General features: G+C 47.8%; 42 protein-coding genes and 1 rRNA gene (2 of these 43 cut by a window edge). 10 read left to right on the top strand and 33 right to left on the bottom strand.

Annotation, left to right across the window (positions count from 1 at the left end; genetic code table 11):
- Positions 1 to 535 (bottom strand): 16S ribosomal RNA (locus tag ACHZA1_RS11430); it reaches 985 nt to the left of the window's first position.
- Between the two features lie 463 nt (positions 536 to 998).
- Between ACHZA1_RS11430 and ACHZA1_RS11425 the strand changes: the two genes are divergently transcribed.
- Entirely contained in the window at positions 999 to 1,751 is a 753-nt protein-coding gene (locus tag ACHZA1_RS11425; protein WP_320052018.1) for a polyprenol monophosphomannose synthase, read from the top strand.
- Entirely contained in the window at positions 1,751 to 3,085 is a 1,335-nt protein-coding gene (locus ACHZA1_RS11420; RefSeq protein ID WP_320052017.1) for a dihydroorotase, read from the top strand. Before ACHZA1_RS11425 ends, ACHZA1_RS11420 begins: the two co-directional genes overlap by 1 nt.
- A gap of 590 nt (positions 3,086 to 3,675) precedes the next feature.
- Here the strand turns inward: ACHZA1_RS11420 and ACHZA1_RS11415 are convergent.
- From ACHZA1_RS11415 to fbp, 8 genes are all read right to left on the bottom strand, one after another.
- Complete coding sequence (locus ACHZA1_RS11415; protein WP_320052016.1) at positions 3,676 to 5,760, bottom strand: SurA N-terminal domain-containing protein; 2,085 nt, start codon at positions 5,758 to 5,760, stop codon at positions 3,676 to 3,678.
- An 87-nt stretch (positions 5,761 to 5,847) separates the two neighbouring features.
- A complete protein-coding gene (locus ACHZA1_RS11410; protein ID WP_320052015.1) occupies positions 5,848 to 7,098 on the bottom strand; it encodes a hemolysin family protein in 1,251 nt (416 codons plus the stop codon).
- A 204-nt stretch (positions 7,099 to 7,302) separates the two neighbouring features.
- A complete protein-coding gene (lptC, locus tag ACHZA1_RS11405) occupies positions 7,303 to 7,833 on the bottom strand; it encodes an LPS export ABC transporter periplasmic protein LptC (RefSeq protein WP_320052014.1) in 531 nt (176 codons plus the stop codon).
- Between the two features lie 45 nt (positions 7,834 to 7,878).
- Positions 7,879 to 9,210: a hypothetical protein gene (locus ACHZA1_RS11400; RefSeq protein WP_320052012.1), complete on the bottom strand. Its 1,332-nt coding sequence runs from the start codon at positions 9,208 to 9,210 to the stop codon at positions 7,879 to 7,881.
- Between the two features lie 32 nt (positions 9,211 to 9,242).
- A complete protein-coding gene (locus ACHZA1_RS11395; protein ID WP_320052010.1) occupies positions 9,243 to 10,559 on the bottom strand; it encodes a hypothetical protein in 1,317 nt (438 codons plus the stop codon).
- Positions 10,552 to 11,274: a type III pantothenate kinase gene (locus tag ACHZA1_RS11390; protein ID WP_320052009.1), complete on the bottom strand. Its 723-nt coding sequence runs from the start codon at positions 11,272 to 11,274 to the stop codon at positions 10,552 to 10,554. The genes ACHZA1_RS11395 and ACHZA1_RS11390 overlap by 8 nt, the downstream gene beginning before the upstream one ends.
- A complete protein-coding gene (gene mfd, locus ACHZA1_RS11385) occupies positions 11,271 to 14,630 on the bottom strand; it encodes a transcription-repair coupling factor (RefSeq protein WP_320052008.1) in 3,360 nt (1,119 codons plus the stop codon). Before mfd ends, ACHZA1_RS11390 begins: the two co-directional genes overlap by 4 nt.
- Before the next feature lie 97 nt (positions 14,631 to 14,727).
- Positions 14,728 to 15,774 (bottom strand): class 1 fructose-bisphosphatase, encoded by a 1,047-nt coding sequence (gene fbp, locus ACHZA1_RS11380; RefSeq protein ID WP_320052007.1) that lies wholly within the window; start codon positions 15,772 to 15,774, stop codon positions 14,728 to 14,730.
- Positions 15,775 to 16,304: 530 nt separating this feature from the next.
- Here fbp and ACHZA1_RS11375 point away from each other — a divergent pair.
- The gene (locus ACHZA1_RS11375; protein WP_320052006.1) at positions 16,305 to 17,558 is read left to right on the top strand and encodes an aspartate kinase; all 1,254 of its coding nucleotides are present in this window, start codon (positions 16,305 to 16,307) and stop codon (positions 17,556 to 17,558) included.
- Between the two features lie 801 nt (positions 17,559 to 18,359).
- Here the strand turns inward: ACHZA1_RS11375 and ACHZA1_RS11370 are convergent.
- Complete coding sequence (locus tag ACHZA1_RS11370) at positions 18,360 to 19,127, bottom strand: DUF6261 family protein (protein WP_320052005.1); 768 nt, start codon at positions 19,125 to 19,127, stop codon at positions 18,360 to 18,362.
- Positions 19,128 to 19,881: 754 nt separating this feature from the next.
- On the opposite strand from ACHZA1_RS11370, the gene ACHZA1_RS11365 reads away from it, so the two are divergent.
- On the top strand, positions 19,882 to 21,852 hold the full coding sequence (locus ACHZA1_RS11365) for an AAA family ATPase (RefSeq protein ID WP_320052004.1): 1,971 nt from the start codon (positions 19,882 to 19,884) through the stop codon (positions 21,850 to 21,852).
- 163 nt (positions 21,853 to 22,015) lie between these two features.
- On the opposite strand, the gene map is transcribed toward ACHZA1_RS11365, so the two are convergent.
- The 3 genes from map to ACHZA1_RS11350 form a co-directional block, all read right to left on the bottom strand.
- Positions 22,016 to 22,780, bottom strand: a complete 765-nt coding sequence (gene map / locus ACHZA1_RS11360; RefSeq protein ID WP_320052003.1) for a type I methionyl aminopeptidase — start codon at positions 22,778 to 22,780, stop codon at positions 22,016 to 22,018.
- A 357-nt stretch (positions 22,781 to 23,137) separates the two neighbouring features.
- A complete protein-coding gene (locus ACHZA1_RS11355; RefSeq protein WP_320052002.1) occupies positions 23,138 to 24,349 on the bottom strand; it encodes a dicarboxylate/amino acid:cation symporter in 1,212 nt (403 codons plus the stop codon).
- 477 nt (positions 24,350 to 24,826) lie between these two features.
- The gene (locus tag ACHZA1_RS11350) at positions 24,827 to 26,893 is read right to left on the bottom strand and encodes a DUF2264 domain-containing protein (protein WP_320052001.1); all 2,067 of its coding nucleotides are present in this window, start codon (positions 26,891 to 26,893) and stop codon (positions 24,827 to 24,829) included.
- An 868-nt stretch (positions 26,894 to 27,761) separates the two neighbouring features.
- Between ACHZA1_RS11350 and ACHZA1_RS11345 the strand changes: the two genes are divergently transcribed.
- The 3 genes from ACHZA1_RS11345 to ACHZA1_RS11335 all read left to right on the top strand — a co-directional run bounded on the left by ACHZA1_RS11345 (position 27,762) and on the right by ACHZA1_RS11335 (position 32,216).
- Positions 27,762 to 28,922 (top strand): helix-turn-helix domain-containing protein, encoded by a 1,161-nt coding sequence (locus ACHZA1_RS11345; RefSeq protein WP_320052000.1) that lies wholly within the window; start codon positions 27,762 to 27,764, stop codon positions 28,920 to 28,922.
- A gap of 290 nt (positions 28,923 to 29,212) precedes the next feature.
- On the top strand, positions 29,213 to 31,669 hold the full coding sequence (locus ACHZA1_RS11340) for an outer membrane beta-barrel family protein (protein WP_320051999.1): 2,457 nt from the start codon (positions 29,213 to 29,215) through the stop codon (positions 31,667 to 31,669).
- Positions 31,670 to 31,826: 157 nt separating this feature from the next.
- Positions 31,827 to 32,216, top strand: coding sequence for a hypothetical protein (locus tag ACHZA1_RS11335; RefSeq protein WP_320051998.1), 390 nt, complete (start codon positions 31,827 to 31,829; stop codon positions 32,214 to 32,216).
- A gap of 106 nt (positions 32,217 to 32,322) precedes the next feature.
- On the opposite strand, the gene ftsZ is transcribed toward ACHZA1_RS11335, so the two are convergent.
- The 13 genes from ftsZ to mraZ are packed head-to-tail and all read right to left on the bottom strand — an operon-like array spanning position 32,323 to position 47,611.
- The gene (gene ftsZ / locus ACHZA1_RS11330; RefSeq protein ID WP_320051997.1) at positions 32,323 to 33,723 is read right to left on the bottom strand and encodes a cell division protein FtsZ; all 1,401 of its coding nucleotides are present in this window, start codon (positions 33,721 to 33,723) and stop codon (positions 32,323 to 32,325) included.
- Positions 33,724 to 33,735: 12 nt separating this feature from the next.
- Complete coding sequence (gene ftsA, locus ACHZA1_RS11325; protein ID WP_320051996.1) at positions 33,736 to 35,109, bottom strand: cell division protein FtsA; 1,374 nt, start codon at positions 35,107 to 35,109, stop codon at positions 33,736 to 33,738.
- Complete coding sequence (locus ACHZA1_RS11320) at positions 35,106 to 35,924, bottom strand: cell division protein FtsQ/DivIB (protein WP_320051995.1); 819 nt, start codon at positions 35,922 to 35,924, stop codon at positions 35,106 to 35,108. Before ACHZA1_RS11320 ends, ftsA begins: the two co-directional genes overlap by 4 nt.
- Position 35,925: 1 nt before the next feature.
- Positions 35,926 to 37,314 carry a UDP-N-acetylmuramate--L-alanine ligase gene (murC, locus tag ACHZA1_RS11315; protein ID WP_320051994.1) on the bottom strand — a complete coding sequence of 463 codons (1,389 nt, stop codon included), beginning with the start codon at positions 37,312 to 37,314 and terminating at the stop codon, positions 35,926 to 35,928.
- 1 nt (position 37,315) lies between these two features.
- Positions 37,316 to 38,413: an undecaprenyldiphospho-muramoylpentapeptide beta-N-acetylglucosaminyltransferase gene (gene murG, locus ACHZA1_RS11310; protein ID WP_320051993.1), complete on the bottom strand. Its 1,098-nt coding sequence runs from the start codon at positions 38,411 to 38,413 to the stop codon at positions 37,316 to 37,318.
- Positions 38,406 to 39,620: an FtsW/RodA/SpoVE family cell cycle protein gene (locus tag ACHZA1_RS11305; RefSeq protein WP_394701029.1), complete on the bottom strand. Its 1,215-nt coding sequence runs from the start codon at positions 39,618 to 39,620 to the stop codon at positions 38,406 to 38,408. Before ACHZA1_RS11305 ends, murG begins: the two co-directional genes overlap by 8 nt.
- Positions 39,621 to 39,623: 3 nt before the next feature.
- On the bottom strand, positions 39,624 to 40,970 hold the full coding sequence (gene murD, locus ACHZA1_RS11300) for a UDP-N-acetylmuramoyl-L-alanine--D-glutamate ligase (protein ID WP_320051991.1): 1,347 nt from the start codon (positions 40,968 to 40,970) through the stop codon (positions 39,624 to 39,626).
- Positions 40,971 to 40,993: 23 nt separating this feature from the next.
- Positions 40,994 to 42,244 (bottom strand): phospho-N-acetylmuramoyl-pentapeptide-transferase, encoded by a 1,251-nt coding sequence (mraY, locus tag ACHZA1_RS11295; RefSeq protein ID WP_320051990.1) that lies wholly within the window; start codon positions 42,242 to 42,244, stop codon positions 40,994 to 40,996.
- Positions 42,245 to 42,254: 10 nt separating this feature from the next.
- A complete protein-coding gene (locus ACHZA1_RS11290; protein ID WP_320051989.1) occupies positions 42,255 to 43,715 on the bottom strand; it encodes a UDP-N-acetylmuramoyl-L-alanyl-D-glutamate--2,6-diaminopimelate ligase in 1,461 nt (486 codons plus the stop codon).
- 6 nt (positions 43,716 to 43,721) lie between these two features.
- On the bottom strand, positions 43,722 to 45,839 hold the full coding sequence (locus ACHZA1_RS11285) for a penicillin-binding protein (protein ID WP_320051988.1): 2,118 nt from the start codon (positions 45,837 to 45,839) through the stop codon (positions 43,722 to 43,724).
- Between the two features lie 11 nt (positions 45,840 to 45,850).
- A complete protein-coding gene (locus ACHZA1_RS11280) occupies positions 45,851 to 46,255 on the bottom strand; it encodes an FtsL-like putative cell division protein (RefSeq protein ID WP_320051987.1) in 405 nt (134 codons plus the stop codon).
- A gap of 1 nt (position 46,256) precedes the next feature.
- The gene (gene rsmH / locus ACHZA1_RS11275; protein WP_320051986.1) at positions 46,257 to 47,156 is read right to left on the bottom strand and encodes a 16S rRNA (cytosine(1402)-N(4))-methyltransferase RsmH; all 900 of its coding nucleotides are present in this window, start codon (positions 47,154 to 47,156) and stop codon (positions 46,257 to 46,259) included.
- Positions 47,153 to 47,611 (bottom strand): division/cell wall cluster transcriptional repressor MraZ, encoded by a 459-nt coding sequence (mraZ, locus tag ACHZA1_RS11270; RefSeq protein ID WP_320051985.1) that lies wholly within the window; start codon positions 47,609 to 47,611, stop codon positions 47,153 to 47,155. The genes rsmH and mraZ overlap by 4 nt, the downstream gene beginning before the upstream one ends.
- Positions 47,612 to 47,835: 224 nt before the next feature.
- Between mraZ and ACHZA1_RS11265 the strand changes: the two genes are divergently transcribed.
- Together ACHZA1_RS11265 and ACHZA1_RS11260 are read left to right on the top strand one after the other, a co-directional pair.
- The gene (locus ACHZA1_RS11265; protein WP_320051984.1) at positions 47,836 to 48,669 is read left to right on the top strand and encodes a 1-acyl-sn-glycerol-3-phosphate acyltransferase; all 834 of its coding nucleotides are present in this window, start codon (positions 47,836 to 47,838) and stop codon (positions 48,667 to 48,669) included.
- Positions 48,670 to 48,693: 24 nt separating this feature from the next.
- Positions 48,694 to 49,635, top strand: a complete 942-nt coding sequence (locus ACHZA1_RS11260; protein ID WP_320051983.1) for a GNAT family N-acetyltransferase — start codon at positions 48,694 to 48,696, stop codon at positions 49,633 to 49,635.
- 117 nt (positions 49,636 to 49,752) lie between these two features.
- On the opposite strand, the gene ACHZA1_RS11255 is transcribed toward ACHZA1_RS11260, so the two are convergent.
- The 7 genes from ACHZA1_RS11255 to ACHZA1_RS11225 form a co-directional block, all read right to left on the bottom strand.
- Positions 49,753 to 50,439 (bottom strand): hypothetical protein, encoded by a 687-nt coding sequence (locus ACHZA1_RS11255; RefSeq protein WP_320051982.1) that lies wholly within the window; start codon positions 50,437 to 50,439, stop codon positions 49,753 to 49,755.
- On the bottom strand, positions 50,366 to 51,118 hold the full coding sequence (locus ACHZA1_RS11250; protein ID WP_320051981.1) for a thioredoxin family protein: 753 nt from the start codon (positions 51,116 to 51,118) through the stop codon (positions 50,366 to 50,368). The genes ACHZA1_RS11255 and ACHZA1_RS11250 overlap by 74 nt, the downstream gene beginning before the upstream one ends.
- Before the next feature lie 232 nt (positions 51,119 to 51,350).
- Entirely contained in the window at positions 51,351 to 52,070 is a 720-nt protein-coding gene (locus tag ACHZA1_RS11245; RefSeq protein WP_320051980.1) for a DUF6261 family protein, read from the bottom strand.
- Between the two features lie 854 nt (positions 52,071 to 52,924).
- Positions 52,925 to 53,602, bottom strand: coding sequence for an HAD family phosphatase (locus ACHZA1_RS11240; RefSeq protein ID WP_320051979.1), 678 nt, complete (start codon positions 53,600 to 53,602; stop codon positions 52,925 to 52,927).
- A 108-nt stretch (positions 53,603 to 53,710) separates the two neighbouring features.
- A complete protein-coding gene (locus tag ACHZA1_RS11235; protein WP_320051978.1) occupies positions 53,711 to 55,075 on the bottom strand; it encodes a serine hydrolase in 1,365 nt (454 codons plus the stop codon).
- A gap of 106 nt (positions 55,076 to 55,181) precedes the next feature.
- Positions 55,182 to 56,039, bottom strand: coding sequence for a hypothetical protein (locus tag ACHZA1_RS11230; protein WP_320051977.1), 858 nt, complete (start codon positions 56,037 to 56,039; stop codon positions 55,182 to 55,184).
- 181 nt (positions 56,040 to 56,220) lie between these two features.
- The gene (locus ACHZA1_RS11225) at positions 56,221 to 57,330 is read right to left on the bottom strand and encodes a carbohydrate-binding family 9-like protein (protein WP_320051976.1); all 1,110 of its coding nucleotides are present in this window, start codon (positions 57,328 to 57,330) and stop codon (positions 56,221 to 56,223) included.
- A 164-nt stretch (positions 57,331 to 57,494) separates the two neighbouring features.
- Between ACHZA1_RS11225 and miaB the strand changes: the two genes are divergently transcribed.
- On the top strand, positions 57,495 to 57,671 hold the 5' portion of the coding sequence (gene miaB, locus ACHZA1_RS11220; RefSeq protein WP_321426964.1) for a tRNA (N6-isopentenyl adenosine(37)-C2)-methylthiotransferase MiaB. It continues 1,221 nt past the right edge of the window; 177 of the gene's 1,398 nt are visible here — the first part of the coding sequence; its start codon is at positions 57,495 to 57,497; the stop codon falls past the right edge of the window.

The raw sequence follows: 57,671 nt of genomic DNA, 5'->3' as shown, positions 1-57,671 counted from the left end.
GGGTCCTCCGTATTACCGCGGCTGCTGGCACGGAGTTAGCCGACCCTTATTCGTCTGGTACTTGCAGGCAGGGACACGTCCCTGCGGTTACCCCCAGACAAAAGCGGTTTACGACGCGTAGCGCCTTCTTCCCGCACGCGGCATGGCTGGTTCAGGCTTGCGCCCATTGACCAATATTCCTCACTGCTGCCTCCCGTAGGAGTCTGGGCCGTGTCTCAGTCCCAGTGTGGGGGGCCTTCCTCTCAGAACCCCTAGCCATCGTAGCCATGGTAGGCCGTTACCCTACCATCAAGCTAATGGCACGCATGCCCATCCTTTACCGATAAATCTTTACCCCAAATCCGATGCCGAACCTGGGAGCCATGGGGCATTAATCCGCCTTTCGACGGGCTATTCCCCTGTAAAGGGTAGGTTGCATACGCGTTACGCACCCGTGCGCCGCTCTCAAGAACCCGAAGGTCCTCTACCGCTCGACTTGCATGTGTTAGGCCTGCCGCTAGCGTTCATCCTGAGCCAGGATCAAACTCTCCATAGTAGAAGATTGTTTTGATTTTTTTTAAATCCTTGACTCGAACTCTAGTTTGCAAATCAAATTTAGAATTGACTTGTCTTAATATTTCTCTTCTCAGTGCCTCAAAGAACTCTATTTTAAACATTCACTGTCGACTTTTCGTCGATTGCGGATGCAAATGTAGTCATTTTTTTTTATCTGCAAAATTTATTTTTCAAATTGAAAACTTCGATTTCGCAAAACTTGAACCCCGACGACTACTTTCGTGATTCCGATTTTAAAGATCGTATTTCCTTTCGGAAAGCGGATGCAAAAGTAGCGCTTATTTTGGAATCTGCAAGGGTTTGTCCTGTGTTTTCTTCAACTTCGTCGCTACAAAAAACACAAACGGTTGATTACTAAAAAAAATAGGGTTTAGAAATGTCCAAGGTTTGTTCTAAGCCACAAATAGGTTATTTTTGGTCCCACAATACACCTTAATTTTACTATGCTAAACGACAGCAAGGTTGTTATCATACCTACATACAATGAGATAGAGAATATCGAAGCGATAATCACTAAGGTATTAAGCCTACACGGCGATTTTCATATACTTATAATAGACGATGGTTCGCCAGACGGCACAGCAGCACAGGTAAAAAGGCTGCAGGCAATCCCTGTAAACAGCCAAAGGATTCACCTAATTGAGCGAAGCGGGAAACTGGGCCTTGGTACAGCATATCTCACGGGATTTAAATGGGCGATTGCTCATGAGTACAACTTCATTTTTGAGATGGATGCCGATTTCTCGCACGATCCAGACGACCTCATTCGCCTATACGAGGCCTGCCATGAGGGAGCCGATCTCGCTATCGGTTCTAGATACGTAAATGGGGTCACTGTGGTTGAATGGCCTATCGGCAGAATCCTTATGTCGTACTACGCATCTGCATATGTCCGCTACGTAACAGGAATGCCTGTAAAGGATACCACCGCCGGTTTTAAATGCTACAGAAGAAAGGTGCTGGAGACCATCAACCTAGATGGCATTAAAATGAGGGGGTATGGGTTTCAGATTGAAATGAAGTACAACGCCTACCTTCTCCAGTTTAAGATTGCTGAGGTTCCAATTATCTTTAGGGATAGAACAAGAGGTACTTCTAAAATGTCGGGCGGCATATTTGGCGAAGCTTTTTGGGGGGTGCTAAACATGCGCCTCAGAAGTGTGTTTGGTAAGATAAAGGAAAAACCAAAAGTGTAATGGCAGCATACCTTATTTGCGACGCGACAATCGTTAACGAAGGAACTCGATGGGTAGGCAACGTTCTCGTAGAGCACGGACGCATTAGCAAGATATCGGCAAACAAAATAGAGGCAGCCAATGCCACCAAGATAGATGCCAAAGGGCTTCTACTCCTACCCGGTGTAATCGACGATCAGGTTCACTTCCGCGAGCCAGGATTAACCCATAAAGGAGATATTGCATCGGAATCGAGGGCAGCAGCTGCGGGTGGGGTGACATCGTTTATGGAGATGCCCAACACCAAACCTCCCACAACCACCGTTGAGCTGCTGGAGGAGAAACTTGAGATTGCCTCAAGAACGTCCTTCGCCAACTACTCCTTCTATATTGGGGCCACCAACGAAAACCTCGACGTCATCGCACAGATCGACCCTAGAACGACCTGTGGCGTTAAGGTATTTATGGGGTCGAGTACGGGCAACATGCTGGTAGACGAGCGCAAAACCCTTGAAGGAATCTTTGCCGAGAGCCCCACCATCATTACCACCCACTGCGAAGATGAGGCTACCATCCACCGAAACCTTGCTGAATTTCAGGCTCGCTACGGAGAGACGATCCCCGTGGAGGTGCATCCGCTAATCCGATCCAACGAAGCGTGCGTTCGGTCAACCGATTTAGCCATTAGCCTTGCCACCAAGTACAGTTCTAGGCTCCACGTGCTGCATCTATCTACAAAAGAAGAAATGGCACTCCTCGACACCAAGCCGCTTGCCGAAAAGAAGATCACCGGAGAGGTGTGCGTTCACCATCTTTGGTTCTCCGATAAAGATTACGCCCAACGGGGAAACTTCATAAAGTGGAACCCTGCAGTTAAGTCGGAGGCTGATCGGGATTCTCTTAGGGAGGCGCTTAAATCTGGCAAGCTAGATGTGGTAGCCACCGACCATGCCCCACATACCTTCGAGGAGAAGTCGAACCCGTACCTAACCGCCCCATCGGGAGGTCCATCGGTACAGCATTCGCTAGCGCTAATGCTCGAGTTGGCGAAGCAGGGCTTCTATACCATCGAAGAGGTCGTAGAAAAGATGTGCCATGCCCCAGCAACGCTCTTTCAGGTTGCCCAGCGCGGCTTTATCCGCGAAGGATACTTCGCCGACTTGGTGCTGGTTGACCCATCGACACCTTGGATCATTTCCAAAGAAAACATCCTCTACAAGTGTGGCTGGTCGCCTTTCGATGGCGTTACGCTTTCCAATCGCGTAAAGACCACCTTTGTAAACGGTGAAATTGCCTACAGCGATGGCGTGGTTTCCGAAAAGCCGCTTGGCATGAGGCTCTCGTTCGACAGGTAAATAGAATAAGCAATAGCGAACAATAACGAGCATCCCTGCTTTAGGGATGCTCGTTTCGTTTATCAGAAGCATGCCGGTTGGAAGCTGAATGTTGAGTGGGGAAACAACCTCTTCCCACAGTGGGAAGGGGAACACATCGTTGAACCGACGCTTCGCGGACAGCAGAAGAAGGCTTTACCGATGCAACCCGCTTCGGCCCCCATAAGAAACGGTGCCGCATAAAACAAGAAGAGCGATCGCAGGTTGAAAAAGCACCGCGCAGCTCAAAAAAGAGTAACCTTAGCTGTCCGGAAAGATGTTCCATCCTTGCAAAGCAAATCCGCATTCAGCGGAAAGGCATTTCATCCTTGCAATGCGAATCCGCGTTTAGCGGAAAGACATTTCAGTTCGTCAACACGAATCCGCTGCTGGCGGAAGAGCATTTCTTCGTGGAAATTGAATTCCGCCGCCAGCGGAAAGGCATTTCAACGCTGGAACGCGAATCCGCTGCTGGAAAAAAGCGATTTTGCCATTGTAAGTGACCTGCGAACACAAAAAAGAGGGAGGCCTAAAGCCCCCCTCTCCTATGATATCAAATCTTCGATAATCTACTAGTAGAAACGGAAACGGAAATCTTCGATTTCGGCGGCTTTTCTAAGCGCCTCGTAAGATTGGTAAACCGAGCGTTGACCGTTCATGCTGCTAATACGAACCTTTTCAGATTCGATGCTGAACGCTGGGTCAACCGTCTTTCCGGTTTGCTGAAGGACGTAAACGCCGTTCATGCCAACAATTGGCTTGCTGATGGTGTTTGGTTTAACCGAAGTTGCGGCAGCAATCAGTGCAGGCTCAATTCCTACGTTAGGCACGATGTATGCGCTGAAGGCAATATCGGCAGCGCCAGCAGCCTGTGTGCCGAGCTTCTGCGCGAGCTGGTCGATGCTGTTAACACCTTCCATTGCTTTCTTCATCTTAGCCTCGAGCATTTCGCCCTTCTTTTCACGCTTTACAAGGTACTCTACATCCGACTTAACTTGCTCAAGAGGTGCAATACCCTTCTCGCGCACGCCGGCAAGAATAGCAATTACAAACTGATCCTTGAGTTCGAATACCTTCGACACATCGCCCTTGTCGGCATCGTAAGCCCAGCGAATAACCTCACGAGGGCTATTCAATCCCGAAATTGCACGCTCGTTAGGGCTCAAGCGAGAGGCAACACGCTTGTTGATCTTAAACTTGGCCGCTAGTGCATTAAACTGTTCCTTGCTTTTACAGTCGGCAAGGAAGCTGTTTGCAGCGTTATAGGAAGCCTGAACGGTATGGCTACTTGGAATTACGTCGCGCTGCACTACGGCCAACTTTACGCGCTTGCTGGCAGTACCCTTGTCGGTTATCTGAAGCACGTGGATTCCATCTTTAGCAGGAAATACCTTTACAGTTCCAGATGCAGCCATTAGGGTCGAGTCGTCAACTTGTCCTCTGTGCAACCAGCCAATCTCGCCACCCTTTACGGCAGTGTTTTGATCAGCCGAGTACTTCTTAGCAAGCTCAGCAAAGTTTGCACCGCCCTTAACTGCCTTCATAAGGCTATCAGCTATCTTTTGAGCAGCAGCAACATTGCCGTTACCCGTAACCAAGATGTGGCGAGCCTTAACGGAGTCGGTCAGCATCTTGATGTCGGCGATACGAGCCATGATGAATGAGTTGCCATCGTAGTATGGCTTAAGGAACGAAGCGGTACTTCCGCTAAAAGCAAAGGTATCGAGCTTCGAAGCAAGCTCACCCTTCTTAAAGTAGTGGTCGTAGCTCTTATCGGTATTGTTTTGAGCATACTGAGCCGGATTTTGAGCAGCAACAAATTCAGGTTCAACCTTAGCAACCCACTGTTGAGCGTTGCTGTAGTCCTCCTTCGATGGCTTAACATCGAATACGACATACTCGATATCGCGACCAACTTCCTGCTGGAACATCTTCTTATGCTTATCGTAGTACTTCTTCAGGTCCGAATCGGTAGTCTTAACGGCAGAGTCGGGAATCGCAAAGAAGTTTTGAGCAACAAAGCGAATGCTATACTTGTTGGCATCTGCGGCAAGTGCGCGCTTAGCATCCAACGAGGTTACATACATCGAACGTTGAACCAAAGAGGCATACTTGCGGGTAAGCCTTTCAACCTTCACCTGATCCTTGATATACTTCCAGTACAACAAACGAGAAGGATCGGCATTTTTAACTTCAAGGCTCTTAACGAAAGCCACAATCTGCTCGCGATCTACCATGCCGGTTTGGGGATTTTGGAAGAAGTTGCGAACAACTGGAGAAATGTTATTTCCTTGAATGAGGTCAGCCATTTCGGTTTCAGAAACATCTACCCCTTCTTTGGCTAGGTTTTGGTCGAGAACCGTTTCACGAACCATTTCCTCCCAAGCCTGATCCCTTAGAGCCGCCGTTTCTTCCTCGGTAAACGATTGCTTACCGGAAATCAACTTCTGAGTTTCGGTCATCTCATCGAGCCTATTCTGAAACTGAGTAATGGATACCTTTTGCCCATCAATCTCAGCCAACGTCATCTTGGAACTGTTCAGGAGTGAACTTCCCGAGTTGATTAAGTCCCCCAATATGAATGCAAGAAGAGCAAAACCAATTACTACAGCAACCAAAACGCCCATGCGGCTTCTAATCTTTTCTAGTGTTGCCATGAAAATATTTAATTTAGTTTAATCTTTTTTTTTGAGACCACGAATATAGTAAAATCGGTTACAAAGCAAATGAATTTGTGCCGTTTTTTATTCCTGAACGGACAAATGTACTAATATAATCCGAGTTGAAGACATCCTCAGAATCTTAAACTTAAAGTTGCCAAACACAATCAAATCGCTTGGCGATGGGATGTTCGCGTTGCTGTAAAGGATGAAGCCAGCAAGGGTATCATACTCGTCGGATTCAGGAATTTCCAGTCCATACCTTTCGTTAAGCGCATCAACCTTAAGCTTTCCTGAGAAGAGGTATGTTCCATCCTTCAACCTTTTCTCAACGGTATCCTTCTCGTCATGCTCATCCTCGATATCGCCAAAAATCTCCTCTATAATGTCCTCAATGGTAACCAAGCCAGCAGTTCCCCCAAACTCATCAACCACAATCGCTATCGACTTTTGCTCCTTAATGAAGCGCGCCAGCATCTTTTGCGCCGATACGGTTTCGGGGATAAAGCTGATAGGTAGCAACATTTGCCGAATCGATCGTGGCTTTTTAAAAAGTTCCTTCGAGTTTACATAACCAACAATATTGTCGATAGTACCCTTGTAAACGGGTATCCGAGAGAAGTTGCTATCAATGAAAACCTGCTTAAGTTCCTCTATAGACGCATTATCCTCAATTGCTTTGATATCCGTTCGTGGGATCATCCTATCGCGAACCTTTACGCCGTAGAAATCGAGCGCATTCTGAAAGATCTTCAGGTCGTGCGTATGCTCTACATGACCTTTTTCTGACTCGTTTATAAGTTTAACCAAATCAACCGTATCAAAAATAGGAACTGTATCATCCCGCTTTACCCGAAGCCCTACCATGCGCAACATAAGTGTTGATATCCAAGAGGTAAACTTCGAAACAGGATACAGCACAACAAAAGCCAAAGCTAATGGCGCAACAAATATTCGTAGTAATAAATTGGGGTTTAAACGAAATAAGCGCTTCGGAATGAGTTCTCCTGCCATAAGAAATACTCCGGCAGCAATAAGAATGGTAACCAAAAAAATTGCAACAACAGAGGAGGTGTACTGCATAAGGAAAGGTTCCACCATTCGGGTGGCAAAGATGCTGTAGACTACCAGCGCTACGCAATTACCGACCAATAGCGTAGAAATAAATTGTCCTGAATGCTTTATGAAGATGTCTACAATGCCTGCATAAGTTCTACCATGCTTGCGGTCGAGTTCCACCCTAAGCTTATTTGCCTTCAAAAAAGCGACTTCCATTCCCGAAAAGAAAGCAGAAAAGACAAGCGATAGAACGATTACCACAAGAGTCAAACTCATTTATGTGCGATGCTGTTTATTCAACCAATACCGCAATATAAACATTAATGAGCTAAGAAAGGCCAGTGCCAACATACGTGTCCCTATACCCCCATCTTTAGCGATATAGGAGAATACGGAAAAGAAGAAAAGGGAAATGGACATTACTGCCCATATCCACATCCATATTCTGTTTTTTCTTGGAGATACTTGCATCGTGTTAGGCTAAAGAGAGAATCCAGAAAGACGAGGCTTCTTGATGTTGTAGTGTTGAAAACTTTGATCGGCATCAATTCCTTCGCCAACACTTACTGAGCCATCTGGCTTAACCACCTTTATGAATACGTTAGTTGATACACGTCCAGTATTCTGATTCCAGTAGAGTTTCTCGGTATAAAGGGTTTCTCCCTTATCATTCTTCCCCACCACGTTACCACGAGCCTCCCAAAGCTGCTGGTCTTCGTGGTAGATGGCGTACTTAGACGTGATACTGGCCACACGTTTACCTGCCTGGTCGTAGGTAATAACGCTGATTCCCTGTTTAAACTCCGAAACTATAGGATTGCGCAAGGAATAACGTTGCACAATAGGCGCAGAAACCTCCATCTTGTAATGCCCACCTTCCGAATAGGTCATCTTAAAGTTATCCATTGTTTCGGTAGGCTTACCCTCGAAGTTAGATATTGCCTTAACTGTTTCGATATCGCTTGTACACGATACCAAGAAGGCTGCACCTGCAATTGCAAATGCCGCCACAATTTTTTTAGAAAGCGAATAAAAATACCACATAATATGAATTGGCTATCTTGCTCTAATAACGGTTCGTTCGTTTATTCCACAACCGACAGTAATGGTTTTCCCTTCTTCATACGCATAAGTAAACAAGTCAGTCTTACTTGGGAAGGCTGCAGTGTAGCTGCTAATTAGCCTATCAGCATCAGCAGCAACAGAAGGATCAACTTGCTTTGCTTTATGGAGGTAGTCTACCGCAACAAAATAAGGACCAGCACTAACTACAGGATCGGCCCCTGGGCATTTCTGAGATCCAATGATGTTTGCAATAATGATATATGCCAATCCATTACTAGGATTGGCATTCAATGCTAGACGAGCAAATGCCTTAGCATCTTGCTTATCACCTATCTTCAGTTTAGCATCAGCGGCAAGCAAAAAGATGTTTGCCTTCTCTACGTTGTTCGACTGTGCATTTGCAGCCTCCTTGTAGTAAGGAACTGCTTTTGCATACTCGCCCTTTTCTACCAGTAACCGAGCCAAATTGAGTGCTCCTTCAGACGTAGGTTCAACCTTTTGAAGAGCAACAGCAACTTTGAAGTAGAGATCGCTTTTTGTACAACGATTAGCGCTGAAAAGCGAAATGATTTTCTTTAAAAGATCTATATCACTAGGCGTTTTCTCAAACTTTGGTGCATATAGAGCAATAAGGTTGTCGCATTTGGCAACTCCACTATTCACAAAATAGGCATCAATAGCCTCCTTCGCCTTCTTCAGAACTTCGTTATCAAGATCTGCTGTAAGTTGCTTCTCTACAATAGTCCCACTTGTTGAGTAGTAATTCATTACCTGATCGCCAGTAGCCTCTTTCTTTTGGTAAAGTTCACTAACAATCTGCATCCCGAAAACTATAATCTCAGCATTAACGCTTTGCCCCCGTTTTGCTATAAGATCATTAATCATTCCGAGAACCGTTGAAGTCTGCTCGGGTCTATACAGCAGTAAATCGCGAACTTTAAACTCCAACGCATTGGAAATATCACTAGGGAAATACTGTATGCGAGTATCATAGATGCTAAGCAGTGTATCAACATACGCCTGCTTTACAACTTCATTGGGAGCGACCTCTATAAAATGCTGGTAGATAGTTCGACCCCTTTGTAATGCCGAGAGTTGCGCACCAGGGCAAATGGTATAGGCGACCTTCCAATACTTATAGGCAGCCTTATAATCACCCGACTTAAAGCCATCCAAATATAAGCTAAGATTCAGCGCACATTTTTTTCTTGTGGCGGTATCAGCACCATATCGAGGATTGCTAAGATATGGCTGAGCTGAAGAATCAACCGTAATAACTGTGAGAAATGCAAAGACTACAAAATTTACAATCTTACGTTTCATACTACAGCCATATTAAGACACCTAAAACGCTTCTAGTTGAACTTTGGTTTTAAGAACCAACGATCGAAAAGTGAAACACCAACCGTAAAGGTGAAGTACTTCTCTTTTATACCGCTTCTAACTATCGAACCACGTTGTCCAAATTCGAAGGATGTATTTAAATAAGATAGCCCCTTTATAGGAAAAGCAAAACCTGCAGTAACTGCAATATCGTTGGTTTTACTACCACTTTTTTTAGTTAAAGAGCCATCACTGCCCAATGTGTAATAATTGACCTTGTAATACACATCATTGTAACGAAATCCTATTCGATAAGTTATTCGATTAAAGTAGTTACGAAAGTCAAGAACATTAGGAGTGTATTCTAGTCCAGCTCTTACTGAATTTGTATTTACATAATCCGACATCTTGTCTAGTGGAGTAACTTTAGACCATTGGGCAAATTCGTAATCAAAAGCGAATGTATACTTGTCTGTTTTCCCAAAAGAAGCGCCAAGACCAACCTTAGTAGGTATCCCAAAATCGATATTACGGTTAATGTACTCAATAGTATCTACCGTGTTTGATGTAGTTGTAAGTTCGTCAAGTTTAGCAGAGATGTTAAGTTTGGGCTGGAAAGTTAGCCCTAAGTTTAAGAATTTCCCCGCATCCAAATTGCGAGCATACGATACACCTGTAGAGAATCCAAGATTCGACACCATCACCCGGCTTGTAGTGTACGATGACAAATACAAGGAACTTGATGAAGGAAATATAGTATTGTAGTTGCGATCAATAGATCCAAAATATAGGTTCAGATTAGCACCAACCGAAAGACCTTCTAATATCTTTGCCCCAAGTCCTATTTGACCAATATTCACACCACCCTTACCATTGTACTCGTAGTTCACATTCCCAATGTTTGATAGAATTGTAGGATCGGTTTCATCAAAAGAAATACGATAACCAACCTGTGTCATAGGCTGAAATGTTAGCGCAGTAAACAGCCTCTTTGAAATTGGGAATGCCATAGAAATATGATCGACAGAAAACCCGTTAAAGCTGGTATTTTTGCTACTCGTTGACGCATAAATATTGTTGCTTTCAATTCCAAAATCAACAATAAAGGTAGTGGTATCCTGAGCTGTAAGTGCGGCAGGATTCAGGTGGTTAATCATAAACCTACTTCGTACACCAATACCAGCATCACCCATTCCACGCGTATTTGAGAATCCAGGGAGCGATAGCTGCCCTATACCGTAAAGAGTACTTGGTGAATAGAAATTTCTGCTATACTCTTGAGCATTAGCGGCTACTGAAACTGCTACTAAAAGAATAAAAAAAGATGTACGTAAAGTTCTTTTAAACATTATACTCTAAAATTCGGTTCAACCCTTGGACTACCAAATTGGGAACGACAAATATGGTGTTTTTTAATCTTCCATCAAAGAAAAATGAATCCCCTCCAGTAAATATAACCTTTAAATCAGGATGAAGCCCACTAAACAGATCAATATAGGTATTCAACTCAAATATTGCACTGTTAAGCACACCTGCTCTAATTGCATCGGTTGTGTTTTTACCAATAAGAGGATAACCATCGGCAATATCGACTAACGGAAGCTTTGAAGTGAAACTCGAGAGTGCCTTGAATCGGGTATTTAACCCCAGCGAGATGTTGCCACCCTCGAATCGCCCAATAGCCGAAACAAAATCGATTGTTATTGCCGTTCCACAATCAACAACAAGAACGTTTGTATGAGGGAAAATATTGTTTGCCCCTACAGCCGCAGCCAATCTATCGAGCCCTAACGTATTAGGAGTCTCATAATCGTTGGCTATCGGGACTTGCGTTTTATGGCTAAAAAGCACAAGTTTCTTATCGATAAAAGTTTCTAGCATTTCAGGAGTTACCTCGTCTCGAACCGAAGAAACAATGCCGTAGTCAAAATTCCCATGTTTTAAAAGAAAAGGAACTACCGAGCTATCGCTCCATCCATTAGCCCGAATAACGTCAACAATATTTCCATCGCGGATGGCTGCAAGCTTAATAGCTGTATTTCCAATATCAACAATTAGGTTCATAGCGTTGCTTGTTTCATGTTATTCAGAATGGTATACGCAGCATCTACATCCTTTACATTTGGAATAGAGATGTAAAGTTTATCAGGGGTCTGCTTTACCTTAAAGTTCTTAGGCTGCGATTGCAGGTAGCCAATTAACTTAGCAAACAGCGGCATTTGGTAGTACCCCGACATCTGGTTAGATATAAAATAGGTAATCATAATGCCATTTTTAAGGATGATCTTTTCGAAGCCCAACGACATAGCCAAACGGCGCAGCTTAACCACGTGGAGCAGCTGCTCAACCTCGAGTGGCATTGGACCAAAGCGGTCGACAAGCCGAGCCTTGTACTTTTCAAGTTCCTCCTCGTCTTCAATTGCATCGAGTTCGCGGTATAGGCGAATCTTTTCGGGGATGCTGCCGATATAGGCATCGGGTAACAGCAACTCCATATCCGTATCAATGTGACAGTCGGTAACAAAGGTGATGTCGTGAGGTTTATCAGGTGTTTCGTCGCTACCTTCGAACAAATATCGGAACTCGGAATCTTTTAGTTCCTGAATAGCCTCGTTAAGAATCTTATGGTACGCCTCGAAACCGATCTCGGCAATGAATCCGCTTTGCTCGCCTCCTAAAAGGTTTCCAGCTCCACGGATATCTAAGTCCTGCATGGCTATATTGAACCCGCTACCCAGATCGGAGAAATCCTCAATAGCCTTTAGCCTACGGCGCGAATCCTGTGGTAAACCTGCAACAGGTGGAGCCAGCAAGTAGCAAAATGCCTTTTTATTCGAACGTCCAACACGCCCGCGGAGCTGGTGCAAATCGCTAAGGCCAAACTGGTGAGCATTATTTATGATGATGGTGTTGGCGTTAGGAATATCCAATCCCGACTCGATAATTGATGTTGCAAAAAGAATATCAGCCTCACCATCGATGAATGCCATCATCGTTTTTTCGAGTTTATCTGGCTCCATCTGACCGTGAGCAACCAGAGTCTTTACTCCCGGCACAAGCTTCTTTACGTAAGTCTCCATTTCCATGATGTCCATCACGCGGTTGTGCACGAAAAACACCTGCCCTCCCCTATCGAGCTCGTAGGTTATGGCTTCGCGAATAATTTCCTCGTTAAACGTGTGCACCTCGGTAGAAACTGGGTGGCGGTTTGGTGGTGGAGTTTGTATGATGGACAGGTCGCGAACGCCCATAAGCGAGAACTGCAGCGTACGCGGAATCGGCGTTGCCGTAAGCGTTAGAGTATCTACATCATGCTTCAGTTGACGAAGTTTCTCCTTGGCTGATACGCCAAACTTCTGCTCCTCGTCGATAATCAGCAAGCCTAGATCCTTAAACTTGATATCCTTCCCTATTACGCGATGCGTACCTATCAGAATATCTATTTTACCTTCGCCAAGTTCCTTAAGCGTATCCTTTATCTGCTTGGCCGATTTTAGGCGGCTTACAAAATCAACTTTTACGGGAAACTCCTTAAGCCTATCCCTAAACGTTTTGTAATGCTGAAGCGCCAGAATGGTGGTTGGAACTAGCACAGCAACCTGCTTGCTGTCGGCTGCCGCCTTAAGAGCCGCACGGATTGCAATCTCGGTTTTACCAAAGCCCACATCACCACAAACAAGACGATCCATTGGCAGTTCACCTTCCATATCCTCCTTAACAGCCTTGGTAGTGCGCATCTGGTCGGGCGTATCCTCGTAGATGAACGACGCCTCAAGCTCGTACTGCATAAACGAGTCGGGCGAGAACTGGTAACCACGAGAGGCTCGACGCTGCGAATAAAGCGCAATAAGATCCTTTGCAATATCCTTAACCTTCTTCTTAGCCTGAGCCTTTAACTTTTGCCAGGCACCGCTGCCCAGCTTATATATTTTTGGAGGCTCGCCATCCTTGCTCTTAAACTTCGAGATGCGGTGCAGCGCGTGGATATTCACGAACAGCACGTCGCTATCGCGGTAAACAAGCTTGATAGCCTCCTGCATCTTACCATTAACCTCCGTTTTCACCAGACCGCCAAAAACGCCAACACCGTGATCGATATGCACCACGTAGTCTCCAATTTGCAGGCTGCTTAACTCCTGAATGGTGATGGCCTCGCTCTTATTAAGCTCGCCGCGCAACTTATACTTCTGGTAGCGCTCAAATATCTGGTGGTCGGTGTAGCAGCAAATTTTTGCAGAATGATCGACAAAGCCCTCGTGCAGTGCAACTGGCACAAAGTCGAACTCAATATGTTGCTTGGTAATGGAGTCGAAGATGTTATGCAAGCGCTCTACCTGAGCCTCATTCTCCGAGAGCAGGCAGGTGGTGTAACCCCGCTCGTTGTTCTCCATGATGGTATCAGCCAGCAGCTCGAAGTTCTTGTTAAACGTTGGCTGCGGCATGGTGGAGAAATCAACCGTCTTTTCCGCTTTCAGATAGCTAGAAGATGAAAGCGATATAGAAGTGTAACGTTGTACCCCTTCAACCAACTCGTCGGGAGAAATTATCCATTCCCCCTTAGCGCCTTTACCATCGTGGACAGATTCTATTTTACTAACATCGGTATTGGTGTCGATTTCTACGAAGCGACGATGCAGGTAGTCCATCTCCTCCAACCAAAATATGGTGGTGGACGGAACATAATCGAATATGCTGACCTTAAGTTCCGAGAGCGAGGCATTCTTTAGGTTGGGAACCACCTCGATTACCGAGAGTTTATCCTCCGAGAGCTGCGTATCAATGTTGAAGGTCCGAAGCGACTCCACCTCGTCGCCAAAGAAATCGACGCGGTAGGGCTTATTATCGGAAAATGAAAAGATGTCGACAATGCCGCCACGAACGGCAAACTGCCCCGGCTCGGAAACAAAGTCGACCCGCTCGAAGCTGTACTCGAGCAGCACATCACGGACGAATTCGATGGAGACCTTTTCGCCAACCGACATCTTAAGCGTATTGGTGCGCAGCTTTTCCGACGACACCACCTTTTCGACGAGCGCCTCGGGATAGGTTACTATTGCCAAGTAGCCGTCAGTTGGAGCGCCTTCCTTCAGCGCGTTGAGCACGGCAGTTCGCTGGACGATGCCCGAGGGATCCTCCTGCCCGTACTGTATGGATCGCTTGTAGGCCGACGGAAAGAAGAGTATCCTGTCGGACGAGGTGAGGTTGTAAAGGTCGTTGTAGAAGTAGGCTGCTTCATCCTTCTCGTTAAGCACGAAAAAAACAACCTGTCCTTGCGTGAGCACGAGCGATGCGACAATACTCTTTGCGGAACCGCTAAGCCCATCGGCTTTTATGGAGCGGCAACCCGAGGCGATATGCCCACGTAGCGTGGCTATCGCCTCCTGTTGCTCAATTCGTTTGATTAGCTGATTTACGTTCAAAAGGCTACTTTTAATGCTTTGAACGCAAATTTAGGAAAGAGAATACTATTTCATCCGAAAACAGGCTGTTTTTTATCGTCCGGATGGAATATCCGAGCTATTCGCCACAAGGATGCTCCACCGGAACTTCCTGTATAAACTCCTCCACACGCCTTACCAGCGTATACGAGCCCGCCACAAATGGTACGCGCTGATGCAACGAAGTTGGCTTTATTTCGAGGATACGCATTGTTCCTGTTGTTGCCCTTCCACCAGCCTGCTCGGCCAAAAAGGCTATCGGATTACACTCGTAAATCAGACGTAGCTTACCTTCGGGTTTCGCCTTTGTAGGAGGATAAAGAAAAACGCCTCCCACCAGTAGGTTGCGATGAAAATCGGAAACCATGCTACCAATGTAGCGGCTGGAGAATGGACGGTTGGTTGCAGGAGAATCGACCTTGCAGTAGTCTATAAACCGCTTAACGCCGTTGGGGAAGGAGTTGTAGTTTCCCTCGTTAACCGAGTATATCTTCCCAGATCTAGGCGTTTGAATCTTGTCGTGCGAAAGGCAAAACTCGCCAATCGAAGGATCGAGCGTAAAGCCATAAACCCCTTTGCCGGTGGTGTAAACCAGCATTGTCGACGAGCCGTAGATGATGTAGCCAGCAGCAACCTGCTTCTGCCCTTCCTGGAGGAAATCGTCGAGGATGGCCTTCTCGCCGCGTGGGCTAATTCGTCGGTAGATGGAGAAGATGGTTCCTACCGAAACGTTACTTTCGAGGTTGGCCGAGCCATCGAGCGGATCCATACAAACGATGTACTTGCCATCGAGCGCCATCTCGTCGTCGAAGGTTACGATCTCGTCGTTCTCCTCCGAGGCGATACCGCAGCACTCACCGCTATTGCGGATGCTCGAGATAAAGAGCTCGTTAGCGATGTAATCGAGCTTCTTTTGATCTTCACCCTGCACGTTGGTGGCTCCTATCGAACCAAGGATGTCGGCGAGTCCGGCCTTGTTAATGGCCCTGTTCACGATTTTTGCAGCAACGCCTATGTGATGAAGCAGGCGGGTGAATTCTCCAGAAGCATAAGGAAAATCGGCCTGTCGCTCAATAAGGAATTGATTCAAGGTGGTTACCTTATACGCTTTAAGAATGTGGTTCATTTGTGATATTAGTTTACAGACAATACATTTTACCTACCGGTAGGCAAGCGCTGCAAATTAATGCAATTTATTGCATCGTTTCTACTATTTTATATGATTTTTTATTTCAAACGTATGCATATCGCATTGTTTTGTCGTTGTGTATTTACTACAAAACGCATTTCATCTTTGATTATATGTAGATTATACCATCTACACCATAAAACTACATATGCACACCAACAAACGTTTGGGCAAATCACTATACTCCGAACAACCCATCACACCCCACAAAAAAAGGAATTAAGGAGCGTAACTACAAGTTCACGGACACACCCTAGCCCCCTTGCTAATATCTGAAATAGCTTCATCGAACTCTCCCTCCGAGGTGCTCCCGAGGAGCCTCTTCATCCACATGCAAGCCGCCCCCGAGAGCGCTTATCCCCAGCATCTATATCGCCCGATGGCCGCGCAAATCCTTTTCTCTTCGCCAAATAACCGCTATCTTGCGCCGATTTTTATTGCATCCAACCTTAAATGATATATTTCGAATGAAGGTTTACAAGTTTGGAGGGGCATCGGTAAAGGATGCCAGCGGAGTTAAGAATGTTTGCAGCATAATTACAGGCGCCAACGACAATCTGGTGGTGGTGGTATCGGCCATGGCCAAGACCACCAACGCGCTGGAGCGGGTGCTTACGGCGTACCTCGAGAACAAGCCCAACGACCTGCAGGCCGAGATGGCCGAGCTTAAGAATTTTCACGCCAACATCATAAACGAGCTATTCGCCAATCCCGAAAAGCAGCTATTCGAGCTAGAGGCGGTACTCGAGGGGCTAAGCTACTTCCTATCGATAAACACCAAGCGCGACTACGACTTCTGCTACGACCAGGTGGTGTCGGTGGGCGAGCTGATATCAACAAAAATAGTTGCCAGCTACCTTGCAGAGCAGGGCATCGATGCCGAGTGGGTGGACGTGCGCACCATCCTGAAAACCGACAGCACCTACCGCGATGCCAACGTCAACTTCGAGACCTCGGGCGAGCTGTTCCGCAACACCATCGACTTTAACCAACACCGCATATACCTTACCCAAGGGTTCATCGGAGCCAACCACAAGGGCTACTCCACCACGCTGGGGCGCGAGGGCTCGGACTACACGGCCGCCATCATCGCCAACCTGCTGGGGGGCGAGAGCGTGACCATCTGGAAGGATGTGCCGGGGGTGCTCAACGCCGATCCGCGCATCTTTAAGGATACCGTGCACCTGCCATCGGTATCGTACAAGCAGGCCATCGAGCTGGCCTTCTACGGGGCGCAGATCATCCACCCCAAAACCATTAAGCCGCTGCAGAACCGCAGCATCCCGCTATACGTGCGCTCGTTTGTCGACCCAGCGGCGCCCGGCACCGAGGTGGCCGCCAGCATCGCCAAGGTAGATGCCGTGCCGGTGTACATCCTCAAGCAGAAGCAGACGCTGATTTCGGTGGAGCCCAAGGACTACTCGTTTGCGCTGGAGGATAGCTGGGTGAAGGTGTTCACCATCATGCAGCGGTACCGCCTGAAGGCTAACCTGATCCAGAACTCGGCCATCAGCATGAGCATTAGCGTGGACGGCACCAACCAGCAGCTGCCCGCCGCCATCGACGAGTTTATGAACGACTTTCGGGTGAAGTACAACGAGGGGCTCAACCTGCTCACCATCCAGAACTACAACGAGTACATCCTGGAGAGCTACTCGGCCGACGCGGAGGTGATCCTGATGCAGAAGAGCCGCCGTACGGCAAGGATTCTTTATAGGTAGACGTTAGATTTTAGACGTTAGATATTAGATAGCCGTGGCGCGTTGCGCTGCGGCTTTTTTGTGCTCACTATGGGATTTCGAACCATTCGAGAACAGCCAGCAGAAGAAACCATTTTCGGGTTAACCTCTACGAGGTAATAGCAAATCTGGGAATCTTCGCTACAAATCGGAATGCCCTACGGGCAACCCCTCTCGTCGAGCGTTACCGCATCGCGGTTACCGATTTGTAGTACGCCACTCCGCCACGCTCCCTTATTCTCCGCAGGAGATAGACTAAAACACCTAATTTGACGGTTTGCTAACAGCCGTGGTGCGTGGCGCTGCGGCTTTTTTTGTGCTGAGACCTCATTCCATAGCCGTCAAGCGAAGAGATACCATTCTTAAAGGACGTGCTTGTGGCATGCCTGTTTTCGACTCCCCCCTAAATCCCCTCTCTTAGCCGAGTGGTTGGTTAACCAATAAAAGAACGTTGCTGCTTCTGCCTTTTTTACTCAGGCGACGCCTGCTCGGCTAAAAGAGGGGACTTCCAGCGCTCCGATTAGGCTGCAGCTTATATCCGTGCCGCAGCCCCCTCTTTGCGAATGGCAAGTAGGCACCTACGGGGTTGGCAGGCATTCTAGTGCCATTCGGAGAGAGGGGGATTGGGGGTGAGTCGGATTTGCGAAGCAGATAACACCTTTTTAGTCGCTTACACATGCTTAGTTTGGCGGCCATGAGGCCCCATACCATGCAAAAAGCCCGACGCTAAAGAGCATCGGGCCTTTTGATTATTCTGAAGTACTACTGTTTTCTACACTAATTTTATACGATATTATCGAGGTTTAGGGAGTCGGTCTGCTTGGCAGCCTTAGCCTCCTTGGCATCCTCGCGGCCCTGTGCCTGACGCAGCTCCAACTCGAACTTCTCTCCAAAGGTAACGATCTGCGCGTGCGCCTGCGCCCACTTGGAGGTGGGGTTCACCATGGCCTGCGACTCGGTGTACTTGAGCAGCAGCTCCAGTGCCTCCTCGAACTCCGCGCGGATGGTCGAGGCCGAGTCGTACGCCTTACGCTCGGTATCGTCTACGCCGCGCGACTGGTAAACGTCCTCGAACTCCTTCTGTGCCGTAGCCAGCATGGCGAACGCTTCGGTTAATCCCAGCAGCTTAATGGCAGCAACGCACTCGGGCGACTTGAACTCGGCCAGCAGCTTGTTGAGGTTCGATGACTCGTCGTTGAGCTTCATCTTGTCCAACGCGATACCGTTACGCTCAATAATTCGCCAGATCAGCTGCGCCGCAGCCCGCTCGGCATCATTGAACGAAATCAGGTAGCCCCTTAGCCGATGCTTGATGCCCCTAAATAGGTTATCACGCTTCCCATCGGCCTGCCTAACCAGCTGCGAGTACTGGCTGCGCAGCTCGCGGTTGAGCGCCTCACCGAGTTTAACGAATAGGCCAACGGCCTTGGTGTAGTAAGCACAGGTTTCGATCTCGGGAATGGAAAGATCCTTGAATACCCTAAAAACCTGCTCACCAAAGGTAACTAGCGAGGCTAGTACCAGCTTAGAAAAATTGATTAACTGTTTCATAGTTAAAAGATATTTAGTAATACTTCAGTTCGTACACCAAAAACTCCCTCGCTACCACACCTAATCTACCCCTCCGGGAGAATTTCATCCTATCGCATCGTTGAAAAATGCCTCCGCTGACAGCGGAAGGCTGTTCCCATCTGTAAATGGGTTTCCGCCAGCTGCGGAATGCCATTTTCAAGTGTAAACGGGTTTCCGCTAACTGCGGAACGCCATTTTCAGCTGTAAATGAGCTTCCGCTAGCAGCGGAATGCCATTCCCAAGTGTAAATGCACTTCCGCGGATAGCGGAAAACCATTTTCACCTAAAAATGAACGTTACCGGGCGGCAACCATCCCATTTCTTACCTCCAAAGGCTTTCCGTAGCCCCAGCTATGCCGCTCGCTGCACCATTTCTAAGAACGTCAGCGGTGAAAATAGCTTTTTTTAATTAAACAACCTCCGATTGATAATTTTTTTAACGGCTGACTGCTGCAAAAGTAATGCGACGACGTAGGCAAAGATGGATGTAGAGACAAGGCAATGCCTTGTCTCTACCACAACGGTAGGGAATGGCAGTATGCATAACGATGATGCTGTGGAGGAACCAATTTTGTATAGCCGCACGCCATGCGGCTATACAAGGTGTAAAGTAGAGCGTATAAGGGTAAGTAAAAAGTCGAAGCATCAAAATTATTTACTATTCATCTTTTGATGATTCTTTTAAACCTATTACTTTTAGATCGTAAAATATCTAAATCTCAAATCCAACAAAATGAAACTTGACATAACAGCAGATTACAAATCGCTTAACCCATTTTCAATTGAGTTGCCTAAACTAACTATCTTGACTGGATTAAATGGGGCTGGAAAATCTCAAATTTTAGAAGCTATAAGCAATAATATAATTAAAATATTCGATAACGATAAAGAGTTAACTCAAAAAAAATATACAAATTTATTAAGTCTTATGCCCATAGACAATGGAGCATCTTCCAAAGAAATTATTGTTCAAAGAATTAACAGTTCATTTACACAATTCCAGAATTTGCAAAACTCTTTGAAAAATTTCACCAACAATTTTTCAAATTCATTAAACTATGAAACTGAAAGACCAATATATAGTAATCTCATAGGTATATTCGGCACATCAAGTTTACACACAATAGATCCAGATATTCTAAAAAAAGAAATAGAAATCAATTTCCCTAATAATCCAGACTACAAATCATTTTTAAATAAATACATGTCAAATTACTCATTATTTTGCAATCAAATGATAAACAATCACTACACAAATAAATATCAAAAAAATCGACTAAATAAAATAAAAAAAGAAACTAACAAAGATATACATCAATTAACGTTAGATGATTTTCATAAATGTCTAATCCATATAGATAATAACAATACGGACTTATTCCAACATAATCTAGCAGAAACATTCAAGAGATATCATTTGAAATATGAGAATAATTTATACAATAAATTTAGATCAAATGAACTAAAAAATAAAGATATCGTATGGTTAACCGATGAGGATTTTACTGAAAAATATGGAGAAGCACCTTGGATTTTGCTAAATAAGATACTTTCTGAAGCTAATTTAAATTACAAAGTTAATACACCTGAAAATCAATCAAGGGATGTCCCATTTGGCTTTAAACTTATTGATAATTCTACAGAAGTAGAAATAAGTATAAATGATTTATCATCTGGAGAAAAAGTAATTATGTCTTTAGTACTGGCTCTTCTAAATACAAGTGAAGATGAAGTATTACCCGAAATAATTCTAATGGACGAACCAGATGCATCTCTTCATCCTTCAATGACTAAACAATTTCTCAATGTTATAAACAACGTATTTGTAAAAGAAAAAGGTATTACAACCATAATTACCACACATTCTCCAACTACTGTTGCTTTAGCACCAGAAGAATCTCTTTATGTTGTATCAAAAAGTAACGAAAGAATTAAAAAGACCACAAAAGAGAAAGCTCTAAAGACTTTACTAGATGGTGTTCCTTCGATCAGCATTAACTACGAAAATAGAAGACAAGTTTTTGTTGAGAGCAAGTACGATGTATTTTTTTACGAAAAAGTATACCAAAAGATAAGAAGTTACTTGCATGACGATATTTCTCTTCATTTCATTTCATCAGGTACAAACGGATCTGGTTGCTCAGATCAAGTAAAAGAAATTGTAAAGAAATTAAACTCTTTCGGAAACAAATCCATTTTTGGAATTATTGATTGGGACTGCAAGAATGTAAGCAAAGACAACATTCTTGTTCTCGGAGAAAACAAAAGGTATAGCATTGAAAATTACATTTTTGATCCAATACTAATTACAGCATTTCTTTTAAGAGAAAAATTTATTACTCGTGATGATTTAGGACTTACAAAAAATGAAAGTTTTACAGACTTCAAGAATTTATCTCAAGACAAACTTCAACAAATAGCTGATTATACCATTAATAGAGTAAAAAGTAAAATTAATCCTTCAGAAGGAGAATGTTATAATATAAAATATATAAACGATACTGAAATTAAAATACCTATATGGTATTTGCAACTTCAAGGTCATGACCTAGAAGAAAAACTAAAAGAAGAATTTCACCAACTTAAGAAATATAACAAGGAAGGTGAATTAAAGAATGAGATTATCAATAAAATTATTGATGACATTCCAGAACTTATACCTCATGACTTACTGGATGTTTTCTTAAGAATACAATCCAACTAATCTCAATCTCCATTAGGCGAAGATCCCAACCTTCATCAATCCTATCATTGCAGGCTATAGCAAAAAAGCAAAAGCGCAGGTCTTCCCCGCGCTTTGCCGTAGTATCATATCTTCGAAGAATTCGGCTACCTGCCGCTACCGATAGGCGGTAATCGAAAGCGTGCTAGTCCCAGATTCCGTTTTTTTCGGTAAGGATAACGGGTTCCGAGTCGGTAACTAGGATGGTGTGCTCGTGCTGGCAGCCGAAGCCACCACGCTCGCCGGTAAGGGTCCAGCCGTTGCTGTCGGTTTTGGTGTAGGACGAGAAGGTGGTGATAAAGGTCTCGATGGCCACCACGCCCCCCTTACGGAAGCGCTGCTTGTACGAGCGGTCCTGCCAGTTAAGGATTTCGAGGGGCTCCTCGTGCAGCTTTCGGCCAACGCCGTGGCCCGAGAGATCCTTGATAACCTTGTAGCCCGCCCTTTTGGCCTCTGTCTCGATCAGCAGCCCCAGCCTCGACACCTCCAATCCGCCATGGATGCTCATGATGGCCGTTCGGAGAATGTTTCTGGAAGCATCAACCAGCTTTTGGTGGTGGTGGATATCCTCACCCAGCACAAACGAACCGCCGTTGTCGGAGAAAAAGCCGCCAAGCTCGGCCGACACGTCGATGTTTATCAGATCGCCCTCCTGTAGGATACGTTTTTCGGAAGGAATACCGTGGGCTATTTCGTCGTTAAGGCTGATGCACGTCCACCCCGGAAAGTCGTAGCTAACCTTGGGTGCCGATTTTGCCCCATACTGGTTAAGGAGCATGCCGCCATACTCATCGAGTTCCTTGGTAGACATGCCCACGCGAGCATGTTCGCGCATCTGCTTAAGCGTTACGGCCACCGCATCGCTTATTCGCTTCATTCCCTCCAGCTCTTCCTCGTTGGAAATTACCATCGCAATATGTATTTAAGTCGCCTGCGGAAGTTGGCGCATTTCGCCACCGCAGATTCGGTTGCGAGAAACCTCCTACAAAATTAAGCCGCATCGCCGCCACACCAACACAATTGAGGTTAAATGATTGAGACCATTGCCTCTGTTAGGCGAAGGCTTCAGACCATAGCCGTAGTTTAAAAGCAGAAACGCCCAATAGCAGCACGTAATCCCCTCCTTGGGAGGGGTAAGGGGTGGGTTTGCTCGTACGAATATAATCCAGCCCGTCCTTATACAACATGAGGTCGAGAATAAAAAAAGCATAGGCTCTACCTATGCTTTTCAAAGAGTCGCACGGCCTTGCGGCTCTACGGAAACCTGCTACACCTTTAGCGTTTCACCCTCGGAGTGGGCAACGACAACGGCACCGCAGGAGTCGCTCCAAACGTTTACCGCCGTGCGGAACATGTCGAGGATTCTGTCAACCGATAGGATAAGGCCAATACCCTCCATCGGTAGGCCAATGGCCGAAAGAATAATCGTGATCATTACCAGCCCCGCCATGGGGATTCCGGCTGCGCCTATCGAGGCCATCAGAGTTGTGACCAGCACTATGGCCTGCTGCCCAAGGGTGAGGTCGATGCCGTAGGCCTGCGCAATAAATATGGCGGCCACCAGCTCGTAGAGGGCGGTACCGTTCATGTTCACCGTCGTTCCAATAGGCAGCATAAAGCGGACTATGGTTTTCGACACGCCCGAGTTGTCCTCCAGCGCCTCCATGGTAAAGGGTAGCGCCGCGTTAGACGACGAGGTGGTGAAGGCGGTAAACAGCGGGATTCGCATTGCCCGTAGCTGCTTTAGGGGATGAACCTTGCCGATGAACTTCAGAATAAGGGGCAGCGATATCATGGAATGTACCACCAAACCCAGAAGCACCACGCCTATATACATGCCCAACCGTGCCACAACCTCGCCCAAGTTGCTCTGGCTGGCCACCTGGTTGGCCACAATACCAAAAATACCGAGTGGGGTGAACTTAATGATGAACATGGTGAACTTCATAATCACCTCGAAAAGGCCGTTGAAGATATTGGTAAGCGAATCTTTGTACACCTTATCGACCTTAATGATGAAGAACCCGAACAGAATACCAAAGAAGATGATGCCGAGCATGTTGTTTTCGACCATTGCCTTAACAATATTATCGGGAATAATGGTGAGCAAGGTGTCGCCAAACGACTGGTTTACTACCCCAACACCAGTTATGCTCTCCTTAAAGCCCAAATCGGCGCCAACACCCGGCTTAATGAGGTTTACAAGGATAAGCCCTGTAAGCAAGGCCAGCACGCTCGACCCAAGGTAGTAAGCTACGGTTTTTGCTCCCAGACGTCCCAAATTTTTAGCATCGCCAATGTTGGAAACGCCCGAAATCATCGAGGCAAAGATCAGCGGGATGATGATCATCTTAAGCGCCTTGATGAAGACAACACCCATCCACGCTACATAGTGCACCTGATTCTTGAAAAAGATTCCGAATAAAATGGCCAGTACAAAAGCGATTAGTATCTGCCAGTAGAGCTCTATTTTTTTCATACACCAGCGAGTTTTGAGGCAAATTACTCCATTTCGAAGGCAGGCTCAAGTATTTGAAACATAGCTTTTGTTAAATGGGATTGGCAGAGAAAAGAACAGGGATTGCAACCGATGAATCCCCCCAGATGCGGATAGAGACACCGTGAATGGCATCTTCCAGAAAAAAACCGCCATCCCCAATGATCGGGAATGGCGGTTTTATATATGATACGCTTGCCGAGGCGGCATGTCGAGCCTTCAAACAAGAATGCATAAACGCCCAATAGCATCACATTATCCTCCTACATATGCGAGAAGTAGTGGCAAGTTTGCTCGTCTAAATCAAGACTTTTCGCTTCACTTGACGTTCTTACCCACCCCCGACCCCTCCGAGGAGGGGACAATCTGCCACGATTATGCGTTGGTGCTTTATAACTATCCTCATCATTTCAAATACCTATATATCCATGATTCACCTTGCATGCTCGGCTAGGGCTGCTACTGCTCGCCAAAGCGGATGGTCTTTCGTCCATCCTTGGTTAGCGAAACCTCTACGGTGCTACCATCGGCCGAGCACTTTATGCCCTTTACAGGAACAAGCTCGTCGTCGGTCCACTTTTCGCCAGCCTTTTTCCAAAGCATAAGGGTGGCGTAGATGTGAGGATGGTTAGGAGTTGGAGTAAAGCTGTCCGACACGTTGATTACGGTGCTCTCGTTGGCCTGTGGGTGCACCCCTTGGGCATCTACGGCTTGCATGCTATCCCATCCGTCCAGCGTAACCATGGCCAGCTGGTACTCGCCATTGCTGATGATCTGCACCTGATGGTCCTTCACCTTTCTCCTCTCCTTGACGATCTCGCCATGCAGCTTTGGCAGGGCGTAGTGCCCCAGCCGCACCTGAATGGAGTCGGTGCTTAGGTTTCGGTCTACTCGGAGGATTCCGTTCTCCAGAGGGATATCGGCTAGGTTGAACCGTACGTTGCTGTTGGTTTCGAGGGTAACATCGCGGTAGTAAACATTGTCTTCGAACTTCTTGAACTTGTAGAGGCGGAAGGGCTCCCATTCGCCCTTTTTGTTCTTAACGATGTAGTTCATCGATACCACCCCGGGCACGCCATCGGCCTGCCATGGGAAGGCGCTGCTATACGAAAGTCGGTTGTAGTTTTCGCTGCTGCGGAAGGGCTCGCTGGCCCCGATGAGCTTTACGTCGCACCACGCCCTAACCTCGGAGGCTCCGATGTTGGGGTAGTCGGTAATCAGGATCTTAGAGCCCTCCTGAAACTTGCTGTACGCCTTACCCGCTACGAGTTCGTTGCGCCAGGCGCCCTCATTTTCCACGGAGGTCCAGAATGGGCTGCTGGCGGGGACGTAAAGGCCTAGGAATGCCTTGCCCATCCAGAAAACGCTGCCTCTACAGCTGTACGACTGCACCGCGGGCTCGAATGGGCCGTAGAAGCCAAGGGTGGGGATGCCATCCTTCAGCAGATTCGGGTTCTGCAGAAACTGCAGCAGCGCGCCGGAGGCAATCCTCCGCATCCACCCGTAGTTGGTCGATGGATCGTTTTCTAGGCCCGTTAGCGCAAGAGGAATAACCGCGCCAAAGCGGTAGGTGATGCTTCGGCCCCACATTATCATCTTACCATCGCGGCTAAACATGTAGGGGTAGCTATCCTTAATAGGCTTAAAGTTTTCCATAAACTTTTGGGCGTAGGCGGGGTAGTACCGCTTGCCAAAGAACTCGGACCACAACGGGGCGTACATCTGGAAGGCCCACATGCTGTAGTAGTCGTAGGCTGGGTTGTCGTTGTACCAGCCTTGACCAACGTAGTGCGCCAGGCACTTGTCGAGGTACTCGGTAAGCAGCGCCTCGTTTACCGCGTAGCCCTGATCCTTGAAAAAGCTGAGGATAAAAATATTGAAGAACTTCCAGTTGGAAGGTACGGTGGGCCCATCGCCGTAGCTAATCATGGTGGCGGCAAGCGCATCCTTCTTTTCCTTGGACAGCGGCTGCCAGAGCACCTCGGGGATGGCAAAGAGCGAAACGGCCAACGCCCCAAACTCTACGAGGGTTTGGGTGCAGCCCGTTTGGGGGCTACGCCGATGGATGTAGGTGAGGCTGGTGCTGTCGAGCAGCTTCGATATTTGGTGGCGGTAGTAGTCGGCCACCCTGATGTTATGGATAACGAGCGTAGAGTCCTCCTTGAGCAGCGGAGCGGCTAAGAAGAGGGTTCGGCAAAGCCCTTCGAGCATGGCGGTAGGCTCCTGCTGCGGGCTCCGCGGGTAGCTTTTCCCGGGCTGCTTGGGGAATCGCATAGGGTCGTCGAGGCTATTCACGTAGCCAAAGGCCCCCTCCAGTAGGTAGCGCGCGGCGGCTTTCCAATGCTCACGGGTTACGCCCGTAAAGGGGCTTTGCGTATAGTTGGGGTTAACCAGCTGAAATACGTTGCTGTCGGCAGCTACGCTGCCCTGCACAACCGGCCTACTGACGCCATCGGGATGCGCCGCTGCGGCAAAGCACGACAGCGCAAGCGAAGCAACGAGGCCAAATCTTACCAAATGTTTCATGTTGAATTCAATTATAGCTAGCGGACTACTAAAATCAAAGATTCCGCTCCGGCATAGGGTCGAAGCGAAAGCAAAGATGAGAAAAAAACGCATCCGAACAATTGATGCGGGGTAAGGTTACCGTTGACCTACCAAATGGCAACGGGCCGTAGAGCGCTCCCCCATTGGGCAGAACCTCCGGAATTTCGGAGGGGCCATCTTCACCCTTGTAGATGTGCCAAAAATCTTTTTTGAGCCATCTTCGCCCCTGTAGATGCTCCAAAAACTTTTTTTGGGACATCTTCACCCCTGTAGATCCTCCGAAAATCTTTTTTGGGCCATCTTCACCCCTGAAGATCCTCCAAAAATCTTTTTTGGGCCATCTTCACCCCTGCAGATCCTTCAAAAACTTTTTTTGGGCCATCTTCACCCCTGTAGATGCTCAAAAAGCTTTTTTGGGCCATCTTCACCCCTGCAGATCCTTCAAAAACTTTTTTTGGGCCATCTTCACCCCTGTAGATGCTCAAAAAGCTTTTTTGACTTGCAACGGCACCTCATTGCGGAAGGCCAGCCGCAGCTGCCCCCTCTCGGAATTCGATCGTTTGTGAGATGTGCCTTCGGAAGCCGCTCCCCCCTGTTTGCGACCGAAGGATGGCTAAAATGCGCATTGGCCCGCTTCTAAAGGCGAAACGAACATAAATGCGGAATCTCTCCAAAGCAGCTAAAAATCAGCCATGCGATTTAGATGCGACCATTACGAACCAGCTATTTGCACATGAACATCTGGCTATGCTAGGCGTGCTCTTGCTCATCAACAGCAGTTTTTTAATACATTTGAAGCCGAAAGACTATAAAATTCCAACACGAGCATCCTTCTTCGCACATAAAAATGAGAACAGACATCTCTTTTAGCTCCCTCGATTTACTGGTATTCTTTGGATTTTCTCAGACGCTAATCGTTGCCATCTTCTTCATAAAAAACAGGGACAAGCACCAGGCAAACCTGTATCAGGGGCTGCTTTTACTAGCGCTAGCGCTTGGCGCAATAGAGTACCTGCTCAACAGCACTGGCTATATCGTTAGGGTTCTGGCCATCTCCAACATTAACGAGCCCCTGAACTTTGCAATAGGTCCCCTGCTCTACCTTGGCCTCAAGTGCACCATTTACCCCAACAGCAACCAAAAAGGAGCTTGGCGTCACTTTATCCCTACCCTATTTTGGCTGTGCTACATGACCTTCTACTTCATTCAGCCCGACGAATGCAAGTACAACTCGTACATCAAAGGGATGCACCCTAACTGGCAATACCTCCCCTATGAATCAAACATAGTGGAAGACCCGCTAGCCATTAGGCAATACTGCAACGAGCTATCCATGCTCCATATGCTTACCTACATTACGCTATCGGTAAGGCTATTTCTACAAAAGATACAATCGGAGAACCAGTCGTTCTTTAGGATAACAAACAGGCAGCTGGCCAACAAAAGGAGTGAGATGATCCATTTCGCCGTAATCACGCTGACCTATATCGTCACAAAGCTTACTTTTGGCATGGGTACCGAGACTGGGGTATACATGTTTAGCTACTGCACTATCCTAATGACGATAATGACCTTCCGAATTATTAACGACTCCAGCTACTTCGACCAACAGCACTCTATCATTGAGCTCCCCTTCTCGAAATACCAGAAGTCGTCGCTATCCGACGATAAAAAGGAGCAGATCCTTGGTAAGATCAAAGAAGAGATGGAAGGCAACCTGTACTTTACCAACAACCTTGCCTCGCTCTCCGGCTTAGCGAAGCAGATCAACGAGTCCAACCACCACGTATCGCAGGTTATCAACGAGCAGCTCAACAAAAGTTTCTTCGAGCTGCTGGCAACCTACCGAATTGAGCATGCAACAATGCTGATGAGGGGAAATGATGGAGCCAAGCAAACCATCGAGGAGCTGGCGGAGCAGGTTGGGTACAACTCGAAATCATCCTTCAACACCGCATTTAAGAAGCACATGCAGCTAACGCCCTCGGAATACCGAAAGCAGCTGTAAATTTTCGTTACTGCGTCACCTAGGGTATCACGACACACGACACACGTGTCACGAAATGAACAAAGGAGGTTCTTTGCACCACTAATAATGGCTAGCATAAACCTCGTAATACATGATTCGTGCGTCCTGATACCCATGCAGGGGAACAGTGTTTCAAATATACAGGTAACTGTGCTCCTACACCTTACCATCCACACAACGTTTAATCCGATAGGCACGAACATCGTACCTATCGGTTCGTTCTGCATCAAAACAGCATCGGAGCTACGTTTGGGCAAAAAACAGACACGATGCGATTAAAGCAACTTTCAAGAATCATCCTTCTTGTAGGACCACTAGCCCTCGACAGCGCGCATGCTGCATCAAACAAGGGAACCATTACAGGAAAGATTATCGACAAGATGAGCAGGCAGCCCATCCCCTACGTGGCCGTATCGCTGGGCCAGCTCCCTGACACCATCATCAAGAAATCGGCTCAGACTGACGAGCAGGGGAATTACTCCTTCAGCCAGGTCGATGATGGACGCTACGTCATCACGGCCTACATGGTAGGGTACGGACGAAAGCACTCCAAGCCGGTGGGCTGCAGGCAAAATACGGTAATAGCCGAAGAACTGGTGCTGGAAAACACCATCATCAAGGAAGTAGTAGTAAAAGGCAAGCGCCCCGCTATTGAGCAAAAGGCAGACAGAACCGTGCTAAATGTCGAGAACAGCGCAAGCGCCTCGGCCGAAAACGCCTACGAGGTACTCAGTAAGGCACCTGGAGTAACCATCGACAAGGAAGAGAGCATCTCCATAAAGGGGAGAGAGGGGGTGATGGTAACCATCAACGACAAGCCCACCTACCTATCAGGGTCCGATCTCATCAGCTACCTTAAGATGATTCATGCAACCGAAATCGACAAGGTAGAAATAATATCCACCCCACCTGCCCGCTACGAAGCGGCTGGGAATACGGGCATCATCAACATAAAGCTGAAGAAGAACAACAAGGTTGGGATAAACGGAGCCATCGGCACCACAATAAGCATCACCAATAAGCTAACAGCAGGAACAGGCTTCTCGCTAAACATGCGTAGGGGAAAGGTAAACACCTTCGGCTCCTTTAATTTTGGGAATCGCGATGGACGAAACTCCTCATATACCGATCGAATACTAGCTACGGATACCGCCCGCATAGCTCTAAACTCGAAAGCCAACTCTACCGGAGAGGAGTGCGGCTACCGCACAGGCGTAGATTACGAGCTGAGCAACCGGCACACCTTGGGGATACTTGTTCTAGGCTCGAAGAATAATGACAGGAACTTGGTGAGAACGCACAACGATTTGTTTTTAAAGAACGGCGATATCGCAAAGTACCTAAATACGAACAACAACGAAACAACTCACCAAAGAAGCAACATGCTGAACGCAAACTACAGAATGAGCATCGACACCAACGGACGTGCCCTAAATGTTGACGTTGACTATGTGGAATACAAAAAGGATGCTGGTCAAGATTCCAAGACCGCCTACTTTAAGCCTAGCGGCGAAAACTTCGGACCCGACCAGCACCTTAAGAATCAAACCCCATCGAGAATCTATATCAAATCGTTCCGAATCGACTATACCCATCCTTTTTCGAAGACGATGCTCCTCGAAGCAGGCATTAAGGGCAGCTCGGTAAGCAGCGATAATAACATGAGGTACGACAAGTATAGCAATAGCTCGAACTCGTGGGAGGTCGATAACGGACGTTCGAACCACTTTAAGTACTACGAAGATATTCTTGCCGCATACACCTCGCTAGCCTACGAGAGAAACGGATGGAGCCTAAAGGGAGGGTTACGTGCAGAGGAAACATGGAGTAAGGGCAACTCGGTTAGCATCAGACAAACCACCCGAAGAAGCTACCTAAACCTTTTCCCTACACTTTTTGTGCAAAGATCCATAAATACGTCCAATTCGCTAGGCATTAGCTACAACAGGCGAATCGACAGGCCTAGCTACCATAAGCTGAATCCGTTCGAATTTAGGGTCGACGAATACACCTACCAGGAAGGAAATCCCTACCTAAATCCGCAGTACACGGATAACATCGAGGTTAACCATGCGTGGAAAAACATGGTCTTCACCAGCCTCCGGTACAGCCACACCAAGGATGTGCAGGTAGATGTTCCCGAAGAGATGGCCGTAAAGGAGTCGGTAGATAATAACAGTCAAACGATAAAAGCCATAAAGGCTGTAGCGCGCAACCTGCACAGCTTAAGCTGCTTTATGCTTAGCGTAAGCGCTAACCTGAACCCAACCCCATGGTTCGTAACCTACAACAACTTTACGGCTTTGAACAACGAGTACCGCAGAGGTGATCAAGAGTCAAGGAATAGCAAGCTAACGTATGCCTTCGCCTCATACAACAGCTTCATTCTTCCCCATCAGTTCATTTTCCAGATTTCACTAAGATACAACAGCGCCGTAGCGTACGGGCTCGCTGATATCGACGCCAAGCATTGGATAGACCTTAGCTTAAAGAAAGACTTTCTCAAGAACAAGCTAACGGCCAGATTTTCCATCGACGATGTTTTGTATAGTCAGATTGATAAAGCATATATTAAATACGACGGCATGAACCTGTACAACAAAGCAATTGGAAACACCCAAATCATTCGGTTATCGCTTACCTACCGTTTCGTAGGCAATGATGGGAAACAGGAACGACAGCGCAGCACCAGCTCAGAGGAGGAGATGAGCAGGACTGGGAAGTAGCCCTCTCCATAATCGAGCAAGCTCCGCCCAAGCATAGCCGAACGACTCCCTAGCGCAAAGGAGCAGCACTCCCATGTCAGGAAATAATTTCTTCCCGTAAGCCCTCTTCCCAATGTAAGGAAGAGGCTTCCCCGCTTCAGGAAATGATTTCCGAACGTTGGAAAATGGCTCCCCCGCTTCGGGAAACGGCTTCCGAACGTTGGAAAATGACTTCCTGACGCTGGAAAATGACTTCCTGATGTTGGAAAATGATTTCCTGACGCTGGGAAACGACTTCCAGATGTTGGGAAATGATTTCCGAATGCGAGGAAATGGCTTCCTGACGTTGGGAAACGATTTCCGAACGTTGGAAAATGACTTCCTGACGTTGGGAAATGATTTCCGAACGCTAGGAAATGGCTCCCCCGCTTCGGGAAATGATTTCCGAACGCGGGGAATAAGCATCCCCAGCTGCCTAGGCCATACCTTTCAGGCCTCAGCCAAAATGCTATTTACTGCAGGCGTAGGCCAATTTAAAATAACACAAGACATACAGCGAAAGATATAATCTGCCATAACCGAAAGTCAAAATCCCCCAGACTGGGGAGAAATAAAACCGCCACCTCCCCAAAACTAGGAGAGGTGGCGGATTTGCTTATGGTAGGAAAAAAAATCTAGTCGACGTTGTCGTAGAGGTACGAGTTGTCGGGGCGGATAAGCAGGCTGCTCTCCTCCGAGATGGTGAAGCGGGAGAGCTGGTCGTTCTCGCGCATGGTCGACTCGGGGTTCTGGCGGCGGCGCTCGTAGGCTGGGCGCTTCTCCATCTCCTCGATCCTGCGGTCGGTCAGCTCGTACTTGTTGGCCCCCTGCGCGGGGCGAGCCCCCTGGCTGCTCAGCGGGCGCTGAATGGTGCGCACGGTAAAGCCCCCGTCGGCCTCCACCAGCTCGTCCTGATCCACGTAAGCTTCCGACTCCTGCACAATTTCCTCGTCGTCCAAGCTTAGCACCACGTACTCGGGCTTCTCCTCGCTTGGGGTATTATCGGGCAGCGGCACCTTGGTTACCTGCGGAGGGGTCATGCTCTGCAGCTCGGGGATAACCGACGACGAGAAACCGGTAGCAATAATGGTGATGGTGATCTCATCCGAAAGGGATGGGTCGATACCGTTACCCCAGATGACATCGGCACCGTTGCCGGCCGAATTCTGGATGTAGTCGCCAATAAGGCCCAGCTCGTCCATGGTAATCTCGCTCTGGCCCGAGCGAATGTTGTAGAGGATATTCTTTGCCCCCTGGATGTTGCAGTTGTTGAGCAGCGGCGAGTTCAGCGCCATCTCCACGGCTATTTTTGCCCTATCGGGGCCGCTTGCCCTACCCGAGCCCATCAGCGCCACGCCGCTACCGCGCATCACGGTTTCCACATCGGCAAAGTCAACGTTGATGGAGCCATGCACGGTAATAATTTCGGCAATGCCCTTGGCGGCAATGGCCAGCACGTCGTCGGCCTTGGCAAACGACTCGGAGAGCTGGAGGTTGCCGTATATCTCGCGGATGCGCTCGTTGTTGATCACCAGCAGCGAGTCCACGTAGGTCTGCATCTTCTGAATCCCCTCTAGGGCGTTGTTGAAGCGCTTGGGCCCCTCGAAGCGGAAAGGAAGCGTTACAATGCCCACGGTAAGGATGCCCAGGTCCTGAGCCGCCTTGGCAATTACGGGAGCGGCACCGGTGCCGGTTCCGCCGCCCATCCCTGCGGTGATGAACACCATCTTGGTATCCTCGCTAAGCACCTCCACGATGGTATCGAGCGCCTCGTTGGCCGCCTCCATGCCCACCTCGGGCTTATTGCCGGCGCCACGTCCCTGGGTAAGCGAGTCGCCCAGCTGTATCTTTATGGGGATAGGGCTCTTGGCGAGCGCCTGCGAATCGGTATTTCCTATTACGAACTCAACATCCTTGATGCCGAGCTTGTGCATGTGGTTCACGGCATTGCCGCCACCGCCACCAACCCCGAAAACCTTAATAATGGAAGGCTCTCCTGTTGGCAAATCGAAGTTCATTAAATCGTCGTTAAGCATCGCTTTCCTGTTTTAAGATTTTTGGTCAAACGATATATCATCATCGCTAAAGAGGTCGCCGATGTTCTGCTTGATCTTCCTAATGAAGGAGCTTTCCTTAATCGACTTCGTCTTCATGGGTTTTACGGTTTTTGGGGTAAGCTCGTCGAGCGTTGGCTCAAGATGCTCTTCGGGAGCAGGCTCCTCGACCACCTTTGCCTTGGCCTTCTCCTCATCTTCCTCCCTCTTTATCATATCCTCGAAACCCAGCAGCATCAAACCGATACCGGTGGCGTGCATAGGGCTGTTCATCTCGTTGTCGGTATTGGCCACCGTGTTGATGTTCGGCTGACCAATGCGCACGTCGTAGCCGGTGTGGAGCGTAAAGAGCTGGCTAAGGTCCTTAAGCTGCGATCCACCGCCGGTAACCACAATGCCCGCATTCAGCATTTCGCCGTAACCCGAGTTGGCAATCTGGTAGGACAAGTGGTCGATGATCTCCTCCATGCGGCACTGGATGATGTGGGCCAAGCTGCTAAACCGAATCTCCTTAGGCTCGCGCCCCGAGATTCCCGGAATGGTCACAATCTTATCCGATGGAGCCGCATCGCCAATTGCCGAACCGAACTGCACCTTCAGCTGCTCAGCCTGACGCTGCAGAATGCTGCACCCCTTCTTGATGTCCTCGGTAACCACGTTACCCCCAAAAGGGATAACGGCGGTGTGGCGCACAATACCTTCGTGGAAAATAGCCAAGTCGGTAGTACCACCACCTATATCTACAAGAGCAACGCCAGCCTCCATCTCATCCTCGGTAAGCACCGCACGAGCCGAAGCCAGCGGCTCCAGCATCAGCTCCTTTACCGAAAGGCCGGCACGCTCTATACATTTCTCAATATTCTTCATGGCGGCCACCTGCCCCACCACAATGTGGAAGTTACCCTCAAGGCGGCGCCCCGATATCCCCACAGGGTTCTTGATGCCCACCTCGTTGTCCACCATAAAGCTTTGTGGAAGCACGTGCAGAATTCTATCGCCGGGCTCTAGCGGAATCTTGTACATATCGTCGATCAAGCGCCTAACGTCCTCCTTCGACACCTCAGCATCGTAAGACTCTAGGTTAATGAGCCCACGATTCTTGATCCCCTTTATATGCTGTCCCGCAATTCCAACGTAAACCTCGCTAAAGTCGAAGCCCGTCCTACTTCTTACGTCTGCAACAACCGTCTCGATAGCCTTAACCGTCTCGTCAATATTCTGAACCATTCCACGCTTAACCCCTGTTGATACGGTCTTGCTGTGTGCAACAATTTTTAGCCGGCCATTGCTTTCGAGCTTTCCTACAAGGGCAACAATCTTAGTTGTTCCCAAGTCAATAGCTACAACATATTCGCTTTTGCTGGTCATAATACTTTATTTTTGCAGATTACCTGATTCTTGTACTTTAAGTTAATGACGCTATACTTATTCCACCCCTCGCGAGGAAGAGCGTTCTTGTAAAAAACAAGCAGATTTTTGAGCTTCGCCTGAAAGTCCTCAAAAGAGCCCAACAGCACCGTATGGTTGCCCACACGGGTGGTTAGCTCAATATCGTTGGGATTGTTTATGTAGATCTGCTCTATTTGAGCATTCCAGAACTCGTCGTTTCGAACATAGGTCACAAAGTCGAACAGCTCCGGCAGCAGCCCCTTTCGATAGGTGCTATCCTTCGATGTATCCACAACCCTTACACGGGCACCCTTGCTTTTCTTTAGGTTGATGTTGCCATTTACCACCACCACATCCGCCGCCGAGCGCTCCGATAGCGGAATAACGTACCCATCCCTGTCGATGTAGCAGCTGCTGCCATCGGTGTTGTAGATGCGCATGATAACCTCGCGCTGCTCCACCTCAATTCTCAAGACACCACTCACCGTAGTATACACCTCTGCCCTCTTTATGAAGGGCATCTCAAGAATTTGATTCTCGATACGGTTGGTGTTGATCTTCGAGAGACGGGTTCCGATCAGCTTCTTTACAACCTTGTTCGCATTTGCGATGATGTCATCCGTGTTGATAAAGCGGTTTAGCGTGCTATCGGCAATCACCACCTCTACCCTACGGCATACGGTTCCTTTCTCCTTATCCTTTACAAAGAAAATGGAAATACCGAGGTAGGTGAGAATCCCCACCCAAACAATGATAGTCCCTACAATAGCCCATTTTCTTTTCTTGATCTTCATCTTATTTTACGCTGTATCTTGTTTTAAGCATTTCGGCAATTGGCTCTACCAGCTTATCGATATCGCCCGCACCAATGGTCATCAGCACGTCGATATCTCGCTTGCCAAGCACATCCAGCAATTCGCTCTTCGCAATAAGAACTTTGTTTGGTGTGGTAATCTTATCGAAGATTATCTGCGAGGTAACCCCCTCTATTGGCAGCTCGCGCGCAGGATAGATGTCGAGCAGGATAACCTCGTCGAGGAGGCTAAGGCTCTGCGCAAACCCCTCGGCAAAGTCGCGAGTACGGGTGTAAAGGTGTGGCTGAAAGATTCCGCATACCTTACGGTTAGGGAACATCGCCTTTACCGATGATATCGATGCGCGCAGCTCCTCGGGGTGATGCGCGTAGTCGTCCAAGAACGTTAACGTTGAGGTATTAATGTGGAAGTCGAAGCGACGTTTTACCCCACCAAACGATGCAAGAGCACGCTTAAGCGCCTCGGTATCGTCGGTTACGGTAAGCGCTAGAGCCACCGCCGCAATGGCATTCTCCACATTAATCCACCCAGGCACGCCAAGAGTACAAGCCTCAATTCGTGTCTTTGGGGTGATAATATCGAAGGTGTAGGTTCCATTCGCGTTTCGAGCAATGTTCTCCGCATGGAAGTCGCCACCCTTATCAATCGAATAGCGGTATACCGAAATTTCCTTATTCTCCAAAGGAACCTCTACACCTTGCTTTACAACCAATGCTCCACCTGGCTTAATCTGGTTGATAAAGTCGCCAAACGAACGAAGCACCGCCTCGTGCGAGCCATAGATGTCTAAATGGTCGGCATCGGTAGAGGTGATAATAGCGGCATTAGGGAAGAGCTGCAAGAACGAGCGATCGAACTCGTCAGCCTCAGCCACCAGCACATCATTCTTCGATAGCAGCAGGTTGCTGCTGTAGTTCTTGGCAATTCCGCCAAGGAATGCGTTAACGCCACCCAAAGCCTCCATCAACAGGTGCGAGAGCAGCGTGGATGTGGTAGTCTTACCATGCGTTCCAGCAACACCAAGTGTCCGCTTCGATGCAGCAATAACGCCAAGTGCTACGCTACGCTTAATCACCTTAAAGCCATTGCTCAATAAATAAGTTAACTCGCTATGATCGGCAGGTACAGCAGGCGTATAAACGACCAACGTATCATTAGGATTATTCCTAAAATCGGTTGGAATTAGAGAGATGCTATCATCGTAATGTACATGAATACCCTCGGAGGCAAGCGCACGGGTTAACTCCGTTTCGGTACGGTCGTAACCAGCCACCATAAATCCTTGATGGTTGAAGTAGCGAGCCAGAGCGCTCATTCCAATGCCTCCAACACCTACTAGGTACACGTATTTGTATGATGGTATCTCCATACTATTCTATTAGCTTCAAAATTTCGTTAGCAATGCGTTCTGCCGAGTTGGCAATACCCAACTTGGCTATGTTTTTAGAAAGTTCTTCGCACTTTTCGGGATTACTGACCAGTGCTACCACCTCCTTCATCAAACGCTCGTTGCAGTAGGCATCGGTAACCAGCAGCGCTGCATCTACATTTACAAGTGCCATCGCATTTTTGGTTTGATGATCTTCCGACACGTTTGGTGATGGAACCAAGATGCAAGGTTTTGACACAAGGCAAAGCTCCGATATTGTTCCTGCTCCAGCACGCGATACAACCACATCGACAACTGCAAAGGCAAGATCCATCTTGTAGATAAAGTCCATAACCTTTACGTTGGTTGCTCCCGACTCCTCTACAGCCTTCTTAGATTCGCCAATGTAGAATTTTCCAGTTTGCCATAGCAGCTGGAAATCCTGCTCCTTAATCTCATCTAACCGAGCAGCAATTGTCCGGTTGATGGTACGAGCACCAAGGCTACCGCCAAGAACCAACACCGTTTTCTTATTTGGATCTAAGCCAAAGAAGGTGTATGCCTCAGCACGCTTCTCCTCCAAATTCACCAAATCCTGACGAACTGGATTCCCCGTTTTTATAATAGACTGTGCTGGGAAAAATCTCTCCATTCCATCGTAGGCAGTACAAATACGCTTTGCCTTTTTAGATAGAATCTTATTGGTTACACCAGCGTATGAGTTTTGCTCCTGGATAAGCGTTGGTATATCCTTGCGGTTTGCCATATAGAGCACTGGACCGCTGGCATATCCGCCAACCCCAACTACAGCATCTGGCTTAAATTCATCAATCACGCGACCAGCCTCACTTAAGCTCTTCATAAGCTTAAAGGGAACCGAGAGATTCTTTAGCGTTAGGCTACGCTGGATTCCTGCAATTGGGAGCCCTACAATCTCGTAACCTGCAGCAGGTACCTTCTCCATCTCCATTCTACCCTGAGCACCTACAAAAAGTATCTCGATGGTTGGATCGATAAGCTTTAACGCGTTGGCTATTGATATAGCTGGATAGATATGCCCACCAGTACCTCCACCCGATATAATAATTCTTCTACTCATTTACCAATTCCTCCTCTGGCTCTTTTTCGGGCTTAGCGTCCGATTGTTCCACTTTTTCTTTCTCTGCAGGTTTTATATCTACAATCTTTCGGGTTGCGCTTTGAATAAGTCCAAAGACAGCGCCCGTCATCCAAATAGAGCTACCACCCATACTTACAAAAGGTAGGGTTTGCCCCGTTACTGGGAATACCCCAACGGCTACTCCCATATTTATCATTGCCTGAATAACAAGCAACAGTATAAGCCCCATCGTCAGAAACGCGGGGAATGTTTTATCCGTTTTTTTGACAATAATCCCAGCTCTATACAAAAGCGCTAGGTATATCATTAGAATTACAAAGCCACCAATAAGTCCATATTCCTCTATGATGATGGCAAAAATAAAGTCGGAATAAGGGTGTGGCAGATAGTTACGCTGTGTGCTGTTACCCGGACCTTTTCCAAATACGCCACCTGTTGCCACTGCAATCTTCGACTGATCTGCCTGAAAGGTGTCATCCTTTGTAGGCTTTTTCGTCTTTCCATCGCCCACAAACGTGTGGTAGCGCTTCTCCCAGGTAGCAATACGGTGCTTCTGAATACCAGTTGCCTGAGCTATTAGCACAAATACTACAAATAATACCACCGCACCAACGCCCGTTAGTAGGATATGCTTAGTACTCACACGCCCAATAAACATCAAAATCACGCAAACCATTCCAAGCATGGCAGCGGTAGAGAAGTTATTTGGCAAAATAATAAGGCATATAACGCCCACAACGGCAATAATCTTCAGGTAAACCGTCCACTCCTTAATATCATTCTGATGCGCCGCCAACATGTGTGCCACATACATAATCAGCGCAACCTTAGCAAAGTCAGAACTCTGGAAAGTAATCCCTCCAATAGATATCCAACGCGCTGCATCATTAAGATTAGACCCCATAGCCATAGTAACCAACAGCAATGGAATGCTAAACCAAACCAGCAACTTGGAAAGTTTTTGGTAGAACCTCAAGTCGAGAAGATGCACAACGTAGGCAATAGCAATACCTGAAAACACGAAAAACAGCTGCTTAAGAAGAAAACGAAAAGTTTCGCCATGATACTTTGAGTATGCCAGCGTACCGGTTGCCGAGTATACCACCAGAATGGATACTACTGCAAGTACCGTTAACATAGCCCAAATTACAGGGTCTCCCTTAAAATGTTTAAGCAGGCGATTCATCGTCTATAGGTTTCTAACTGCGTTTTTAAACTTGCGTCCTCTATCCTCGTAGTTCTCGAACAGGTCGAAACTGGCACATGCTGGCGAAAGCAGCACCACATCACCTTCAACTCCTAGTTTGTAGGATTCCATAACTGCATCTTCGGCAGATTGGGTATCGATAATGATAGGAATCATATCCTTAAAGGCTTCATGAATCTTAGCGTTATCCACACCAAGACAAACTATAGCCTTAACCTTTTCGTTTACCAAACTTGCCAAGGTCGAGTAGTCGTTGCCCTTATCAACTCCGCCAACAATCCAAATAACATTCTGGCGTCCCTTCATGCTTTCGAGAGCATACCAGGTGGAATTAATGTTGGTAGCCTTAGAATCGTTGATAAAGGTAATTCCACGCACCTTAACCACAGGCTCAAGACGGTGCTCAACCCCCTGAAAATCGCTAAGCGACTTGCGAATTACATCGTTGCGAAGTTCTAATACAGTACCTGTAATGGCAGCAGCCATCGAGTTGTACACGTTATGTTTACCCTTTAGCGATAGTTCGTCTACTGGCATCTCGAACTCAAGACCCGCACACTTAACGGTAAGCGTTTCTCCATCCAAATATGCCCCTTCTTCCACTTCAAACTCCTGTGAGAAAGGAAGCAACTTCGCACGAAGCACTATCTTTTCGACATTCTCCATCGTTACCTCATCATCAGAACAGAAGATAAAGCAATCGTTTTCTTTCAGGTTTTGGGTGATACGGAACTTCGAATCAACGTAGTTCTGCATCTTATACTCGTAGCGATCGAGATGGTCTGGAGTGATATTCAGCAATACAGCGATATCAGCCTTGAAGTCGTACATGCCATCGAGTTGGAAACTGCTTAACTCCAAGACGTAGTAGTCGTAATTTTCGGACGCCACCTGATAGGCGAAGCTTTTGCCAATATTACCACCCAATCCTACATTTAGACCAGCCTTCTTAAGCATATGGTAGATGAGCGATGTCGTAGTAGTTTTACCGTTACTACCAGTAATGCAAATCATCTTTGCATTACTATAGCGGCCTGCAAACTCTATCTCCGAGATAATTTTTATTCCCCTTTCCCTGATTTTTTTCACCAACGGTGCTTTTTCGGGGATACCGGGACTTTTAATAATCTCTGCTGCATTAAGGATTAACTCCTCGGTATGCTGTTTCTCTTCAAAAGGGATATTGAATTTCGTTAGCGTCTCCTTGTACGTATCCTTTAGCGCACCTAAGTCGGAAAGGAATACGTCGAACCCTTTCTCCTTGGCAAGTACTGCAGCACCTACGCCGCTCTCACCACCACCTAATACTACAATTCTCCCATTTTCCATACTAGTTAATCTTAAATCCCCTACTACCTAATCTTAAGCGTTACAATAGTAATCACAGCCAGCATTATTGCTACAATAGTAAAACGCATCACAATTTTTGGTTCAGGATACCCCTTCTTCTGGTAGTGATGGTGCAAGGGCGACATTAGGAAGATGCGGCGACCCTCGCCGTATTTCTTTTTCGTGTACTTGAAGTACGAAACCTGAATCATCACCGAAAGACTCTCTACAAAGAAAATTCCGCAGAGGATTGGGATGAGCAGTTCCTTACGAATGATAATAGCAAACACGGCAATGATACCTCCAATGGCTAAACTGCCTGTATCACCCATGAATACCTGTGCGGGATAGGTATTATACCAAAGAAACCCTATAAGTGCACCAATAAATGCGGCAATAAAGATTACCATCTCACCAGTATTCGGGATGTACATGATGTGCAGATAATCGGCATAAATAACGTTCCCCGAAAGGTATGCCAGTACTCCCAACGTTGTACCTATAACCACCGAGACACTTGTCGCCAAGCCATCGAGACCATCGGTAAGATTTGATCCGTTCGATACAGCTGTAACAATAAGAATGGTTGCCAGCACAAAGACAATCCACCCCCACATCTGCCTATTTTCGGTTTTAAATGGGACCAACTTCGAGTAGTCAAACTCATTATTCTTTACAAACGGTATAGTTGTTTTGGTCGCCTTCTCGGCTGGAGAAAGGTAAACAACCTTTTCGTTCGCATTGCCCGCATTCCCAACCATGGTAACCTGTGCATTGATTGCATCACTTGGAACTTTTTCGCGTATCACCACATCGTCGTTTATCCAAAGGGTAATACCAACAATAAGCCCAATACCAACCTGACCCAGAATTTTAGACTTACCAGATAGTCCTTCCTTGTTCTTCTTGAATACCTTTATATAGTCATCGAGCATCCCAATACCGCCCAACCAAATAGTGGTAACAAGCATCAACTGTACATAAACGTTCTTTAGATCGCCTAAAAGCAAAACAGGAATAACAATAGATGTCAAAATGATGACACCTCCCATGGTAGGAGTACCACGCTTTTGCATTTGACCTTCCAAGCCAAGGTCGCGGATCTCCTCGCCAATTTGCTGGCGTTGAAGCATCCTTATTATCTTTTTACCAAAAATCAGCCCAATGGTAAGCGAAAGAATAATTGCCAACGATGCACGAAACGAGATATAGTGAAACATCCTCGCACCGGGGAAATTTAGTTCTTCCAAATAGTTAAACAGATAGTAGAGCATATCGTTTTATTTATTGCAGTGATTCAAAAACTTCTCTAAGCACTTCCTTATCATCAAAATGGTGCTTAACACCTTTTATTTCTTGGTAATCTTCGTGACCTTTACCTGCCACAAGAATAATATCGTTTGGCTTGGCAAGCAAGCTGGCAGTCTTAATGCCCTCCTTACGATCTACAATGGTTAACACCTTGCCCATTTGATCGGGCTTAATGCCTTGGCGCATATCATTAAGTATATCGTTTGGATCTTCGTTGCGTGGATTATCAGAAGTAAGGACCACAAAGTCGGCATTGTTTACCGCAACTGATGCCATGATTGGACGCTTAGTTTTATCACGATTACCGCCGGCTCCAATCACCACGAAAAGACGCTGATCTTCCTTGCGCATCTTATTGATAGTAGCGATAACGTTATCTAGCGCATCAGGCGTGTGAGCGTAATCTACAATTGCTGTAACACCAGTTTTCGACTTAACATACTCGAAACGACCACTTACAGGTCCAAGAAGGCTAAGGATTCGAAGAACCTCATCCTTATCGGCACCAAGAAGAATTGATGTGGCATATACAGCCGTAAGATTGTAACCATTAAACTCACCAAGAAAACGAGTCCAAACATCGTTACCATTGATGTTGAGCTGCATTCCATCAAAATGGCTTTCAATAATCTTGCTTTTATAATCGGCAGGACTCTTTAGCCCGTATGTTTTAATGTTTGCATTACAGTTTTGCACCATCACCATACCGTTTTTATCGTCTACGTTGGTAAGGGCAAACGATGCCTTAGGCAAATTATCAAAGAATGCCTTCTTTGCTTTGATGTAAGCATCAAACGTTTTGTGATAGTCGAGGTGATCGTGGGTAATGTTCGAAAAGATACCACCCTCGAAATGTAGCCCCTCTATGCGATGTTGCGAAATAGAATGCGAACTGACCTCCATAAAGCAGTACTCGCAGCCTGCATCTACCATTTGGTTAAGAAGTCCATTCAACTCTACAGCATCGGGGGTTGTATGAGTTGCATCAACCCTTTTGTCATCAATATAATTTACTACAGTAGAAAGAAGTCCCACCTTATAGCCCAACTCGCGGAACATTCTGTAAAGGAGCGTTACCGTGGTTGTTTTACCATTGGTTCCGGTTATACCTACCAACTTTAAATTCTTTGATGGATTGCCGTAAAAGTTGGCAGCGATACGACCGCATGCAACCAGCGAATCGGCAACAAGCACAAATGTTACGCCTTCGGGCTGTACCTCTGGCTGCTTTTCGCAGACAATAATTTTTGCCCCCTTTGCAATTGCATCAGGGATATACTTGTGTCCATCAACTTGCGTTCCGCTAATAGCAATGAAGAGCTGCCCTGAAACAACATTTCGAGAATCGAATCCAACACATGGAACATCAAGAGCCTTGCTCCCGATAACCTGAACTATCTCTACACCACTAAGAATGTGCTCTAAATTATGCATAGCATCCTACATTGACATTTCTAAATAAACTTTCTGACCTCGGGATATCTTCTCGCCAGCAGCAATCGACTGCTTCTTAACATGTCCCTTCCCCTTAAATGCAACCTTAAGCCCTGCATTCTCGAGTAGAAATAAGGCATCCTTAATGCCCATGTTGGCAACATCTGGCATTATATTTTTTGCAATATTTCGCTTCGATAGTAAGAGTTCGGCACTTGAACTGTCTATGGCAACATATCCATTATTCTGCTCCTGCTTTAATCGGTAGGGTATTTTAAGACCGTCGAGAACAGTAGTTAGGCTCTTTATATCGCCCGATTTTGAATGGGGCAAATCTACAAATTTGCCATTAGGTTCTAAAGGTTTATGCCAAGTTAAACTGGTGGAATACACCCTATCGGCAATCTCTTTGAACACAGGACCAGCAACTAGAGCTGCATAGTAGGCACCCTTTGAAGGGGAGTTAATCACCACAATACAGCTATACTTTGGGTTGTTTGCTGGAAAGTATCCTACAAACGAAGCTTGGTAAACCCTCCGTCCCTCGGAGCCATACCCGCGCGAACCTTGAGCAATTTGGGCGGTACCCGTTTTGCCTGCTATCTTAAAGTTTGGATTACGAAGGTTAGTCGCAGTTCCCGAATCGACAACTCCTTGCAACACCCTACGCACCTTATCGAGCGTATTCTTCGATGCTATAGATGGCACAACAACTTCAGGAGGGAACGATCTCACCACATTACCATGCAATCTTAACTCCTTTACCAGCTTAGGACGTACCATCTTTCCGTTATTGGCAATTGCATTATAAAAAGTAAGCATCTGTAACGGAGTTAGCTTCACCTCGTAGCCCATGGACATCATTGAAAGCGACACACCAGACCAGTATCTGTCTGTAGGGTATTTTATGCTTGGCTTCACTTCACCCTTTATATCGAAGCCAACCTTTTCGTCTAGTTTCATGCTGTATAGACGATCGATAAAGGCAGCCTCACGTCCCTTATAACTCTTGTTTATAAGTTTAACCACGCCAACGTTTGATGATACCTCAAATACTCGCTGAGCAGTAATTACGCCATGACCTCCTTCGTGCTTTGAATCCTTTATCGACTTATTATGGATAAAAATCTCACCTTCCTCCGTATCCACCTTCTCGTCGAGCGAAATAAGCCCATCCTCGAGCATACAAACCAGCGAAGGTATTTTAAAGGTAGATCCTGGTTCTACAGATTCGCCCACAGCGTAGTTATAGTTCTCGGAGTAGCTGCCATCAGGATTACGCTTTAGGTTTGCAATTGCGCGAATTTCACCAGTAGCCACCTCCATCAAAACGGCAGTACCATGGTCGGCTGCATTCTCCTCCAACGAGCGGTAGAGCGCACTCTGTGCCACATCTTGCAGGTTAATATCAAGGGTAGAAACAACATCGAGGCCATCCTTAGGTTCAACCTCAACTTCACCGCTTAGCGGAATCCATGTGCTACCGGCTACACGCTGAGCCATGGCAACTCCTTCGGTACCCTTCAAATCTTTATCGAAAGAATATTCGACACCAACACCATAACCTTCGGCATTGATTGCGCCAATGGTACGGGCAGCAAGTACACCATTAGGCTTAAGGCGCCTACCAACCTCTATCAGTATTAAACCGCTTTTATTCTTTCCAAGACTGAAAAGAGGAAACGCCTTAATCTGCTTCATCTCAAGGTAGTTTACTCTTCGAGGTACAACCGCATAGTACCGTTTACCCTCTCTTCGAGCCTTTTCCAACTCATTTCTATAGGCAACCGCCGATTTATCCTTGAAAAGATTAGACAGGCATCGAGATAGCGAGTCTACCTTCGAATTAAAGACAGAATCGACCAGCCCCTTTGCGTTAAGGTCCATGCGCACTTCGTAGTAGGGTATTGAGGTAGCAAGAATCCTACCATCGACAGCAAGGATATCGCCCCGGCTTGATTCGATGCTGATTCGCTTATAGGTAACCTCGTTTGCCTCTTCCCTCCACTTGGATCCTTGGAAAAACTGAAGCTTAATGGCTTGTCCAAGAATTATCAACCCAAGCAGTAGGAGCCCAAGGTAAACAATACCTATCCTCCACATTATGTCTTTCTTAACCGACATCCTATACCTACTTACTTATTTTCTATAATTTTTGGCGGAGTGGTCGACTCTTCAAGTTCCATTCCACGTTCTTTAACAAGGTTTACCACCTCCGACTGACGGCTTATGCGCATCAGCTCGGCAGCGGTGGTTATCGACTCAGAACGGAGATTCTTCATCTCCTCCTTGAGTTGCTGCTCCTCTATGGCAATCTTTTCGTTTTTATACCTATTAGTAATATATAGGATTGCCAAAACAACGAGCAGTATTATATAAGGTACGTGCTTTACAAGATAGCCGCGCACGAGCACGTTCCCCGACATCACATCCTTAACCGGGTTCATCCGCTTTGATGCCCCCTTTTTAGGCTGCTTGATATCGGTAAACTCGGGAGCCTCCTCCTTTTTGCCGTCAACCTTATCTAAAATATCTTCCATACTATCTCTTTTCTGCAATCCGCAGCTTTGCGCTACGCGAACGGTTGTTCTCCTCCAGCTCCTTTGCGCTTGGCGCAATAGCCTTCCTGCTTACTAGCGTAAATGGTGCAATAGCATTTCCGTAGAAATCCTTTTCCACTTTACCTTCAAAGTTCCCGCTCTTCATAAAGTTCTTAACCAATCGATCCTCCAAAGAGTGGTAGGTTATCACGCTAAGGCGTCCACCAGGCTTAAGCACCTTAAGGGACTGCTCCAGCATCTGCTTTAGCGCCTCCATCTCGCGGTTTACCTCAATACGAAGCGCCTGAAACACCTTTGCCAAGAACTTATGCTGCGCGTTTGCAGGAATATGCGGTTGAAGCGCCTCCACCAACTCCTGCACCGTTTCTATAGGTTTCTCCTCCCTCTTTTTGATGATAGCTCTAACTAGCACCTTTGGATTATCCACCTCTCCGTAAATGCGAAGTATCTCCATCATCTTCGAAGGGTCGTAGGTGTTTACCACGTGAGCAGCATCAACCTTCGATAGCGTATTCATGCGCATATCGAGCGGACCCTCGAAGCGAAACGAGAAACCGCGCTGCTCGTCATCGAAGTGGTGCGACGATACGCCAAGGTCGGCAAGAATACCGTCGACCTGCTCGTAGCCATTAAAACGAAGGAAGCTGCGCAGGTAGCGGAAGTTGCCATGCACGAATATCAGCTTATCGTTTGCAGGGATGTTTGCCTGCGCCTCCAAATCCTGATCGAAGGCTATTAGTTTGCCACCCTCGAGCTGCTCCAGAATATAGCGCGAATGGCCACCTCCCCCAAAGGTTACGTCAACGTACACCCCGTTGGGGTTAATATTTAGCCCTTCTACACTCTCCTGAAGCATTACAGGCACATGGTATTCGCTCATAGCTCATCGATTTCGCCCCCAAGAAACTTTTCGGCACTAGCCGCAAGCATCTCCTGAGACATATTGGTGGTTTGATACTTGTCCTTATCCCAGATCTCTATCTTATCGCCAATGCCAATAAACACCAGTTCCTTCACCAGCCCTGCCATTTCGACAAGCCTTTTGGGAATTAGCATTCGCCCGTTGGAATCGAGTTCTACCTCGGCAGCCGACTTGTAAAACTCCCTCAAGAACTGGTTTTGCTCCTTGACGTAAGGATTAATCTTTTTACGAATAAGCGCCAGCTGACGCTCCCACTCCTCCATAGGGTACAGCACAAGGCAATCCTCGAAGATATCCTTCTTCAGGATAACGCGGTCGAGCGAGCCTTTCCACTGCTTGCGAAATGCAGCAGGAAAGAGCACGCGCCCCTTGTCGTCAAGCTTGCAGCTGTAATCTCCTACAAAAGAGTTCATTGATTTGCGATTATTTCACTGGTAAAATTACTACATTTTCATGCAACAGCATCCACTTTTTCCCACTTTTTCCCACCTTGTTGATAACTTTTATGTTAAGAGCGAGTATTTGCAAGGAAAAACATCCCCAAAAAGAGGTTAAGAACGGGGACTTTAAACCAGATTTTTACGCTGAATCGAGATTTTTCTTACATTTGCCATCTAGCAAAAAAACAAGTTTAACCGTGGAAGACCATACGGACTATTACATAGACGTAGATAAAATCATAGCCAGTAAGAATCCAAGGCTAAAAAAGTTCCTACCAAAATTTATCATCAGCTACCTTAAGCGCATCGTTCATCAGGATGAGATAAATGGCATTTTACGTAGGCATGGGCATAAGCAGGGGCTCGAGTTTGTCAATTCGTCGCTCAAGGACCTGGGGATTACCTACCGCGTGTACGGTGTCGAGAACCTGAAGCTGGAGGGACGCTACCTGTTTGCCTCGAACCACCCGCTAGGAGGGCTGGATGGGCTCATCATGATGAGCGAGATGGGGCGCCACTACGACAACATCAAGTTTGTGGTGAACGATCTCCTGCTCAACGTTAAGCAGCTGCAGCCCCTTTTCATCCCCGTTAACAAGCACGGAAGGCAGTCGGCCGACTACGCCGCTAAGATCGAGGCGGCATACGCGTCGGATGCGCAGGTGCTCTACTTCCCTGCCGGGCTTTGCTCGCGCAAGGTAAAGGGGGAGATTGTGGATCTGGAGTGGCACAAGAACTTCATCCAAAAGGCCATCAAGCACCAGCGCGATGTGGTGCCCGTGTACTTCTCGGGGCGCAACTCCGAGTTCTTCTACAACCTCTCCAACATTCGCTCGAAGCTGGGGGTTAAGGTGAACCTGGAGTTCATCTACCTAGTTGATGAGATGTTCCGCCAGAAGAACCGGAAGATCGACATCATCATTGGGGAGCCAATCCCCTACCAAACCTTTGATAAGAGCCGTACCCTAAACGAGTGGGTACAATTTGTCCGCAAGCAATCGTACGCGCTAGCCGAAGAGCTAGACATGTAACTATAGAGCACTAATTAAATCGTCATGGAACCAATTATTCAACCGGTTGATAAGAAACTTATCAAAAAAGAGTTGACCAAGGATAAGTTTCTCCGCCACACCAACAACGGCGGGAATAAGCTGTACATCGTGGACCACCACGATTCGCCCAACATCATGCGCGAGATTGGCCGCCTGCGCGAGCTGGCCTTCCGTGCGGCTGGCGGCGGTACCGGCAAGAGCATCGACATCGACGACTTCGACATCGACCCCGTACACCCCTACAAGCAGCTGATCGTTTGGGATCCCAGCGAGGAGGAGATCTTGGGCGGCTACCGCTACATCGTGTGCGACGACGTGGAGGTGAAGCACCTGGCCACCTCGGAGCTGTTCAACTTCTCGGAGAAGTTCCAGAAGGAGTACCTGGGCAACATGATCGAGCTCGGACGCTCGTTCGTGCAGCCCAACTACCAGAGCACCCGCCTGCGCAGCAAGGGCATCTACGCCCTCGACAACCTGTGGGACGGCCTCGGCGCGCTGGTGGTGGAGCACCCCGACCATAAGTACTTCTTCGGCAAGGTTACCATGTACACCTCGTACAACGTGGAGGCCCGCAACACGATCCTCTACTTCCTGAGGAAGTACTTCCCCGACAACGACAGCCTGGTGACGCCAATCGAACCGCTGGAGCTGGAGCTGGACCATGAGATCTTGGACTCCCTATTCGACGGTAAGCCCTACGAGGAGGGCTACAAGATTCTTCAGAAGAAGATCCGCGAGCTGGGCGAGAACATTCCGCCGCTCATCAACTCGTACATGAACCTTTCGCCCTCGATGAAGGTGTTTGGAACGGCCATCAACCACGAGTTTGGCGGGGTGGAGGAGACGGGAATCCTGATTACCGTGGGCGACATCTACCTGCGCAAGGTGGAGCGCCACATCAAGTCGTTTATACCGCGGTTTATCCGCCGAAAGATACGCAAGTAGCAAAAAGGTGTTGCCACATGGCAGCACTAGAGCAGAACTTCACTCGGCTAAGCATACAAACAGAAAGAGGGTGCCTAAATGTTGGGCACCCTCTTCTTTACTTGTTGTATAGGCAACTTACTTCCATGTTTTCTCGTTGGCTTTCATTTTTCTAAGGATCTCTTCGTTGTACTTATACCCCTCGACATTGGCCTTGTCGGAGTATTTTAAGGTTTCCTCGGCGGCGGCAATTGCCTTTTCCTTATTACCCAACCTATAAAGAAGATTTGCATAGGTATCGAGCGGCTTTGAATCGTTTGGACAAAGCTCTAGCGAACGAGTAACCCACTTTAGGGCATCTGCAAGAATAGCCTTGTCTGCTACCGTTTCGAATACCTCCCAGGCAATATTGTTTAAGTCCATCCCCAGCTTGTACTTTACCGAGTTGGACAACTCTTGCCTATACTTCATTAGCTTCTTGGCCCCGACTTTCGCGGTATCAATACGTCCAGACTTAATAGCATCCTCAAAAGCGCTGATTTTTTTGCTGGTCTGCTCGGCAATTTCTGAGTCGGTTACCTTCATCAAATCGGTGTTGGCATAGGTTAAGACATGCTTAAGGTAGAGCTTCTTTTCGCCCGTCTTTTTGTAGTAGTTCATGTACATTTGCTCGGAATGCATGGGCCTAAGGTCCTTATCGAGCAGGTTGTTTGCAGCAACCGTAGCATCAAACAGCTTCTTGTTTTTTTCTCTACTTGCAGCTATTGCAGAGTAGAAAACTGAGCCACCAATAAGGTTCTTTACCCAATCCTTTTCTTTCGCCAAGCTTACTTTCGAGCTCCTGCTTGTTCTTTAATAGATTCGCGTAGGCGAATGTGCCCACCCGCATGTATTCGCCAACCTTTTCGTAGTCGGAGAGCACTGCAACCGATTTACGCGCATCCTCGGGAATTGCCTTCAGGTAGTCGTCAAAAATGGCGGTGGAAGATGTGCTGCCAAGCATGATCTGCCTATTCAGGTAAGCCCTAAGGAATGTTGTGTCGGCCTTTTTTTGGGCATACTCCTTCTCCCAATCGGCTAGCGATTTTGTGGAGGAGAGCTCTACCAGCGCCTTCTCCGATTCCTTAATAAAGGCGTCCTTAGATCGGCTGCCAACCAACCGGTAGGATAGCGTACCGTCGGGTTTAAGGTAGAGGAAGGAGGGGTAGCTGTTAACCTTATACTTCTTTGCAAGATCAACACCCTCGCCCTTCTCGGCGTCTACCTGGTAGCAGATGTAGGAGGCGTTGTAGACCTTTCCCACCTCCTCGAGCGGAAAGATATTTTTGCTCATCATCTTGCAGGGGCCACACCACGAGGTGTACACATCAATAAAAATGGGTTTGTTGGCCTTTTGTGCCTTTTCGAGCACCTCTTTCCAGGTTCCCTGCTCAAAAACGATGCCTTGAGCGAATCCGGCCACCGCCAGCAGCAGCGCAGGAATAACTAACAAATGTTTCCTCATAAGTTCTTTTTCTAATAATTAATCGCATTGTCGGATGCAAAAGCACCCGCAGCAAAGTAAGCCGATTTTCGTTCAAACTGGCACGATTGGCCCGTAAAATAAGGGACTCCGCAAAAAATCTTACGGCTTAAAACGTCCCGACACCTTGTCCTTAAAATCAAAAAAGGCCCCGCCTCGCGGCAGGACCCTAAACTCAAAAACTTAGACGAATATAAATGAAAAAAAATGGTCGCTAGCTAGGCTGCTTCTTGTCGTCGGGGGTGTCGCGCAGCAGCGGGCTGATGGCCGTATTCACCCGCTCCAGGAGCTGCTTCTCGAAGGTCTTGTACTCCTCCGTCTTCTTGATCACCACCAGCGCGTGAACGAACTCGAAGTAGTCGCGCAGGGCCTTCTCCAGGTCGCGGCGAAGGGTGGTTGCCGACTGCACCTCGTGGATGGCCACCAGGTCGTTGCCGCGCTCGATGATCTTTGCCTCGAACTCCTCGTTGGCGGCCTCGAGGGCATCGATCCAGGGCTTGAGGTTGAGCAGCGTGATATCGTCCTTGAGGCTGGCGTCGCGCAGCTCGGCAATCATCTTGCGCAGGTGCTTGCTCTCGTCGGCGTAGGCCTCCGACTCCACGTTGGGGTAGCGCTCGATGATATCGTACACCCGACGTGCGGGCACGTGCATGGCCTCGATGGGCGACTCGAGCAGCGAAGAAACGTACTCGTCCATGCGGCGGCTGATGCTGTCGCGCTTCTTGTCGATGACCACCATGTCGTTGGTGAGCTTGCTGTGGAGCCGCTTGCTGAGGCCGTCGGTGTAGCGCTTCGATTTCTCCTCGAGGTTGGTAAAGGCCGAATCGGCAATAACCTCCGGCAGCTTCGATTCCTTTGCAGTTGTGATAACTCTGTCGGTTACGCCGCCTAGCGAGGCAACCGGAACTTTCGAAATCCTGTTTGTGTTTGCCATACTTTCTGGTTTTAATTAGAACCTATTTTTAAATGAAAATCTCATAGCCTTTCATCGCATGGTTAAAGCCCAAACCGCACACCACCCCCAAAATACGGCTGGCACAAAGCCAGCCCTTCAGCAGCAGAAAAAAATCGATGCCATCTTCCCGTCGCCCGACGGGAAGCTCAACTCCCGATTTTTGAGGCTACCTCCACCCGACGGGAGACCCAAAACGAGAAAATGGAGAAACTTCCGCCCGACGGGAAACCCAATTTTTCAATTTTGGGGTTACCGTCGCCCGACGGGAGACTCAAAACGGGAATTTGAGGTTACTTCCAACCTGCGGGAAGCCCAAAATGGCGTTTTGAGGTTACCGCAGCCTGACGGTAAATCAAAAAACCGAGAAAAGGATCAAAACTATCGGCATTCTCCCTCAATGGAGCGTTAACCAGCCTGCCTATCAAAGATCGCCGAAATCAAAATTAGCAGCCTTAGGCATTCGTTAGCTGTATTTTTCTGAGTTTTTTCGAAAAAGTTATCAACATATCGAGCAGAATACGCTGAAGGGCAGGTTGCGCCTCAGCCAAAGCCCGCGATGCGCCACTTTTCGATGGCGCTGCACAAAAGTTTTGATAGCTGAATAAAAAAGTTTCCCCAACGCTCCTCCATCTGGCCAGCTAGACTCAGGTCCTCTCGGCTGGTTTACGAATGTGCCCTCCGGCCGCAACAAAAAAAAGCGTAGGCAGCGCCTACGCTTAGCATCGGGGGCAGGTTGCCCCGTAAGTATTCGCATTTCCCGCATGGATGCACAAAGGTTTTGATGCTGCAATCGCGCAAAAGGAGGGAAAAAGCTTCCTTGTGGGAGGTTGGCGCTAAAAGCGTCCCCTGAACTGTGGGAGCAGCTGCTTCCTTACCTCGTCGAAGTGGGTTATTACCTTGTAGGGCCAGCTGCTATAGTCCTCGCTGTTGGAGTTCACGATGACGATCTTGCCCACCCCCGCATTTTCGGCAGCCTGTATTCCGGAGATCGAATCCTCGAAGACAACGGCGCTGGAAGGCGCTATGCCCAGCTTATCGGCAGCCAGCAGAAACGAGTCGGGATGGGGCTTTCCGCGAAACGAGCCATCGTTGTACACAATGCTATCGTAGCGGAACCAGCGCTCGAGGTGCAGCAGCTCGAAGTAGAAGTCAACGTTCTCCTTGCCCGATCCTGTTGCAATGGTAAATGGTATTCCGCCATCGGCAAGCGCGCCGAAAAGGGCTACCGCTCCCGGAGCCAAGTCCATCTGCTGCTGCCTGCATAGCGTTTGGTAGATGGTCTCCTTCTCCATAATCATCGGCCCAAGCTCATCCTCCGAAAGGGCTCGCTGGTATATCGCCTGAAAGATATCCTGGTTGGTTTTTCCGTGGATTTTTAGATTCTTCTCCTCGTCGCTCCACGCAAAGCCGTGGTGCTCGAGGTAGCAATCCCAAGCCTCGTTGTGCAGGTAGGTATCCCAAAAAAGCGTTCCGTTAAAGTCAAAAATTACTCCCTCTACTGCCATATCCATTCTATTACATTAGTTCGGCGCAAGATGCGCTATCGTTCCAATCGCCATGCTAATCGGGGAAAGGAGCGCCAAAGCTACACAAATTATCGCCATTTTTCAGGCGATGCGCTACCCAACAGCGCCCAGCACATCCTTAACCAGCAGCCCCAGCTTCAGGGTATTGTTGGGCCGATGCGAGTAGCCAAGCACCACGATGGCCAGCTGCCTAGAGGGAATGATGATGACGTACTGCCCGTCGTGCCCCTCGCACGAGTAGAAGTCGTTGGGCAGCTCGGGCGAACTCTCCTTGCCCTTTCGCCAAAAGAAGGCACCGTAGGCTCCCTCGCTGTTCCTGGTCGGCGTTCGGGTGTAGTTAACCCAACCCTTAGGCAGAATGCTCTGACCGTTGAATACGCCATCCTGCAGGTACAGCAGGGCAAAGCGGGCGTAGTCGCGCGCCGTGGCGTAGATGTACGACGAGCCCACGGGGATGCCGCTGGCATCGGGCTCGAGGATGGCATCCTGAAGCCCAATTCGGTTGAGCAGCTTACCGTATATGAAGGCGTAGAAGGCGGAGTCGCTTTTGAAATGCTGGCGTGCCCAGTAGCAGACGATGTTGGAGCTGCCCGAGGAGTAGGCCCAGCGCGAGCCAATGGGATACTCCAGCGGTTTTTTGATGGCATATCTGGCAAAATCGCCGTGGCAGTACAGCATCTGGGTAACGTCGGAGATGGAGCCGTAGTCCTCGTTCCACCGAAGGCCGCTCTGCATCCGCATCAGATCGTTAACCGTTATTCGGCTTCGGGTATCGTGCTGCCACTCCCTAATGCCGGTTGGCTGGTAGATGTCGGCCATGCCGCTGTTCACCATCACCCCAACGATGGAGTTGGCCACGCTCTTCGCCATCGACCATCCCAGAAGCCGGCTCTTGGCGGAGAAACCCCGGCGGTAGGCCTCCTCAACCGGAACGCCGTTGTGCAGCACCAGAAAGGCGAAGGAGTGCCCGCCGTACTTGCGACCACCAACAATCTCGCGAGAAACGCTTCTCAGCTTTTCATTTTCGTTGATGTTCACGGAATCGGGCAGCACGTTGCCCAAAGGCCATTGCACCGAGTCGGGGTTGTAGCCAACGCGGTTGGTAAAGGTAAGCCTGCGGACAGCGGTCAAATCTGCATCGCGCACCAGGGTGCTCCCCACTCCCCTTCGAAAAACGGCAATCGCCTTTCCCCACAGGAAACGGCTGGTGACGGTAGAATCCTTGTAGCTAACCGTGTTGGTTGCATACCTAATGGGAAAGAAGCTTAGGTCGAGTTCCTCTACGCTCTGCTGCGTGCGGTTCGAGATAAAGATCGACGAGCAAAGGTGCTTAGCGTTGTAGCCGGTAATAATGGGAAGCAGCGAGTTGACGAAAGATATGCCAAAGTAGAGCGCCACCAGCACCACGGTAAATATCCCCACCACAAGAGTCCGCTTTATTCGTTTCGAAAATTTCATAGCCGTATAAGATTTATAGATGCGTAAAGCTATCGCTTACAAGTAAGGTAAAAAGGATTTTTCCTCAAGACAAAAAAGGCATCAGCGTTCTACCGATGCCTATACCCTACCTAACCAAATCTGCAAGCCAATTAACATTTATACTAGGAATCCTAAAGGCAAGACCAACGCCAAGGTTTAGCGTATTTAGGGGTTGCTTGTAGGAGTAGCCCTCTACCGAGAGGTGGGCGTTGCAGCCAAAATACTCAGCAATAACCATTGCCGAAAAAAGGCGCGAGAAATCGTAGCGAAGAGTTGCACCTGCTTCCATGGCGGCTACGGTTACATCGTCGGATGTCTGATCGAAGAAAGCGGAAGCATTCGGGAGCTTACGCCTCAACCCTAGATCAGCATAACCACCCATTATGCGAAGGTCTAGATGTAGCTTTTCGAGCAACGGTTGAGTGTACATAGGACCTATCAGCGCCCCTTTATACGCCCAAACATTCCACTTGTATCCGGTTATGACACCGCTTGTGTATATTGGGTTGGTGTACGTCTTATAGTCGTTTACCGAGCAGAAGTAGGAAGCTGCCAATCCCCAGTTAGGAGTTAGAAGAATGCCCACATTTACAAGATTAACATGCATCCCTAAAGTTGCTGCGGCATCAGAGCGGCTGGCGTAGCTGCCAATAGGTTCCGAGAAGCCTGCCGTAAATCCGATGTAGCTGCTGCGAGGTTTCTTCTCGGCCTTCGGCTCAACGTAGCGCTCCTTGGAAAACTTCTCGATATCCTCAATCTTAAAGTAGGCTAGAGCCCCATCGCTCATCAGCAGCTTCACGCTCTTGTGGGGCACCTGCTCTACGATTACCCCCTTCACAAAACCACCCTTCTTAAGGTAAATCACATCCTGAAATCCATCTTGGGCAAAGCTCAGCACCGGAAAGGCTACAGCGACAATGAGCACGGCAAGAAATCTATTCATGCAATACGTAGGTTTAAAGTAAGTAATAGCTAATGCTGGTAAATGTAACTGAAAAAGTTTGTAGAAAAAAAGGTTTGTAGAGAAGAGCCCCAATGCTTCCTTCTCTACAAACCTTCACTTATTCTTGCAGCACCGAATCAACGATGCCTAAGTATTCCTAGGCAAGTCAAATGAATCCGCCCTAGTAGATTTTCCCTTCGTTATTAATCTTGGCAACGAGTTTGCCAGTCTTGTCAACCAGCATGGCCTGGTATAGGTTGTTGGCCGCATCGAGAAGTAGCCTGTAGGGCTCTTTGTTTACCGTGATGCTGCTGTTAATCCCGATATCGCTCAAGTCTTTCGCGAAGCGCCCATTCTGGGTAAGGTACTCCTGCTGGCGGTAGAAGATGGCCCACAGGGCACTCTTGGCCTGCTCCGACTGCGGCATTTCGAACGGCGCTACCTCGTCGAGGCTGGTGCTGTTGGCAAAGTTAAGGTAGCCCCAAAGTTCGGGACAGTGCATATTTGCCACTCCTTGAGACGACCACACCCACTTGCTCTCGGCCTTGGCAATACCGGTGGAGGTGTCAGTCTCCTTTACGTAAGCGCCATTCTCGGCCTTTGCCTCCCACTCCACGCGCATAAAGTTAATGCGCCAAGGTTTTTGAACGGAGGGAGCCCTAAACTCGAACGCCAGCGACTTTAGCGGGATGGCCACCTCAACCGTCCACTTACGGTCGATATCGCTAGGGTCGTTCAGCGTACCATCGATGCCGATGGCCTGCTTGAGCCCTTGAAAGTTCCAGGTAACAATGGCGGGACCACCAACACGGTAGGTTTTCACCAGAAAGATGTCGAAGATGGTACCCAGGGGGTTTACCTCGTACTCGAAGTAGTTGTGCGTGTCGCCATCGGGATCGAGGAAGATCTCGAAGTCGTTATCGTGGAAGATGACCTGGTCGTGCTCCTTCAGGCTACCCCAGATGTGGGGTTCTTCGAGCTCGGCAGCAACGTAGAGGTAGCGGCTATCCCACGCCATCTTAACGCGGGTGTTGAAGCGGGGCTTACCCTTTGCGTCGCCTTCCAGATCGACAAACTTGTCGGTCCAGGGGGCGTTGCTCCACGTGCTCTCATCGAACTTGCCGTCGATGGTGATGGAGTCGCAAGCCTTAACGGCGGTGTAGCACTTCGGGATTTTAAACAGGTGCTCGATGCCCTGGGTACTTAGCCCCGTAACGGCAATCTGCGCGTTAGCACCCACCCACGATCCTACAGCGAGCAGCATCATTAGTAAAAATCGATTCTTCTTCATAAAATGGTTAGAGGTTTATAAGGGCGCGAAGATACCCCTTTTATCAGCTAAAATATTTTATCGGCTTATATATATGCTGAATTGCCAGACGAAAAAGCGCCCACCCGGAGGGGGTACCGCCACCATTCACATTAAATGCTACCTTTGCCCAAATTTTTACAACAATGAGCATTAGCGTAGATAACAAGGGCGCAGTGGACTTTAAATCCATCAGGCCCGTAGTAAACGAATCGCTGCCCAAGCTGTACATCGAGACGTACGGCTGCCAGATGAACGTCAACGACTCGGAGGTGGTGGTGTCCATCATGCAGCACAACGGCTACTCGCTGACTAAGGATCTT

It is taken from the genome of uncultured Acetobacteroides sp., from assembly GCF_963667355.2.
GTDB lineage: Bacteria > Bacteroidota > Bacteroidia > Bacteroidales > ZOR0009 > Acetobacteroides.
The sequence above is the reverse complement of the archived record's forward strand: the minus strand, read 5'-3'. Positions and strand labels throughout refer to the sequence as shown.

Coding starts and splice junctions, on each gene's coding strand:
- mraY (WP_320051990.1), bottom strand. CDS start 42,244: ATGCTCTACTATCTGTTTAACTATTTGGAAGAACTAAATTTCCCCGGT.
- ACHZA1_RS11280 (WP_320051987.1), bottom strand. CDS start 46,255: ATGGAAGATATTTTAGATAAGGTTGACGGCAAAAAGGAGGAGGCTCCC.
- ACHZA1_RS11410 (WP_320052015.1), bottom strand. CDS start 7,098: ATGAGTTTGACTCTTGTGGTAATCGTTCTATCGCTTGTCTTTTCTGCT.
- ACHZA1_RS11425 (WP_320052018.1), top strand. CDS start 999: ATGCTAAACGACAGCAAGGTTGTTATCATACCTACATACAATGAGATA.
- ACHZA1_RS11245 (WP_320051980.1), bottom strand. CDS start 52,070: ATGGCAAACACAAACAGGATTTCGAAAGTTCCGGTTGCCTCGCTAGGC.
- ACHZA1_RS11225 (WP_320051976.1), bottom strand. CDS start 57,330: ATGAAGAAGAATCGATTTTTACTAATGATGCTGCTCGCTGTAGGATCG.
- murG (WP_320051993.1), bottom strand. CDS start 38,413: ATGAGTAGAAGAATTATTATATCGGGTGGAGGTACTGGTGGGCATATC.
- ACHZA1_RS11240 (WP_320051979.1), bottom strand. CDS start 53,602: ATGGATATGGCAGTAGAGGGAGTAATTTTTGACTTTAACGGAACGCTT.
- map (WP_320052003.1), bottom strand. CDS start 22,780: ATGGTAATTTCCAACGAGGAAGAGCTGGAGGGAATGAAGCGAATAAGC.
- ACHZA1_RS11395 (WP_320052010.1), bottom strand. CDS start 10,559: ATGTTTAAAAGAACTTTACGTACATCTTTTTTTATTCTTTTAGTAGCA.
- ACHZA1_RS11415 (WP_320052016.1), bottom strand. CDS start 5,760: ATGGCAACACTAGAAAAGATTAGAAGCCGCATGGGCGTTTTGGTTGCT.
- ACHZA1_RS11305 (WP_394701029.1), bottom strand. CDS start 39,620: ATGAATCGCCTGCTTAAACATTTTAAGGGAGACCCTGTAATTTGGGCT.
- ACHZA1_RS11230 (WP_320051977.1), bottom strand. CDS start 56,039: ATGAATAGATTTCTTGCCGTGCTCATTGTCGCTGTAGCCTTTCCGGTG.
- rsmH (WP_320051986.1), bottom strand. CDS start 47,156: ATGAGCGAATACCATGTGCCTGTAATGCTTCAGGAGAGTGTAGAAGGG.
- ACHZA1_RS11345 (WP_320052000.1), top strand. CDS start 27,762: ATGAGAACAGACATCTCTTTTAGCTCCCTCGATTTACTGGTATTCTTT.
- fbp (WP_320052007.1), bottom strand. CDS start 15,774: ATGAACCACATTCTTAAAGCGTATAAGGTAACCACCTTGAATCAATTC.
- murC (WP_320051994.1), bottom strand. CDS start 37,314: ATGGAGATACCATCATACAAATACGTGTACCTAGTAGGTGTTGGAGGC.
- ACHZA1_RS11290 (WP_320051989.1), bottom strand. CDS start 43,715: ATGCATAATTTAGAGCACATTCTTAGTGGTGTAGAGATAGTTCAGGTT.
- ACHZA1_RS11390 (WP_320052009.1), bottom strand. CDS start 11,274: ATGAACCTAATTGTTGATATTGGAAATACAGCTATTAAGCTTGCAGCC.
- ACHZA1_RS11375 (WP_320052006.1), top strand. CDS start 16,305: ATGAAGGTTTACAAGTTTGGAGGGGCATCGGTAAAGGATGCCAGCGGA.
- mraZ (WP_320051985.1), bottom strand. CDS start 47,611: ATGAACTCTTTTGTAGGAGATTACAGCTGCAAGCTTGACGACAAGGGG.
- ACHZA1_RS11350 (WP_320052001.1), bottom strand. CDS start 26,893: ATGAAACATTTGGTAAGATTTGGCCTCGTTGCTTCGCTTGCGCTGTCG.
- ACHZA1_RS11260 (WP_320051983.1), top strand. CDS start 48,694: ATGGAACCAATTATTCAACCGGTTGATAAGAAACTTATCAAAAAAGAG.
- ACHZA1_RS11285 (WP_320051988.1), bottom strand. CDS start 45,839: ATGTCGGTTAAGAAAGACATAATGTGGAGGATAGGTATTGTTTACCTT.
- ACHZA1_RS11365 (WP_320052004.1), top strand. CDS start 19,882: ATGAAACTTGACATAACAGCAGATTACAAATCGCTTAACCCATTTTCA.
- ACHZA1_RS11420 (WP_320052017.1), top strand. CDS start 1,751: ATGGCAGCATACCTTATTTGCGACGCGACAATCGTTAACGAAGGAACT.
- ACHZA1_RS11340 (WP_320051999.1), top strand. CDS start 29,213: ATGCGATTAAAGCAACTTTCAAGAATCATCCTTCTTGTAGGACCACTA.
- ACHZA1_RS11250 (WP_320051981.1), bottom strand. CDS start 51,118: ATGAGGAAACATTTGTTAGTTATTCCTGCGCTGCTGCTGGCGGTGGCC.
- ftsA (WP_320051996.1), bottom strand. CDS start 35,109: ATGACCAGCAAAAGCGAATATGTTGTAGCTATTGACTTGGGAACAACT.
- ftsZ (WP_320051997.1), bottom strand. CDS start 33,723: ATGCTTAACGACGATTTAATGAACTTCGATTTGCCAACAGGAGAGCCT.
- murD (WP_320051991.1), bottom strand. CDS start 40,970: ATGGAAAATGGGAGAATTGTAGTATTAGGTGGTGGTGAGAGCGGCGTA.
- ACHZA1_RS11370 (WP_320052005.1), bottom strand. CDS start 19,127: ATGAAACAGTTAATCAATTTTTCTAAGCTGGTACTAGCCTCGCTAGTT.
- ACHZA1_RS11235 (WP_320051978.1), bottom strand. CDS start 55,075: ATGAAATTTTCGAAACGAATAAAGCGGACTCTTGTGGTGGGGATATTT.
- ACHZA1_RS11400 (WP_320052012.1), bottom strand. CDS start 9,210: ATGAAACGTAAGATTGTAAATTTTGTAGTCTTTGCATTTCTCACAGTT.
- ACHZA1_RS11355 (WP_320052002.1), bottom strand. CDS start 24,349: ATGAAAAAAATAGAGCTCTACTGGCAGATACTAATCGCTTTTGTACTG.
- ACHZA1_RS11320 (WP_320051995.1), bottom strand. CDS start 35,924: ATGAAGATCAAGAAAAGAAAATGGGCTATTGTAGGGACTATCATTGTT.